Origin of the sequence: Oceanobacillus massiliensis str. N'diop (assembly GCF_000285495.1) — a bacterium.
GTDB classification, from domain to species: Bacteria; Bacillota; Bacilli; order Bacillales; family Amphibacillaceae; genus Oceanobacillus; species Oceanobacillus massiliensis.
This window is the reverse complement of record NZ_HE610976.1, coordinates 873,611-931,281: the sequence shown is the minus strand read 5'-3', so window position 1 is coordinate 931,281 and position 57,671 is coordinate 873,611. Positions and strand designations below refer to the sequence as shown.

55 protein-coding genes and 2 riboswitches are annotated in these 57,671 nt (G+C 41.9%); of the genes, 44 read left to right on the top strand and 11 right to left on the bottom strand.

From position 1 onward, the window contains the following. Window positions 1-315: 315 nt before the first annotated feature. The gene (locus OMHG_RS04375; protein ID WP_010648658.1) at window positions 316-1,590 is read left to right on the top strand and encodes an IS110 family RNA-guided transposase; all 1,275 of its coding nucleotides are present in this window, start codon (window positions 316-318) and stop codon (window positions 1,588-1,590) included. A gap of 729 nt (window positions 1,591-2,319) precedes the next feature. On the opposite strand, the gene OMHG_RS18245 is transcribed toward OMHG_RS04375, so the two are convergent. Continuing rightward, window positions 2,320-2,568 carry a hypothetical protein gene (locus OMHG_RS18245; protein WP_154648219.1) on the bottom strand — a complete coding sequence of 83 codons (249 nt, stop codon included), beginning with the start codon at window positions 2,566-2,568 and terminating at the stop codon, window positions 2,320-2,322. A 54-nt stretch (window positions 2,569-2,622) separates the two neighbouring features. Between OMHG_RS18245 and OMHG_RS04370 the strand changes: the two genes are divergently transcribed. The 8 genes from OMHG_RS04370 (at window position 2,623) to OMHG_RS04335 (ending at window position 8,560) form a co-directional block, all read left to right on the top strand. Beyond that, entirely contained in the window at window positions 2,623-2,952 is a 330-nt protein-coding gene (locus tag OMHG_RS04370; RefSeq protein WP_010648657.1) for an MGMT family protein, read from the top strand. 84 nt (window positions 2,953-3,036) lie between these two features. Next, window positions 3,037-3,429 carry an OsmC family protein gene (locus OMHG_RS04365; protein WP_044476704.1) on the top strand — a complete coding sequence of 131 codons (393 nt, stop codon included), beginning with the start codon at window positions 3,037-3,039 and terminating at the stop codon, window positions 3,427-3,429. A 175-nt stretch (window positions 3,430-3,604) separates the two neighbouring features. Further along, window positions 3,605-4,162 carry an NADPH-dependent FMN reductase gene (locus OMHG_RS04360; protein ID WP_010648653.1) on the top strand — a complete coding sequence of 186 codons (558 nt, stop codon included), beginning with the start codon at window positions 3,605-3,607 and terminating at the stop codon, window positions 4,160-4,162. A gap of 173 nt (window positions 4,163-4,335) precedes the next feature. Then, window positions 4,336-4,962 carry an NADPH-dependent FMN reductase gene (locus tag OMHG_RS04355; RefSeq protein ID WP_010648652.1) on the top strand — a complete coding sequence of 209 codons (627 nt, stop codon included), beginning with the start codon at window positions 4,336-4,338 and terminating at the stop codon, window positions 4,960-4,962. Window positions 4,963-5,126: 164 nt separating this feature from the next. Next, a complete protein-coding gene (locus OMHG_RS04350) occupies window positions 5,127-6,014 on the top strand; it encodes a LysR family transcriptional regulator (RefSeq protein ID WP_044476703.1) in 888 nt (295 codons plus the stop codon). A 206-nt stretch (window positions 6,015-6,220) separates the two neighbouring features. Further along, entirely contained in the window at window positions 6,221-6,733 is a 513-nt protein-coding gene (locus tag OMHG_RS04345; RefSeq protein WP_010648649.1) for an acyl-CoA thioesterase, read from the top strand. 24 nt (window positions 6,734-6,757) lie between these two features. Next, complete coding sequence (locus tag OMHG_RS04340; protein WP_010648647.1) at window positions 6,758-7,126, top strand: hypothetical protein; 369 nt, start codon at window positions 6,758-6,760, stop codon at window positions 7,124-7,126. Window positions 7,127-7,309: 183 nt separating this feature from the next. After that, complete coding sequence (locus OMHG_RS04335) at window positions 7,310-8,560, top strand: YeeE/YedE family protein (protein WP_010648645.1); 1,251 nt, start codon at window positions 7,310-7,312, stop codon at window positions 8,558-8,560. A gap of 360 nt (window positions 8,561-8,920) precedes the next feature. Here the strand turns inward: OMHG_RS04335 and OMHG_RS04330 are convergent, their stop codons facing one another. After that, entirely contained in the window at window positions 8,921-9,574 is a 654-nt protein-coding gene (locus OMHG_RS04330) for a lysoplasmalogenase (protein WP_010648644.1), read from the bottom strand. A gap of 561 nt (window positions 9,575-10,135) precedes the next feature. Further along, the gene (locus OMHG_RS04320; protein WP_010648642.1) at window positions 10,136-10,669 is read right to left on the bottom strand and encodes a VUT family protein; all 534 of its coding nucleotides are present in this window, start codon (window positions 10,667-10,669) and stop codon (window positions 10,136-10,138) included. 174 nt (window positions 10,670-10,843) lie between these two features. Further along, window positions 10,844-10,888, bottom strand: a riboswitch (PreQ1 riboswitch). Window positions 10,889-11,201: 313 nt separating this feature from the next. On the opposite strand from OMHG_RS04320, the gene OMHG_RS04315 reads away from it, so the two are divergent. Further along, the gene (locus tag OMHG_RS04315) at window positions 11,202-12,695 is read left to right on the top strand and encodes a peptide MFS transporter (protein WP_010648639.1); all 1,494 of its coding nucleotides are present in this window, start codon (window positions 11,202-11,204) and stop codon (window positions 12,693-12,695) included. A 792-nt stretch (window positions 12,696-13,487) separates the two neighbouring features. Here OMHG_RS04315 and OMHG_RS04310 read toward each other — a convergent pair. Continuing rightward, a complete protein-coding gene (locus tag OMHG_RS04310) occupies window positions 13,488-14,294 on the bottom strand; it encodes an N-acetylmuramoyl-L-alanine amidase (RefSeq protein WP_010648637.1) in 807 nt (268 codons plus the stop codon). 250 nt (window positions 14,295-14,544) lie between these two features. Between OMHG_RS04310 and OMHG_RS04305 the strand changes: the two genes are divergently transcribed. Genes OMHG_RS04305 through OMHG_RS18730 form a run of 4 tightly spaced genes read left to right on the top strand, consistent with a single transcriptional unit; the run spans window position 14,545 to window position 16,826 of the window. Beyond that, complete coding sequence (locus OMHG_RS04305) at window positions 14,545-14,889, top strand: ArsR/SmtB family transcription factor (protein ID WP_010648636.1); 345 nt, start codon at window positions 14,545-14,547, stop codon at window positions 14,887-14,889. Window positions 14,890-14,905: 16 nt separating this feature from the next. Beyond that, window positions 14,906-16,195 (top strand): arsenic transporter, encoded by a 1,290-nt coding sequence (locus tag OMHG_RS04300; protein WP_010648634.1) that lies wholly within the window; start codon window positions 14,906-14,908, stop codon window positions 16,193-16,195. A 12-nt stretch (window positions 16,196-16,207) separates the two neighbouring features. Further along, complete coding sequence (gene arsC, locus OMHG_RS04295) at window positions 16,208-16,627, top strand: arsenate reductase (thioredoxin) (RefSeq protein ID WP_010648632.1); 420 nt, start codon at window positions 16,208-16,210, stop codon at window positions 16,625-16,627. Between the two features lie 52 nt (window positions 16,628-16,679). Beyond that, a complete protein-coding gene (locus OMHG_RS18730; RefSeq protein ID WP_010648630.1) occupies window positions 16,680-16,826 on the top strand; it encodes a hypothetical protein in 147 nt (48 codons plus the stop codon). A gap of 56 nt (window positions 16,827-16,882) precedes the next feature. Here OMHG_RS18730 and OMHG_RS04290 read toward each other — a convergent pair whose 3' ends face one another. Together OMHG_RS04290 and OMHG_RS04285 are read right to left on the bottom strand one after the other, a co-directional pair. Further along, window positions 16,883-17,689 carry a MetQ/NlpA family ABC transporter substrate-binding protein gene (locus OMHG_RS04290; protein WP_010648628.1) on the bottom strand — a complete coding sequence of 269 codons (807 nt, stop codon included), beginning with the start codon at window positions 17,687-17,689 and terminating at the stop codon, window positions 16,883-16,885. A gap of 24 nt (window positions 17,690-17,713) precedes the next feature. After that, window positions 17,714-18,820, bottom strand: coding sequence for an iron-containing alcohol dehydrogenase family protein (locus OMHG_RS04285; RefSeq protein WP_010648626.1), 1,107 nt, complete (start codon window positions 18,818-18,820; stop codon window positions 17,714-17,716). Window positions 18,821-18,967: 147 nt separating this feature from the next. Beyond that, window positions 18,968-19,085, bottom strand: a riboswitch (SAM riboswitch). A 185-nt stretch (window positions 19,086-19,270) separates the two neighbouring features. On the opposite strand from OMHG_RS04285, the gene OMHG_RS04280 reads away from it, so the two are divergent. The 12 genes from OMHG_RS04280 to OMHG_RS04225 all read left to right on the top strand — a co-directional run bounded on the left by OMHG_RS04280 (window position 19,271) and on the right by OMHG_RS04225 (window position 31,456). Then, window positions 19,271-19,732, top strand: coding sequence for a GtrA family protein (locus OMHG_RS04280; protein WP_010648624.1), 462 nt, complete (start codon window positions 19,271-19,273; stop codon window positions 19,730-19,732). Window positions 19,733-20,634: 902 nt separating this feature from the next. Then, window positions 20,635-21,639 carry a PstS family phosphate ABC transporter substrate-binding protein gene (locus OMHG_RS04275; protein ID WP_010648622.1) on the top strand — a complete coding sequence of 335 codons (1,005 nt, stop codon included), beginning with the start codon at window positions 20,635-20,637 and terminating at the stop codon, window positions 21,637-21,639. 103 nt (window positions 21,640-21,742) lie between these two features. After that, entirely contained in the window at window positions 21,743-22,699 is a 957-nt protein-coding gene (gene pstC, locus OMHG_RS04270; RefSeq protein WP_010648620.1) for a phosphate ABC transporter permease subunit PstC, read from the top strand. Window position 22,700: 1 nt separating this feature from the next. Beyond that, the gene (gene pstA, locus OMHG_RS04265; protein ID WP_010648618.1) at window positions 22,701-23,585 is read left to right on the top strand and encodes a phosphate ABC transporter permease PstA; all 885 of its coding nucleotides are present in this window, start codon (window positions 22,701-22,703) and stop codon (window positions 23,583-23,585) included. 56 nt (window positions 23,586-23,641) lie between these two features. Next, on the top strand, window positions 23,642-24,466 hold the full coding sequence (pstB, locus tag OMHG_RS04260; protein ID WP_010648617.1) for a phosphate ABC transporter ATP-binding protein PstB: 825 nt from the start codon (window positions 23,642-23,644) through the stop codon (window positions 24,464-24,466). Window positions 24,467-24,622: 156 nt separating this feature from the next. Further along, window positions 24,623-25,033 carry a CidA/LrgA family protein gene (locus OMHG_RS04255; RefSeq protein WP_147629001.1) on the top strand — a complete coding sequence of 137 codons (411 nt, stop codon included), beginning with the start codon at window positions 24,623-24,625 and terminating at the stop codon, window positions 25,031-25,033. After that, window positions 25,026-25,715 (top strand): LrgB family protein, encoded by a 690-nt coding sequence (locus tag OMHG_RS04250; RefSeq protein ID WP_010648615.1) that lies wholly within the window; start codon window positions 25,026-25,028, stop codon window positions 25,713-25,715. Before OMHG_RS04255 ends, OMHG_RS04250 begins: the two co-directional genes overlap by 8 nt. Before the next feature lie 93 nt (window positions 25,716-25,808). Continuing rightward, on the top strand, window positions 25,809-26,459 hold the full coding sequence (locus OMHG_RS04245; RefSeq protein WP_010648613.1) for an SDR family oxidoreductase: 651 nt from the start codon (window positions 25,809-25,811) through the stop codon (window positions 26,457-26,459). Between the two features lie 267 nt (window positions 26,460-26,726). Next, entirely contained in the window at window positions 26,727-27,983 is a 1,257-nt protein-coding gene (locus tag OMHG_RS04240; RefSeq protein WP_010648611.1) for an argininosuccinate synthase, read from the top strand. Further along, window positions 27,980-29,395 (top strand): argininosuccinate lyase, encoded by a 1,416-nt coding sequence (argH, locus tag OMHG_RS04235; protein WP_010648608.1) that lies wholly within the window; start codon window positions 27,980-27,982, stop codon window positions 29,393-29,395. Before OMHG_RS04240 ends, argH begins: the two co-directional genes overlap by 4 nt. Window positions 29,396-29,580: 185 nt before the next feature. Further along, the gene (locus tag OMHG_RS04230) at window positions 29,581-31,257 is read left to right on the top strand and encodes a peptide ABC transporter substrate-binding protein (RefSeq protein WP_010648606.1); all 1,677 of its coding nucleotides are present in this window, start codon (window positions 29,581-29,583) and stop codon (window positions 31,255-31,257) included. Window positions 31,258-31,291: 34 nt separating this feature from the next. Further along, complete coding sequence (locus OMHG_RS04225) at window positions 31,292-31,456, top strand: hypothetical protein (RefSeq protein WP_161603059.1); 165 nt, start codon at window positions 31,292-31,294, stop codon at window positions 31,454-31,456. Window positions 31,457-31,791: 335 nt separating this feature from the next. Here OMHG_RS04225 and OMHG_RS04220 read toward each other — a convergent pair whose 3' ends face one another. After that, a complete protein-coding gene (locus OMHG_RS04220; protein ID WP_010648603.1) occupies window positions 31,792-32,853 on the bottom strand; it encodes an NAD(P)/FAD-dependent oxidoreductase in 1,062 nt (353 codons plus the stop codon). A gap of 426 nt (window positions 32,854-33,279) precedes the next feature. Here OMHG_RS04220 and OMHG_RS04215 point away from each other — a divergent pair, with 426 nt between their 5' ends. The 4 genes from OMHG_RS04215 (at window position 33,280) to OMHG_RS04200 (ending at window position 39,135) form a co-directional block, all read left to right on the top strand. Then, window positions 33,280-34,227 (top strand): L-lactate dehydrogenase, encoded by a 948-nt coding sequence (locus tag OMHG_RS04215; protein ID WP_010648601.1) that lies wholly within the window; start codon window positions 33,280-33,282, stop codon window positions 34,225-34,227. 25 nt (window positions 34,228-34,252) lie between these two features. Next, on the top strand, window positions 34,253-35,827 hold the full coding sequence (locus tag OMHG_RS04210) for an L-lactate permease (RefSeq protein ID WP_010648599.1): 1,575 nt from the start codon (window positions 34,253-34,255) through the stop codon (window positions 35,825-35,827). A gap of 1,019 nt (window positions 35,828-36,846) precedes the next feature. Continuing rightward, window positions 36,847-37,491 carry a LytTR family DNA-binding domain-containing protein gene (locus OMHG_RS04205; protein WP_010648598.1) on the top strand — a complete coding sequence of 215 codons (645 nt, stop codon included), beginning with the start codon at window positions 36,847-36,849 and terminating at the stop codon, window positions 37,489-37,491. Between the two features lie 168 nt (window positions 37,492-37,659). Then, window positions 37,660-39,135, top strand: coding sequence for an acetyl-CoA hydrolase/transferase family protein (locus OMHG_RS04200; RefSeq protein ID WP_044476785.1), 1,476 nt, complete (start codon window positions 37,660-37,662; stop codon window positions 39,133-39,135). A gap of 205 nt (window positions 39,136-39,340) precedes the next feature. Here the strand turns inward: OMHG_RS04200 and OMHG_RS04195 are convergent, their stop codons facing one another. Next, window positions 39,341-40,567: an MFS transporter gene (locus OMHG_RS04195; RefSeq protein ID WP_010648594.1), complete on the bottom strand. Its 1,227-nt coding sequence runs from the start codon at window positions 40,565-40,567 to the stop codon at window positions 39,341-39,343. Window positions 40,568-40,744: 177 nt separating this feature from the next. Here OMHG_RS04195 and OMHG_RS04190 point away from each other — a divergent pair, with 177 nt between their 5' ends. Further along, on the top strand, window positions 40,745-42,679 hold the full coding sequence (locus OMHG_RS04190) for an ATP-dependent DNA helicase (protein ID WP_010648592.1): 1,935 nt from the start codon (window positions 40,745-40,747) through the stop codon (window positions 42,677-42,679). Between the two features lie 317 nt (window positions 42,680-42,996). On the opposite strand, the gene OMHG_RS18970 is transcribed toward OMHG_RS04190, so the two are convergent. Beyond that, window positions 42,997-43,362 carry a hypothetical protein gene (locus OMHG_RS18970; RefSeq protein ID WP_010648590.1) on the bottom strand — a complete coding sequence of 122 codons (366 nt, stop codon included), beginning with the start codon at window positions 43,360-43,362 and terminating at the stop codon, window positions 42,997-42,999. 265 nt (window positions 43,363-43,627) lie between these two features. Next, a complete protein-coding gene (locus tag OMHG_RS04180) occupies window positions 43,628-44,260 on the bottom strand; it encodes an NUDIX hydrolase (protein ID WP_044476783.1) in 633 nt (210 codons plus the stop codon). Window positions 44,261-44,490: 230 nt separating this feature from the next. Between OMHG_RS04180 and desA the strand changes: the two genes are divergently transcribed. From desA to OMHG_RS04165, 3 genes are all read left to right on the top strand, one after another. Further along, the gene (gene desA / locus OMHG_RS04175; RefSeq protein ID WP_010648586.1) at window positions 44,491-45,528 is read left to right on the top strand and encodes a Delta(5) desaturase DesA; all 1,038 of its coding nucleotides are present in this window, start codon (window positions 44,491-44,493) and stop codon (window positions 45,526-45,528) included. A gap of 93 nt (window positions 45,529-45,621) precedes the next feature. Then, window positions 45,622-46,761 (top strand): sensor histidine kinase, encoded by a 1,140-nt coding sequence (locus tag OMHG_RS04170; RefSeq protein ID WP_010648584.1) that lies wholly within the window; start codon window positions 45,622-45,624, stop codon window positions 46,759-46,761. Beyond that, window positions 46,758-47,357, top strand: a complete 600-nt coding sequence (locus OMHG_RS04165; protein ID WP_010648582.1) for a response regulator transcription factor — start codon at window positions 46,758-46,760, stop codon at window positions 47,355-47,357. The genes OMHG_RS04170 and OMHG_RS04165 overlap by 4 nt, the downstream gene beginning before the upstream one ends. Window positions 47,358-47,454: 97 nt before the next feature. On the opposite strand, the gene OMHG_RS04160 is transcribed toward OMHG_RS04165, so the two are convergent. Beyond that, window positions 47,455-48,135 carry an adenine nucleotide alpha hydrolase family protein gene (locus tag OMHG_RS04160; protein WP_010648580.1) on the bottom strand — a complete coding sequence of 227 codons (681 nt, stop codon included), beginning with the start codon at window positions 48,133-48,135 and terminating at the stop codon, window positions 47,455-47,457. A gap of 618 nt (window positions 48,136-48,753) precedes the next feature. Between OMHG_RS04160 and OMHG_RS04155 the strand changes: the two genes are divergently transcribed. From OMHG_RS04155 to OMHG_RS04110, 10 genes are all read left to right on the top strand, one after another. Beyond that, complete coding sequence (locus OMHG_RS04155) at window positions 48,754-51,162, top strand: Na+/H+ antiporter subunit A (protein WP_010648578.1); 2,409 nt, start codon at window positions 48,754-48,756, stop codon at window positions 51,160-51,162. After that, complete coding sequence (locus OMHG_RS04150; RefSeq protein WP_010648577.1) at window positions 51,149-51,571, top strand: Na(+)/H(+) antiporter subunit B; 423 nt, start codon at window positions 51,149-51,151, stop codon at window positions 51,569-51,571. Before OMHG_RS04155 ends, OMHG_RS04150 begins: the two co-directional genes overlap by 14 nt. A gap of 3 nt (window positions 51,572-51,574) precedes the next feature. Beyond that, a complete protein-coding gene (locus OMHG_RS04145) occupies window positions 51,575-51,913 on the top strand; it encodes a Na(+)/H(+) antiporter subunit C (protein ID WP_010648576.1) in 339 nt (112 codons plus the stop codon). Next, window positions 51,906-53,384: a Na+/H+ antiporter subunit D gene (locus OMHG_RS04140; RefSeq protein WP_010648574.1), complete on the top strand. Its 1,479-nt coding sequence runs from the start codon at window positions 51,906-51,908 to the stop codon at window positions 53,382-53,384. The genes OMHG_RS04145 and OMHG_RS04140 overlap by 8 nt, the downstream gene beginning before the upstream one ends. A gap of 36 nt (window positions 53,385-53,420) precedes the next feature. Next, the gene (locus OMHG_RS04135; RefSeq protein WP_010648572.1) at window positions 53,421-53,903 is read left to right on the top strand and encodes a Na+/H+ antiporter subunit E; all 483 of its coding nucleotides are present in this window, start codon (window positions 53,421-53,423) and stop codon (window positions 53,901-53,903) included. Further along, window positions 53,903-54,187: a Na(+)/H(+) antiporter subunit F1 gene (locus OMHG_RS04130; RefSeq protein ID WP_010648570.1), complete on the top strand. Its 285-nt coding sequence runs from the start codon at window positions 53,903-53,905 to the stop codon at window positions 54,185-54,187. Before OMHG_RS04135 ends, OMHG_RS04130 begins: the two co-directional genes overlap by 1 nt. Then, the gene (locus OMHG_RS04125) at window positions 54,165-54,536 is read left to right on the top strand and encodes a Na+/H+ antiporter subunit G (protein WP_010648568.1); all 372 of its coding nucleotides are present in this window, start codon (window positions 54,165-54,167) and stop codon (window positions 54,534-54,536) included. The genes OMHG_RS04130 and OMHG_RS04125 overlap by 23 nt, the downstream gene beginning before the upstream one ends. A gap of 126 nt (window positions 54,537-54,662) precedes the next feature. Continuing rightward, window positions 54,663-55,919 carry a CYP152 family fatty-acid peroxygenase CypC gene (locus OMHG_RS04120; protein ID WP_010648566.1) on the top strand — a complete coding sequence of 419 codons (1,257 nt, stop codon included), beginning with the start codon at window positions 54,663-54,665 and terminating at the stop codon, window positions 55,917-55,919. Window positions 55,920-56,202: 283 nt separating this feature from the next. Beyond that, window positions 56,203-56,991, top strand: coding sequence for an ion transporter (locus OMHG_RS04115; RefSeq protein ID WP_010648564.1), 789 nt, complete (start codon window positions 56,203-56,205; stop codon window positions 56,989-56,991). Between the two features lie 36 nt (window positions 56,992-57,027). Continuing rightward, the gene (locus OMHG_RS04110; RefSeq protein WP_010648562.1) at window positions 57,028-57,666 is read left to right on the top strand and encodes a pentapeptide repeat-containing protein; all 639 of its coding nucleotides are present in this window, start codon (window positions 57,028-57,030) and stop codon (window positions 57,664-57,666) included. Window positions 57,667-57,671: the final 5 nt, after the last annotated feature.

Genomic DNA, 57,671 nt, shown 5'->3' with positions numbered 1-57,671 from the left:
TATTTGATAAAAACTGCGGCATAATTAGATCATTGGTGCTTTATCCGCACTCCGGAAATACACTACGCTTTCCGCGGGCTCGCGCTAAGCCAGGGTACTACTTGCGTTTACTTCTTTGTTCCCTTGCACCGAGGAAGCATACTGCGAAGCGTAACTAGAAGACGCAGGTGCATCTAGTGGGGTCTTAGCGTCTTCGCTTTCCCGCAGCATTCCTGTAGTGCGTTAATTTAGACTTTGATAAAAAAAGAGCTCCCCAGTAAGATATGAATATAGACATCACTCTAAAATTCAAAACCTTAAAGGAGGAACTCTTATATGAAGTTTAAAATGCAAGACAAACAAAATCAACTAATTGAAAGAATTTCTGATAAACATCTTGTTGTTGGTGTGGATATTGCACAACATACACATGTTGCACGAGCTGTAAATTTTCGTGGTATTGTCATCGGTGATCCGCTCACTTTTGAAAATAACGAGCAGGGTTTCGATAGATTAATGGAATGGATTAATCATTTAAAACTTTCAAAAGGTTTAAATACTGAAATAGTTGGCATGGAACCTACTGGACATTACTGGTTGAACCTATCTAAATGGCTATATGACCAACATATTGATGTAGTGACTGTGAATCCTCACCATGTTAAAAGAAATAAAGAGAATCGGGATAATACCCAATCAAAAAGCGATAAAAAGGATGCCCTTGTGATTGCAGATATGATCAAAAATGGGTATTATTCCTTTATCCAGCCAACTTCTGAAGCTTTTGAAAAGCTTAGAGTATTTATGGCAAACCGAGATGTAATCGTCAAACGTCTTACTAGCTCTATTAACCAAATAAATCGGTGGGTAGATATTGTCTTTCCTGAATTTCGAGAAGTTTTTAAAGATATAAAAGGAAAAGGGGCAATCGCAACACTTCGATTATTTCCTACACCTTCAGAACTATGTTCTATGAAAGCACATGAAATAGTGAAAGGTTGGAAAACAGTGATGAATCGTCATGCAGGACTTAAAAAAGCTCAAATGCTAATTGACTTAGCAAGAAATTCTGTTGGCAGTAAACAAGCTCAAGAAGCCTATAAGCTTCACTTGGAACATTTACTTGAAGAATTTGATTTAGCGAAGACCCAACTCGAAAGAGTAGAAAAAGAAGTGACTTCAGTACTTGATCAAATTACTTTCGCTAAAAAAATGATTGCCATTGATGGAATTAGTGAAATTTCATTAGCAGGTATCTTAGGAGAAGCTGGTGATTTAAGTGGCTTCGCCCATGGTAACTCTCTATTACGACATTCAGGTCTACATCTAGCAGAAGCAAGCTCAGGTAAATGGAAAGGACAAATTAAAGTCTCTAAACGTGGGAGATCTCGACTAAGACGCTTTTTATTTTTAACGACATTAAGCCTTGTAAGGAATAACTCTGATTTCAAGCAGATTCATAATCACAATGTCAAAGTCAAAAAGATGAAAAAAATGAAATCTATTATGAAACTTGTAGGAAAGTTAGCAAGAATATTGGTCGCAATAGCTAAAAATAATCAAACGTATTGTTCCCAGAAGGTACAACCATTAACGCCACTAGCAGCATGATTTGTCTGTAGTCCAAATCACGGTATTAAAGAAGTAAGAATCAATTATATTTATATTATATAGAAAATGAATGTTGGCTTATTCGTAGGATTACAAAGAAAGCACGGAGTACTGGATACCTTGTCCCGAAGGGCACTGACCCGTTCCCGCAGCAAAACCGGCCTCCACCCCTTGGATAGGCATGACGAAGGAATGAAAGGGCATTAGACCCGTTGAGACATGGGAGGGATAGCCTCCAGGGACGGCGTGGAGAAAGCGTGCAGTATATTTGGGAATAATTGGAATTAATTATTACTCCTCTATTCCCGCATGCCTTCATGTAGCCTTAACTATTAAAATTCATTCCATTCATCCGTCATTGTCTTACAAGTGGTTTGAAATCCTGCGAATAAGCGAGCATTTGTAAGTAAATAGAATCTAACTGAGGGAGGACAAGGAAGGCTACGGCAGCTTAACATCGCACGCAGAAATTGCGAATGCAATTTCAAGGAGTCTCCGTGTATTTCCTCAGATTTTTATACTCTGTCAATTATTTATAGAAATTATGGTGTGGTAACTGCCACTCCGGAAATACACTAGGCTTTCCGCGGGCTCGCGCTAAGCCTCCTCGCTCGCAAAGTTCGCTCTCTGCGGGGTCTTATCGTCTTCGCTTTTCCCGCAGGAGTCTCCGTGTATTTCCTCCGTTGTGTGGAGTGGTTCAACATCTTACCATATTTAACTATTAAATCTCTAAATATCATTCCTTTGAGATTGATTGGAGCGTAGGGCAGTCGACTCCAGCGGGAAAAGCAACAGCTGAAGATCCCGCAGGAAGTGGGTTTCTTCCGAGGAAGCTGAAGCGTTGCCCGCGGAAAGCGACTGCCCGGAGCGGAAATCGGCAGTTGCTGGTACGTCGCGGTTTATATATTTTAGTAAAAACAACAAATTTTGAGAAAACAGCCTTTTTTCAAAAGCGACTGGAGAAAAAACGCAGGCCATTACAGTTTCCGCACATAATTCGAAATTTCATAATGAAACGGAGAAAGATGCAAGATGAAACCATTCACTGAAACGATAATTGGAATCATAAAGCAAATTCCAGAAGGTAAGGTCATGACATATGGACAAATCGCCAAGGCGGCAGGAAGTCCGCGTGCTGCAAGGCAGGTAGTGAGGATTCTCCACTCTATGAGCGAAAAATATCATTTGCCTTGGCATCGTGTGATAAACGCCAAAGGCCAGATCTCCATAAAGGATGATGAAAGCCGGATGGAGCAGAAATGGCTTCTTGAGAATGAAGGTGTGGAGGTCAGTGATTCCGGGAATGTCGATCTGAAGCAATTCCAATGTATCAGTCCGACGCTTCGAGATGAAAAAATATAGGGAAGCAGAGGAGCGAATGTTTATTAATTGGGTTACATTTTCGCTATACTTATGGTAAGCGATCAAAAAGATGGGGTGATTTTAATGGAATTTACGATGCATGAAAATGGGTTCGAATCGGAATTTGACTTCGGTAAATTAACGATTTCGGGCAATGATGAGTTTGGCTTTAGACCGTATGCACTGTTAGTATCTTCAATAGCAGGCTGCAGCGGGGGAGTGTTGAAAAAAGTCCTCACTAAAATGCGCATTGATTATGATGATATTAAGATGAAAGCCGATGTCAAACGTAACCCGGACATTGCTAATCGTGTGGAGGAAATCAAGTTACACTTCACGATTATCGGGAATGATATTTCCGAGGCAAAAGTGGAAAAAGCACTTCAGCTATCAACAAAGAACTGCGCGATGGTTCAATCCGTCAAAGGCAGCATCCATGTCATCGAAACATTTGAAATCAAAAATTCCGCGGCTTAGGCCCGGAATTTTTTTGGTAAAGGAAACTCTGAAAAGCGACAATTCCCTTTGTTACTATTTATAACTATGTAATTAAAAAAAACTAAGTATGTTGCAATAAGTTGAGAAGAATGTTATATTATTAATTAATAAATGTTTAATTAATAATAATATAGAGATACAGGAGGAAATACAGATGTTGAAAATTGGTATTATTTTAGGAAGTGTTCGTCAAGGACGTAATGGAGAGGCTGTAGCAAACTGGACATACGATTTCGCTACTAAACGTAATGATGAAGCAGAATATGAAATCGTTGATTTGGCAGATTATAAATTGCCGTTCTTAGGTGCTGCTCTTCCAGAAGCACAACAGGCAGAAGCGGAGGCAGCAATCAAAGCATGGTCAGAAAAAATAGCATCTTTTGATGGCTATGTATTTGTAACACCAGAATATAATCATGCAGTAGGTGGAGCGCTTAAAAACGCATTGGACTTCCTGAAACCGGAAGTAGCTAATAAAGCTGCTGGTTTCGTTGGTTACGGCAGCCTTGGAGGCACACGTGCACATGAAAACCTGCGTCTTATCTTCGGTGAATTGCAGATTGCCGATGTACGTACTGCACTTACATTCTCACTTATGACTGATTTCGTAAACATGAGCGAATTCAGGCCTGCTGATTTCCACCAAGCAAATGCTAACGACATGCTTGATCAAGTTATTGCGTGGAGCACTGCTTTAAAAACAATTCGATAAGGATGTTTTAAAAACGGACCGTAATACTTGTTGAACAGGGTTACGGGAGAGTGGAACATCATAATCTTTTTCAAGGATAAAAAGGCGGTTCACCCTGTATGGCAATTCCGATAAGGCATATTGCTGACGGGGAAGCTGCCTTTTGACTATATAAGGGACAGGTGATACTTAAAATGGGTTTTTTGGATAAATTATTTGGCAAGTCAACTAAACAAGAAACAAACACAGTGATCAATAATAATAAATTGAAAATAGCTATCGTCCAGGGCAGTGTGCGTGAAGGAAGCAATGGAGAATCTGTAGCTGATTGGATGTATGATTTCGCATCACAGCGCAAGGATGTTGCCAGCTATGAAATAGTAAATCTTGCGAAGTATGACCTGCCGATGCTGGGCCAGGAATTACCGGAAACTGATCAGGCTGGTGCAGAAGCAGCAATCAAGGCATGGTCTGAGAAAATGGCATCTTTTGATGGATATATCTTTGTAACACCAGAATATAACCATGCAGTGGGTGGAGCGCTAAAAAATGCATTGGACCTTCTAAAGCCCGAAGTCGCTAACAAGGCAGCCGGTTTTGTCGGTTATGGCGGCTTAGGGGGAACCCGTGCACATGAAAATCTTCGCCTTATCTTTGGTGAACTGCAGGTTGCTGACGTACAGACAGCAGTAACCTTCTCACTGATGAGCGATTTTGAAAACATGCGTGTATTTAAGCCTGCAGATTATCATGCAGCAAACGTAAATCAAATGCTGGATCAGCTGATTGCATGGGCTGGGGCATTTAAAACATTAAGATAAGAAACGGATGGGTGCTGGGAACGGCATCCATCTTTTTAGGTGAATTTGTTTATAAGGAAATTACATAGTAGAATGTTAAAATAGCTTACTAATTTAAAGTTCCTTGTAATGACAGCCGTTTTTAGGGACAGCTTCATTCAATGTTGAAAAGTGGGTGGGAGAGCGTGGAAATAAAGCATTTAAAATATTTTATTGAAGTGACACGCATGGGAAGCTTTACCCGTGCCGCTGATCACTTATATATGACGCAGCCGGCAATCAGCAGAATCATCAAATCACTTGAAGATGAAGTGGGAACACCTCTTTTTATTCGCTCTCGAAAGAAATTGATGTTAACCGAAGCAGGAAAAGTCCTGTATGAGCATGCACAAGAGATCGAAAGACAGTTTCAATCCTTGCAGACTGCATTAGATCAGCTTTCCAATCAACATAAAGGACATTTACGGATTGGTCTGCCCTCCATCATTGATTCCATTTTTTTCTCCAGGCTATTAGCTTCTTTTCATGAAGAATATCCTGAAATTACCTTTCAGCTGATTGAGGATGGTTCAAAAGGGATTGAAGAAAAAGTGATGGAAGAACAATTGGATTTCGGGGTAGTCTTTTTGCCTGCTCCGCATCATATATTTGATTCCTATTCGCTGGGGGAAGAAGATCTTCACCTTATCGTACCATCCAAACATCGGCTCGCTAATCGGGAAGAAGTGACATTGGATGAATTAAAGGATGAAGGTTTCATTATGTTCAATAAAGACTTTTCCTTGAGAGACAGTATCTATACCGCCTGTTTAAAGTCCGGGTTTGAGCCTAGAATCATTTCGGAGACATCTCAATTGGATTTTATTGAAGAAATGGTTGCTTCCAGCCTGGGAATTACTTTATTGCCTGAGAGTGCCATTAAAGGTCTGAACAAGGATATTAAGGAAATAAAGATTGCTCATCCTACGATTAAATGGCATCTGTCCATGATTTGGAAAAAAGATCATATTTCTTCCCACGTAAAGCAGGAATTTATACGGTTTGCCGAAAAGAATCTTATACAAAATAATTGAGGATTTTTCTCCCCGATTTAGGAGAGAATCCTTTTTTTATTTGTGGTTACAATAAAAAAACGTTTACATGCGTTTTTGTAATGGAAACCATGATTTATCGGCATTTTACTTCAATCTTTTGCCTGTTATATAATGAAGAGTACAAGTTAGGCCATCTACACTGGGTGAACCATCCGGTGATACTATAAAAGTAAGGTGATTTAAGAATGAAAACAAGAAAAATGGGTGATACACGTATCATCCAAAACGACCAAGTACTAATCAATGATTTGAATAACTATCACACTTTATTCGGTGGGGTATTAATGAAAAAGCTTGATGCATGTGCAACATTGACAGCTTGCAGCCATGCAAGAGTGAAGGAATGTGTAACAGCCTCAACCGATTCCGTGAACTTCATGGAACCAATCAGACAGAGTGATAAGGTTTGTATCGAATCATTCGTTGCATATACAGGAAGAAGTTCAATGGAGATCTTCTGTAAAGTCATTGCTGAAGATATGATTACAGGAAACCGCAGAATCGCAACTACAGCCTTCTTGACTTTTGTTGCATTGGATGAAAACAAGAAACCAATCGAAGTGCCTGCAATCGTTCCAGAGACAGAAGAAGAGAAATACCTTTATGAAACAGGTCAGGAACGTGCCAAGATCAGAAAACTTAAAAGACAGCAAAACAAGGATCTTGTAGAACATTTAACATTAGAAAAACCGTATTAATAGTTGAACGGAGGAGCTGATAAAATGGTAATTACAACGAGCTTTAATGAATTAGTAGCTGCCCAAAAGGCAATCAATGAATTGAAAACAGAAAAGCCGGTGATCTACAAGCAATTAGCCAATATTATTCATCTCACTCGTCAATTGCAATTCAAGTATCAATATATGGGATGCTTAATTATGGATGAAGAGCCTGGGAAATTCTGTCCTGACATTCAAGCTGACTATGTTGTGAACGTTTATCAGCAGGAAATTGAAAAGTTGAAAGCCGATAGCAAAATCGTGGAGCTCAAGAAATTTCTTTCTGAATACAGCCAGATTGGATACAGAAATCTGTGCAGATTAGTGATTGGGGAGAATCCGAGAGTACTGGTTGGGCCACAAGTAGTTTAATGAATGAAGTGAAAAAGACCTGAAGTCTTTCATCAATGATGATGGACTTCAGGTCTTTTTGCCTGTGCACGAACATGTCAGCGCTGACATAAAATTTTATTGAATGCTATCTTTACATTTTGATCAAATTGGAGTAAACTATATTAATTCCAACTAAGTTAATAAGATAAGAGGGGTATTAAAATGGAACAACCAATAGTTACGGAAAAACGGTTTAATTTCAAACCAACAACAGTAATATCAGAACTCAGCCCAGTTCAAAAGCCGCTGATGGCATTGGGAATATTAGTAGCTTTTATATTATTCATAGCAATTACTGCCGCAGCAGGATGGGTACAGGGTGTTTTATATATCATAGGATTGGCATTAGGGGCTACATTGCTTCATGCCAGATTCGGCTTCACTTCGGCATTTCGTCGTCTCGCTTCGGTAGGGAATGTCCAGGGGCTGCAGGCTCACATGGTGATGCTTGCGTTTGCTACAACGTTATTTGCGATTATATTAAGTACAGGATTTAGTTTTACAGGAGTTACTCCCGCTGGATATGTATCGCCGGTTGGCATTAGTGTGATTTTCGGCTCCTTTATGTTTGGTATAGGGATGCAGCTTGGTAATGGCTGTGCTTCAGGTACCTTGTATAATCTTGGAGGAGGGGCTTCTTCTATGATTCTTACATTGATAGCTTTTATTATCGGTTCAACTGTTGGAGCCTATCACCTTCCGTTTTGGACGGAAACTCCTTCATTGCCACCTATATCACTGGCGGAATCCACAGGTCTCGGATTCTTTGGAGCCTGGGTGGTTCAGATGGCATTATTCGCCTTGATCTATCTGGTAACTGTCAAAATCGCCAAGCGGAAAAATCCTCCAGCAATGAAGCCACTTCCGACAACAAACGGCTGGAAGAAGATCTTCAGAGGATCATGGCCATTGTTTGCAGCTGGAATTATCTTAGCGATTCTAAATGCATTAACGCTGACAGTAAGAGGTCAACCATGGGGAATTACATCAGCCTTTGCTCTATGGGGCGGAAAGGCGTTGCAGGCAATCGGCGTGGATGTCAGCTCATGGGGGTATTTTGCAGGTGCAAATGGCGAAGCCTTAACACAAACGGTGTTAGCCGATTCAACCAGTGTGATGAATTTTGGTATTATACTGGGTGCCTTTATCGCAGCGGCTGCCCAAGGTAATTTTAGACCAAGAAGATTCAAGCCTGGTATCGCAGGTGCGGCAATCGTCGGCGGCCTTCTGATGGGATATGGCTCACGTCTGGCCTTTGGCTGCAACATTGGGGCCTACTTTGGTGGTATCGCATCATTTAGTCTTCATGGCTGGGTATGGGGAATCATGGCTCTGCTTGGAACAGGATTGGCGTTGTTTATAAGACCATTATTCGGAATGAAGAATCCAAATAAGTCAGATCAATTCTGCTAAATCTAGAAATCTAACACACTATAAAAAGTCCCTGGTCAAAGAGTGATAGAACTCCTTGCCGGGGATTATTTAATGATAGCTTTATTTTTCACCGCTTAATTCATCTAGCATCTTTGTCTGAAATTTTTCGTTTTTCAATGCTTCAACCCCCGCGCTATCCCGCCTGAAATCTGTTCTTTTAGATACAGATATATGCCTGAAACTAGTTATATCCGAAAAGGAAATATATCTTCCGGATAAAATATATCTGCCCAAAAACCATGATATCGCCCTTTGACATACGGATATCAGCGCCTATTCCAAAATATCCTAAAAAAATTGGCCGCTGCTATTATGCCGCAGTGCTCGGGACAGCGATTCTCACCAAACCAATCGATTATTCGAACCTTCGATGGTGAACAGACTATGTGCAATCAGAAATTGAGCACCGTAATAAGTAGTCATGATAAGTGAGTCAGCAAATGGTACGGGTGAAAGGAACATGTTCCAGGAGAGAATGGAATCCGAGATAAGAAATAAAATACTGCCGATTGCTGCCCATTTGTTCCCTGTCATTATAGCGGAAAATGCCATTACAGAAATAACGGAAATGTAGATGACGACTGGCATCATGAGATGTCCATTTCCATCCTGCCCGATAGCTTGGGTTAATTGCAATGCCATAATTATTCCGTATCCAGCTATTGGGAAAATCGTTAAAAATCGTGCCAGTGAAAATTGCCATTTCTTGAAAAAACCTGTCATGTAAAATAAATGTCCAACAAGGAATGCGGATAATCCGATCATAAACCAATGTATGGTCGCATCCCCAACCATACAGAAAACAATTCCGATCATCACGAGCCATTGGGTAACGGATTTTCTCCTTGGCGATTGCTGGAAGGCATATAAAAGGATAAGAACCATTGGAATAAGCTTAAAGAACAGACTGAAAATTAACGGTTCAGATGGAGCAATAAATAGATATACAAGCCCCATTGCCAGGATAAGTAAAGGTATGCGGTATAGAATCATCTTGTTCACTCCTCGGATGTATTACCTAATAGATTCTATAAAAAGGGATAAAAACCTTCTTTCAGTATAGAATTTGCTTCTTTTTTATCATACTTTTCGTAAGTGATGTTGTTTCTTAACTGTTCATTTGATAGAAACAGCGACGTAACAGCAACACCCGCTTTCCGCTCCGGGCAGTCGCTTTCCGCGGCGGGCGCTCTCAGCTTCCTCAGAAGCAAGCCCGGCTTCTTGCGGGATCTTCAGCTGTTGCTATTCCCGCTGGAGTCGACTGCCCTATGCTCCAATCCATCAGCTTCATAATTGAATATGAGTAAATCGATTCAGAAAACCAAATCATAGCGCAGTGTATTTCCGGAGTGGAGATAAGCTCATCGTCAAGTTACTTCGAAGTTTATATCTTTAATGTAAAAACAACAATCTTAGAGAAAGTGGTCTTTTATATTATGTGAAGGATTAAGAATAGTTGTGTGCCTAACAGAGCTGATTTTAAAAGTGATGAAAAATAGGGATAATAAAAAGCTCAGGCTTCTTACATATAGAAGCCCGAGCCATGCTATTTGCCTAATTGGCAAACTCTGCACGTATTGTTTTAGAAGATTGGAGTATAAGAACACCTGCGAATTGCATGGTAATCTTAATGATGATTTGGCCAAGAATCGCCATCCAGACCGCTTCCCAAGGGACAAACCCTGCACCTAGAGGAGACAGACCGACAATAACGAAGATAGTAGAATCCAGTATTCCGCCAATTATCCCGCTATATAAAACACGGAGACTCATAGACTTCTTTATTCTGGAGTAAATCTCTGTATCGGCTGTTTCGGATACGAGGAAACTAATTGTGCTGGCAAAGACAATCCATAATGTGTCACCTAACAAATAACTGGAAACAGCGGACAGCAGTAAGGCCGTACCTATAAATAAGTAGGTCTTCTTCTTGCCATATTTATTCTGCACCATATCTCTAAGGATGAATGTCAATCCAATCAGGAATGAACCCCAAGGGATAATGAACAGCCCAATTTCCAATGGGGCAAATTTTGCGGTAACAATATTAGCGATAATAATGACAATTAGGTATAAAAATATACGCATAAAAAGCGCTCCTTTTTCTTTTTTTATCAGGAACACCTACATGCTAATGAGAGGTTAATCTGCATTCTGATTCGCAATTGTCTCTATAAAACAAGCTATTCAAATCTGAAGTTTTAAATTTGCTAAAATGAAAAAAGGCAAAAATAAAAACTATATCCTAAAGAAAGATATAGTTCATCTTTAGTTTTTTATAGAGGGTTTTTCTAGAACCTCTCCCACAAGGTAGGTATTGAATTGATGTTTATCATTATACCACAATTTTGCTTGAATTCCATATTGAGTTTTTGGAAGTGGATATGATTTACATCCCTGACAGCTTTTGGGGGATTATAATTGTATTGGTATGTAGTTTCTGAAAAAAATAGCAATATCGTTAACGTTTTCAAATTCCGCCATATAAACGATTTGCTCTTTTACAAAGCCTAAAACAGCGGTGGGACTATTTACATGTTCTAAATTTTGTTTTATACTTATAAGGTTGTTTTTTGAGTTTACTATCAATTTCTACATCTTAGAGGAGGAAATAACAACAATGAACTCTAATGAGAGGGATGAAATACTTAAAACTATCCCGCAAAAAGGATTTTTCGGTCATCCGAAAGGGTTATCGACATTATTTTTCACAGAGTTTTGGGAACGTTTTTCCTATTATGGAATGCGTGCCATATTACTCTATTATATGTATTACCAGGTAACGAATGGCGGATTGGGGTTAGATCAAACTACGGCTAACTCGATTATGGCAATTTATGGTTCGCTTGTATATATGTCTGGAATCATCGGTGGCTGGATTGCTGACCGAATTCTTGGAATGAACCGTACGGTATTCTACGGTGGCGTTTTGATTATGATTGGTCATATTATACTTTCCTTCCCAGGAGGGCTGACCGCATTACTTGCTTCCATGCTGTTTATCGTAATTGGTACAGGCCTATTAAAGCCAAATGTTGGTGGAATGGTTGGAGAATTGTACAGCAAGCAGGATCCGCGTCGTGATTCAGGATTCAGTATCTATTATATGGGAATTAACATGGGTGGATTTATTGCGCCTTTAATTGTCGGAACAATTGGACAGAAATACAGTTTCCATCTTGGGTTTGCTTTTGCGGCAGCAGGTATGTTTGCAGGACTGATCGTCTATTTGCTTACTCGAAAGAAATATTTCGGCCTTGCAGGTACGATTGTGCCAAATCCGCTAACAGCAACCGATCGCAGGAAGGTAACGAAGACTATCAGCCTTTCAGTTGTGGTGCTTGCCATTATCTTTTGGTTGGGAGTTTCCGGCGGCTGGTTAACCATTGAACGGGTTATCTTCTTTATCAGTATCCTTGGTGTCATCATCCCGACGGTTTATTTCATTACAATGTACCGCAGTAAGAAAACGACTGCAGATGAACGCTCCCGCTTACTGGCTTATATTCCGCTGTTTGTGGCAGCAATGATGTTCTGGGCGATTCAGGAACAGGGATCGAATATACTCGCAACCTATGCAAACGAACGCACACAGCTGACATTTGCTGGATTTGAGCTTCAATCATCCTGGTTCCAGTCCTTAAATCCATTGTTCATTGTAATGCTTGCGCCGATCTTTGCTTGGATGTGGGTCAAGCTTGGTGATCGTCAGCCAAGTACGCCTCAGAAATTTTCATTGGGACTGATTTTTGCTGGTCTTTCATTTATTGTAATGATTTTCCCTGCATTGATTAATGGTACGGAGAGTCTGGTAAGTCCGCTTTGGCTCGTACTAAGCTTCTTCCTTGTTGTACTCGGGGAATTGCTATTATCGCCAGTTGGTCTTTCAGCATCCACAAAGCTTGCACCAGCTGCATTCGCAGCACAGATGATGAGTCTTTGGAACCTATCCAATGCTTCTGCACAAGCGATCAATGCGCAGGTTGTTCGTTTCTATTCAGTAGAAACAGAAGCAATTTATTTTGGAGTTATCGGTGGAATTGCGATTCTGCTTGGGATTATTTTATTCCTGATCTCTCCAAAGCTCCGGAGGTTTATGAGAGGTATAAACTAAATTATCACAATCTTACCAACAAAGGGTGGCTCATTATATATGGGCCACCTTTATTTTTGTCTAAAGGATCCTTTTCTTAAGGCTGTTCTGTGAATGGATGGTTGTTACTTAAAAACTATAAACTGCGATGTAACAGTAACGGTCGATTTCCGCTCCGTGCATTCGCTTTCCGCGGGCACCGCTTCAGCTTCCTCAGAAGCAAGCCCGGCTTCTTGCGGGATCTTCAGCTGTTGCTTTTCCCGCTGGAGTCGACTGCCCTGCGCTACAATCAATCAGTTTAAAAATTGAATATCAATTATTTAATTCAGAGAATACAATCACAACGAAGGAAATACACGTAGACTCCTGCGGGAAAGCGAAGACGCTAAGACCCCACAGAGAGCGAACTTTGCGAGCGAGGAGGCTTAGCGCGAGCCCGCGGAAAGCGCAGTGTATTTCCGGAGTGGCAATTAACACACTATAATTTCTATAAATAGTGACAGAGCAGCATAGAAATGAGGAAATTCTCTTTGGCATTTTTGTATTCAATAAAACCGAAGACGCTTCGCAGTATGCTTCCTCGGTGCAGATACCTAAAATAGGACCCTTTTCTTAAACAGGAGCATATAGTGAACTCTAAACGGCCTTTAGCTGTGCGCTTTAAACCTGCGGGTAACTAAATGTGACAGGCATGATGTATGACTAAACCTGGAAAATATGAAGGTTCGTCCAGGATACAACTGTCTCTTTCCTGAGCAGCCGAAGCCTAGCTTTAAGAAAACATAGGTTTAGATACTACATTACTCAATACATTCATGAACGGACCTGTTCCTCCAGAATAAATGCATCAACGCCAGTATTTTGTACTTTCCGTAAATGATTTTCAGCAGCGCCTTTGCTGGAAAAGGCACCTGCCTGAACCCGGTACCAGGTAACACCTGAAATGACAATCCTGTCTGCAAAAGCATCTATTCCCTTGGATTTTAGAAAAGCGACACGTTCATCTGCGTTTGCTTTTACTTGGAAGGAACCTGCAATAATTTTGAAGATCGTTTCAGTATTGTCATCGCTTCTTTGTTTTAGGTTGAATGCCTTGGCCAATCCGTTCACATGTCCTTGTGCAACGCTTTGTCTCCACGTATCCTGTTCCATGAGCTCTGCATCCTCCTGATGATCGATGAATCCATTTTCTGATAGGAAGGCGGGCATAGCCGATTCACGAAGGACATGGAAGTTCGCTTTCTTTTGACCGCGATTCCGCAGCTGATTGAACTTTATGATTTCCTGATGCATGATATCCTGATATATGGCAGTCTGGGACTGGTCAGAAAGCGAATTATGAATGAAATCTTCATATCCGTCGGCAGCACCATTAAAGGCGTTGCAATGAATGGATAGAAAGTAATCTGCTCCCCAGCTATTTGCTTCATCTGTTCTTTGGCTGAGGCTTTTGCTGCTGTCATTTGTCCGGCTCATTCTTATTTGGATGTCTTCATAGTTTGCGGTTAATTGTTCACGTATACGCAAAGCAATGTCCAGTACGACATCCTTTTCCCTTAAACCATTGCCGGTAGCTCCAGGATCCGTACCACCATGCCCCGGGTCTAAATAAAGTTTCATATTAAATCTCCTCCTGTATTGTAGTGTATGATTCGCCAAAGTAACCGATTTGGACAAACATCATCGTTTCATGCAATTTCCACTGTTGTCACTTCTGCGATCCGTTTTGCTGATAATTAGCTCAGCCTTCACAACTACAATCGAGTGAACTTTATCTTTAGGGGTGAATATAGACGTATAAATCCTTCATTGCACATATAAGCAAATCATTATATACTAATGAAAGATTTGCAGGAAGGTGGTGAGAGGTTTGCTGCAAACAGCTATAGAAATGGAAAAAGCGGCACTGATATTAAAATTATTGGGTGATAAAACAAGGCTTACCATGATGAAACTTTTGGATCATCATGCATGCTGTGTTTGTGAATTCGTTGAAATCTTTAAAACGAGCCAGCCTTCCATCAGTCAGCATCTTCGTAAGCTGAGGGATATTGGTCTTGTCAAGGAAGAGCGAAAAGGACAATGGATATTTTATTCTGTTAATAAACATCATGAATACTATCCTTTTATTGAGCGGATTTTAAACCAGCTTCCAGATCAAGATGAGAAGTTAAAAGAATTGGAAATCAAGGGAACAAGAATCACCTGTTGTTAGTTTGGAGGAAAAAACGTTGACAATTTTGGCAGTATGTATATTTTTAGCAACACTTTTTTTGGTAATATGGCAGCCAAAGGGATTATCGATTGGCTGGTCAGCAGTTGGCGGAGCAGCACTTGCGCTGATTGCTGGTGTCGTAGACTTTGGTGATGTTGCCGAAGTGACAGGCATTGTTTGGAACGCCACTTTGGCGTTTGTAGCAATTATACTTATATCTTTAATTCTTGATGAAATTGGATTTTTTGAATGGGCATCCTTGCATATGGCAAGAGTTGCAAAGGGGAATGGGATACGGATGTTTGTTTATATCAGTCTCCTTGGCGCCGTTGTAGCAGCCTTTTTTGCAAACGATGGAGCAGCATTGATCCTGACTCCGATTGTACTTGCAATGGTCCGTAACTTGAATTTCACGGAAAAGATGGTCTTTCCTTTCATTATGGCAAGTGGGTTCATTGCGGATACCACTTCGCTTCCATTCGTAGTAAGTAATCTTGTAAATATTGTATCAGCCGATTTCTTCAGTATTGGATTTGTCGAGTACGCCTCACGTATGTTTATCCCGAATTTATTTTCATTGGCGGCGACGATTCTGGTATTGTGGCTCTACTTTAGAAAAAGCATTCCTAAAAACTATGATGTTTCGAAATTAAAGGATCCGAGAGATGCAATAAAAGATCCAAAAATGTTCAAACTATCCTGGTATGTGCTTGGAGTACTGGTAATTGGCTATTTTTCCAGTGAATTCATCCAGGTTCCAGTATCGATCATTGCTGGAATCATAGCGATATTTTTCATTCTTATGGCAAGAAAAAGCAGGGCTGTCCATACAAAAGCAGTTATCAAGGATGCACCGTGGAATATCGTCTTCTTCTCCATTGGAATGTATGTTGTTGTATTTGGACTGCGTAATGCCGGCTTGACCGATTGGCTTGCAGGTCTAATCCAGACTGCTGCTGAACATGGTCTGTTTACTGCAACTGTTTCCATGGGATTCATTGCAGCAATTCTTTCGTCCATTATGAATAATATGCCGACCGTGATGATCGACGCGATTGCAATTGCTGAGACAGATACGACTGGTGTGATACGCGAAGCATTGGTTTATGCCAATGTCATTGGGTCAGATCTCGGGCCAAAAATTACGCCGATAGGTTCTTTGGCAACCTTATTGTGGCTCCATGTTTTATCCAAGAAAGGCGTCAAGATTTCTTGGGGTACCTATTTTAAAACAGGGATTATCCTAACGATACCTATCCTGTTTATAACCTTGATTGGTCTATACCTGACACTGCAAATTTTCTAAGGAGGCAATAACATGAGTAAAAAAACAATCTATTTTCTATGTACTGGTAATTCCTGCAGAAGCCAGATGGCGGAAGGATGGGCCAAAAAATATCTTGGTGATGAGTGGGAAGTAAGAAGTGCCGGAATTGAAGCCCATGGTTTGAATCCAATGGCTGTGAAGGCAATGAATGAAATTGGAATAGATATTTCGGATCATAAATCTGAAATGATCGATCCGGAATTCCTCCATCATGCTACGATGGCAGTTACGCTATGCGGGGATGCAGCTGACCGCTGCCCAATGACACCCCCACATGTGAAAAGGGAGCACTGGGGCTTTGATGACCCAGCAAAGGCCCAAGGGACGGAAGAAGAAGTCTGGGAGGTATTTCAGAGAGTGCGTGACGAAATCGGGGATCGCATAAAGCTCTTTGCAGAAACAGGTGAATAGAATTTCAACTTGTGCCAAAACTATAAGCAGTCATGCATGAGGAGGCACAAGGATGAGCAATAGGGAAAAGAAGCATAACAATCAATTCAAAGAGAATGAAAATGCTGGAGAACAACGGAATGGGCGGAAAAGTCCGTATAAGAATTTTAATCCAGACGCTGGTGACTCACCGAATCAATATCTTGATAATAAAAAATAGAAAAAGTGCGGATTTGCTGTGAATCCGCACTTTTTTCTATGTTCTTTTCGTAAGTATTACCAGCCAGGTATAACGGAACCATTGAAGTTTTCTTCAATAAATTGTTTGACCTCATCGCTTTGGTAAAGATCGATAAATTGCTGAACGACTTCATCTTCTTTATTTTCTTCCCGTACTGCAATTAAGTTTACGAATTCCGAATTTTGCTCGATGAAAATGGAATCTTCACCAGGAACGAGTCCAGCTTCAAGAGCGAAGTTTGAATTAATTGCTGCTGCATCGACTTCCCCTAACTGTCTCGGAATTTGGGCAGGATCAAGTTCAATAAACTCAAAATCATGAGGATTGTCGGCAATGTCATTGATTGTAGCATTTACACCAAGGCCTTCTTCAAGCGTAATCAGACCGGCCTCTTCAAAAAGCAGGAGTGCACGTCCCCCATTGGTAGGATCGTTTGGCAGTCCAACACTTGAACCATCCTCCAAATCTTGTAAATCGGTTACTTTCTCTGAATACATACCCATTGGGAATGTGACCGTGTCCGCCACCTTCACAAGGCCTAGATCACGCTCTTCATTCATCACATCAAAGAAGGGCTCGGTCTGGAAGCTATTGATGTCAATCTCTCCCTCTGATAAAGTGACATTTGGCATTACATAGTCATTGAATACGACGAGTTCAATTTCCAGTCCTTCCGCCTCTCCAAGCTCTGCTACCTTCTCAACAATTTCTTCATGCGGGCCAGCCGTGACCCCGACTTTTAGGACATCATCTTCCAAAAGGCCTTCCGCCTCATCAGATCCGCATGCCGCCAATAGACCAATTAATAAAACAATAAGTGCCAAAAATAATCTCTTCTTCATTGTAATCCCTCTCTCTTCTAGTAGTTATGCTTCTTGATAGGTTAAATCTTCTACCGTTTTAAATGCTGATAAAACACGATCAGCTGTTATCTCAAGGTCCATATAATGAATGGATTCCTGTGGTAGTATCGTTTTGTTGATAATCCTTGATAAAAGCTCCTGATCTGCAGGGTCGATTGAGAAGCTCTTCAGATTGACTGGGAACCCCCATTCTTCATAGTACAAAAGCAGTCTTTCCAATTCGTCTGTTTTTCCTTCTAATGCAAGCTGAACTAATATTCCATAGGAAACAATCTCCCCGTGAAGGAAACGCCGAACTTGGTCTGCAGCTGTCAGCCCGTTGTGGATGGAATGGGCACCAGCGATTCTGCCTGCCTTACTCCCAAACCCGCCAACCATGCCACCGGTAAGAATGATGGTTTCAATAACTCGAACCAGTGCATCTGTAACCGTGTTGTTTTCGACGGCCTCAATGGCAGATTTTCCGTCTTTTAATAGGATATCCCGGCATACCTTCGCGGAAAATTGTGAAACCTGCAGCCAGACAGGGAGTTCCTGATCCTTATAAAATGCTTTGACCAATGCATCAGCTTCATAATATTTTGCTAATGTATCGCCAATGCCTGCCTTTAAATAGGTAAGCGGTGCTTTTGCAATGATTTCCGGTTCAATGAGTACAAGTGTGTTGGCAACTGGAAATTCGGTATAGTGCGAATGCCTTCCGTCCTCATGATAGAAAACACTTAATGGTGTCCATGCGGCACAAGTTGCCGCGATAGTCGGAATCAATATGGATTTGACACCTGCTTCTGCTGCAGATGCTTTTGCAATATCAAGGGCAGTACCGCCCCCTATTCCAATGACCGCATCCACCTGGTCAGCTAGATAGGCTGCAGCCAGATCGTTGGCTTTTTGCAAGGTACAATGTCCTTCAATCAATGTGTGCTGACTCACAATCAAATCTGTGAATTCAGCTGGGAGGAACGGCTGTACGGCTTTCCATGAGGTGTTTCCGGAAACAATATGTACCTTATGGACTTTAAGATCTGCCAACAGTGTATGTAGTTCCTTTAGAACACCTTCACCGATACGATAATGACCTGGAGCACCCTGAACGGTTGCAATTGACATATGTGACACTCCTTTGAGGTTGAATTCAGACCCAAATAGCTTCCATGAATGGATCTTAGCTATAATTCCGCTTCCGCTTTATGACCTTATAAAACAAAAAATGCCTCTCAGTAATGAGAGGCATTTGCGATTTATGTATGCAGTCCCCTCTTATTTTTCAAAATACAGATGTATTTTGCAGGATTTAGCACCTTTTCGGGAAAGATATTCCCTGAAAGGTTGCCGGGTTTCATCGGGCCAGTCCCTCCACCACTCTCAATAAGAGATAAGTTTTATAAAGTTGTTTCTATATCTTAATATTATTCTTTTTAAAAGTCAATCACTATTGTAAAAAATCAGTCATTTGCCATTGGAACTTCATAGTGGAATTGGTTCCCTTATGGTAAAATAGGCAGGATAAATCACATCAGATATAACATAAAATCTTTAGAATCAAGGTGTAAAATAGATATGCCACATAAAACGAAACGAAAAGATACAACATTTCAGGTAATACAGTTCAGCGCCATTGGAGGTGTAAATGCCCTCATAGACATTGGGACATTAAACCTCCTTCTGCTTATGTGGCCAACAACCGATAATCAGCTGCTTACCTTGTATAATACAATCGCATATACGTTGGCGGTAACCAACAGCTATTTGTTCAATTCCAATCTGACATTCCGAAAAAGAGCCAGCAAAAACAAAAAGGAAATGGTATTTTTCTGTCTGCAGGCAATAGCAAGTCTTGTAATTAGCAATGTGGTCTTGCTTGGAGGAATTGCTTTGCTTGATCTAATCTCTATTCCAATGTTCATCCAGCAGAATATTGCTAAAGGAGCCGCAATGTTCCTCTCCTCTACCGCGAGCTATTTCTTTATGCGCTATTTCGTTTTCCGGAAAAAGGAAGGCCGAAAGGAAATAAGCAATTAATCTAATGGTTGATTACAATTGTCGGTGAACCGGGAATTGCATGATGCCGCAATCTGCACATGATGATTGCGTAAGTCATTAATCAGCTTCCTCAGAAGCAAGCCCGGCTTCTTGCGGGTTGCTATTCCCGCTGGACCTCCTTGACTTCTAACAACCATCTCAAATTATTTATGACTTTATTCTATAAAGAAAGCACTCAGTAAACCCGATAACTGCTCCGGCCGATTTCCGCTCCGGGCAGTCGCTTTCCGCGGGCACCGCTTCAGCTTCCTCGGAAGAAACCCACTTCCTGCGGGATCTTCAGCCGTTGCTATTCCCGCTGGAGTCGACTGCCCTGCGCTCCAATCCATCAGCTTAATAATTGAATATCAGTAATTTGATTCAGAAAGCTAAATCTTTCCGGAGTGGAGATAAGCTCATCATCAGTTACGTTGCATTTTATATATCTGATATAAAAACAACAAACTTTGAGAAAACAGCCTAATGAAAAGAAAAAGCACTTGTATGTACACATCCTATAATTACTTGTCCGGAGGCGAGCTAAAGTCCGGATCTTTCCAATATTACTTTCTATATTTTTTACTATATTGGATATGCATCTGACCTGTTTGGGCTTTAATATGTATCAACATAATTCTCCAAATTCCTCCTTATATGGATAAAAACCGATAGAATAACAGGTTTTGCTTAGGAAGAAAACCCTGTAACCGAACTGTTTTCCTGGGTTATTTGCCTATATCAAGAAATGCTATCCTCTGGATTCCCCGCCGAAATAACTACTAACTTTACAAAACCTTTACATACGACTCATACTTCCTTAATATTTCCCTACTATACTATCAATTGAGGGGCATAATAGCCCACAAAAAAATAGTTCATAAATCAGGGGAGGACAATTACAAATGAATTTCAAAAAGTACTTAATGTTCCTTTTAATTGCAGCATTGGCAGCAGTGCTTGCAGCATGCGGAGGATCAGAAGAAGAGAATACTGGTACAGAAGAAGAATCTGCAGCAGGCGAGACGGCTTCTGGAGACAGTGATAGTGAAAGTGAATCAGCTGAACTGGAAGGAAGCGTAGTGATTGATGGATCCGGTACCGTTTTTCCATTGATGTCCCGACTGGCTGAAGAATATATGATCAATGAACAGCAAGGCGTTTCTGTAGAAGTAAGCCGCGCAGGAACAAGTGCTGGTTTTGAAAAATTCCTCATGGAAGATGGAACAGATTTTAATGATGCATCCCGCCTTATTAAAGAAGAAGAACAAGCAAAAGCAGAAGAGCTTGGAATAGAAGTGAAAGAGCTGAAAGTAGCACTTGATGGTTTAACGATTGTAACAAATCCTGAGAATGATTGGGCTACAGAATTGACTGAACAGCAAGTCAAAGATATTTTCCTGGGAAATGTTACGACTTGGTCTGAAATCAATCCTGAATGGCCGGAAGAAGAGATTCAAACCTATGGGCCGAATGAAAATCATGGAACATATGAGTTTTTCTATGAAAATATTTTGGAAGAACAGGATTTAGTAGAATCTATTGATTTGCAGCAAGAATACTCAACTCTAGTAACACTTGTTTCTGAAGATACAAATGCAATTGGATTCTTCGGATTTGGTTACTATGACAGCAACAAGGATAAAGTCCAGGCAACAAGCATTGACTTTGGAGATGGACCTGTTGCGCCGTCCCTTGACACTATTGCTGAAGATGGCGACTATGCCGGATTCACGCGTCCTGTGTTTACGTACTTGAATGTAAACCAGGCTAAAGAGAAGCCACAAGTACTCGATTATGCATTATATGTAATGAACAATACGAATGCATTTGCCGGTGAAACAGGCTTTGCGCCAATTCCGGAAGAAGAAGCGCAAGCACTTGTTGAAGAGCTGGAAGCATTGAAATAATCCAATCCTAAAAAGAGAAAATGAATTCTGATAAGATGAGAGCCCTTTGTGACGCTCTCATCTTATTGTGACTTTTTAAGATGCTTGAAGGGGGGCACCTAAGATGGCAGCAAGCAGCGAATTGCACAAAAAAAACGCTGTAAATGTAAGAGAAATGATAGCTGAAAAGAAAAAGAAGAAAAATTATTCCAATCTGATGGAAAAAATGGTTCCCGCTATTCTAATCATGATTGCTTCAGTCTCTATCCTGACAACAATAGGAATCATTTATACGTTACTGGCTGAGTCCGTTGAATTTTTCAAAATGGTTCCGATTTGGGAATTCTTTACGGGTACGGTATTAAGGCCTTTGAGCCAAAATCCCGAATTTGGTGTGTTGCCTTTGATTACGGGTACGGTTATTTCATCTGTCATAGCAATGTTTGTGGCGGGTCCGATTGGCTTGATGTCCGCCATTTATTTGAGTGAATATGCATCAGAAAAAGTAAGAAGAACGATTAAACCTCTTCTAGAGATCCTTGCTGGAATACCAACGATTGTGTATGGGTTTTTCGCATTTACTTTTGTGACACCGATAATCAGAACGATATTTCCCGCTGTGGAAGCGACAAATATATTAAGCCCGGGTCTTGTGATGGGGGTCATGATTATTCCAATGATTGCATCATTATCAGAGGATGCCATGACTGCTGTACCGAACTCAATGCGTGAAGGTGCACTGGCACTCGGAGCAACGAAGCTGGAAACGACTTTAAGGGTTGTCATTCCCGCTGCACTGTCTGGAATTATTTCTTCATTTGTGCTTGGGATTTCCCGTGCAATTGGTGAGACGATGATTGTTACCATTGCAAGTGGAAGCTCCAAAAACTTTACCTTCGACATTACTCAATCTATGCAGACAATGACTGCATATATTGTTGAAGTCTCTGGTGGGGATGCCCCTGCCGGATCGACGATATATTACAGCTTATATGCTGTTGCATTAACGCTATTTGTATTCACTTTATTGATGAATCTGCTTGCTAGATACATCTCTCGTAAATTTAGGGAGGAATATTAAAATGAAGTATGTAGATAATGCCCAAGTAAAGAAGCGTATGTCTTCCCGTGTATTGAAAAATAACATATGGAAACAATTATTTTTGGCCGCGACGTTATTTGGGCTGGCTGTACTGGCTATCCTGCTTATCCGGGTTTTTTCTCAAGGTGCTGCATGGATTGATTGGAACTTCTTAACCGGAAGATTATCAACGGATGCAGAACGTGCCGGTATCATGGGTGCGATTCTAGGAACATCCTGGCTCATGCTCATTGTCATTCCTGTCACTATTTTCATTGGTGTCGGCACGGCCATCTACTTGGAGCTATATGCAAAGGAAGGGAAGTTCCAGTCCCTTATCGCTACTAATATTTCCAATCTTGCTGGGGTACCTTCGATTGTATATGGCCTCTTAGGTTTGACCATTTTTGTCAGGGCAATGGACTTTGGAAATGCCGTCCTGGCTGGTGGATTAACCCTCTCTTTGCTTGTATTGCCGATTGTGATTGTGGCTGCCCAGGAAGCAATCCGGGCTGTTCCGCAGTACCTGAGTGAGGCGTCTTATGGTATGGGTGCGACTAAATGGCAGACTGTGAAGAATATTATTCTCCCTGCCGCATTACCAGGTATTTTGACTGGGTCAATCTTGGCTCTCTCCCGTGCCATCGGGGAAACGGCACCACTGACAGTCCTGGGAATCCCAGCGCTGCTGATACCTTTCCCTGAAGGAATATTTGATACATTTACAGCAATGCCGATGCAGATTTACTACTGGACCCTTGACTCCTCCCTTGTTCAAGAATATGCATATTTAGCAGCGGCAACAATTATTGCTCTATTGGTACTGTTATTCCTTTTAAATTCGGTTGCCATCTTTATACGGAATAAATTTCAACACAGATATTAATTTTAAAAGTATCGCCCTGCAACGGACGTATAATTAACATGAAGGAGAGGAAATGGATGAGCCCCTTAGTAGATACGAAGAAGGTGCAAGTTAATCGCCGTAAAGATGAAAAGATAATAAGACAGAATGAAGTTGTCTATGATACGCAGGACCTTAATTTGTGGTATGGAGAAACACATGCACTAAAAGACATTAACCTGTCCATTAGCGAAAAGGAAGTAACCGCGATAATTGGGCCTTCAGGTTGCGGAAAATCAACTTATATCAAGACACTGAACCGAATGGTGGAGCTAGTTCCTACAGTTCGTACAACAGGGACGATTACCTACAAAGGCAAGAACATACTGGACAGGTCGTTTAAAGTGGAGGATTTAAGAACACATGTAGGAATGGTTTTCCAAAAACCGAATCCATTCCCGAAATCCATTTATGAAAACATTGCATATGGGCCCAAAATTCATGGAATCCGCAATAAAAAGGTACTCGATGAAATTGTGGAGAAAAGCCTTCGTGGTGCATCGATCTGGGATGAAGTGAAGGATCGTTTGAATGAAAATGCCTATGGCCTATCCGGGGGACAGCAGCAGCGTCTTTGCATAGCCAGGTGTTTGGCAATCGAACCGGATGTTATTCTGATGGATGAGCCGACTTCTGCGCTGGATCCAAAATCAACCTTAAGGATTGAAGAACTGATTCAGGAACTGGAAAAAGAATATTCCATTATAATTGTGACACACAATATGCAGCAGGCTGCACGTATTTCCAATAAAACAGCCTTCTTCCTGAACGGTGAAGTAGTGGAGTTTGATGATACGAATACCATCTTTACCAAGCCCGCAGATCGGAGAACGGAGGATTATATTTCCGGGAGGTTTGGATAAATGTAAAATTGGCTTCCAGTCTTAAAAGGCGGGAGCTTTTTTTATGGGTAAAAAAGGAAAAGCCTATGAAGCTCGTCAGCTTATTATTCTCGTTTTCTATGAATATATATAAATATGAAGCATGGAATGGAAGGAATTCATCCTGTTTTTGTTATAATGAATAAATCAATAAAAAAATTGGAGTGTTTCCCATTGCTTATACGAGCAGCTAAGACAACTATACAGATTTTGGCCCTATACGGTATTTTTCTGGCTGGAAACTGGATCCAGCAAACATTCAATCTGATTGTTCCCGGAAGTGTTATTGGTATGATTATTTTCTTTATTCTTTTACTGACAAAGGGAATCAAAGTGACTTGGATGGAGGAAGGCACCAAATTGATTGTTAATCATTTAACATTGTTTTTTATCCCGGCAACGGTTGGGGTCATCAACTATTTTGATCTATTCTACGGGAAAGGGCTTCTGGTCATTTTGATAGTTCTTATCAGCACTATCCTCGTAATGGGGATTTCAGCCAGGGTCAGTCAGCGATTAATGAGAAAGAAGGAATTACAGCATGACTAGCTTCATGATTGGTTTTCTATCGGTAGTGGGGACATTGGTGGTTTATATGCTAACATGGCAATTACATAAAAAAATTGTCTTGCCTATTACGCTGCCGATATTTCTTGGTTCTATTTTGATTATTGCAGTATTGCTCATCTTTAACGTATCATACGATTCCTACATGGTTGGCGGAGAATGGATTAATCAATTGCTTGGGCCTGCCGTTGTAGCACTTGCCTATCCGCTTTATCAGCAGCGGCATATCCTTAAGGAACTGATGATACCGGTTCTGTTTGGTACATTGGCTGGTGCGGTAGTAGGGGTGGTAACAGGGATAGTGCTTGCGATGTGGAGCCATGTCGATGACTACATTGTTTATTCCCTGATTCCGAAATCCGTGACAACTCCTGTATCGATGGCGATAGCAGATTCTATGGGCGGTGTCACATCCCTGGCGGCAGTCTTTGTCATCGTTGCAGGAATAGGTGGTACTATTATGAGTCCATTTGTGTTTAAGCTCTTTAGAATTAACCATGCGATTGGGCGTGGTGTTGGTCTGGGTAGTGCATCCCATGCGGTCGGTACTGCCAACGCGATGGAGCGCAGTCAGTTGGAGGGTTCTGTAAGTACAGTGGCAATGGTATTAAGTGCAGTTGTTGTCTCCTTCATTTCCCCGGCAATGGTGTTCATGATTATGTAAGGAACTGTGATAAAGCACAACCTTTGAAAATCCTGCCAGCATTTGAAATAATGACACTAAGTCAAAATGGATAGCAGAAGAGGAGATGTGTGTATGAAAGTTCTAGTAATCGGGGCCAATGGGCAGATCGGCAAGCGTATTGTACACTTACTTCAAGATAGTGATCAGCATACGGTCCGGGCAATGGTCAGGAAAGAAGAGCAACAGCAAGCATTCTCCGCTTCCGGAGTTGAGGCCGTACTTGCCAATCTGGAAGGCAGTGTGGAGGGGATAAAAGAGGCGGTAAAAGGAATGGATGCCGTCATCTTCACGGCAGGTTCAGGCGGGAGTACTGGATCTGATAAGACATTACTGATTGATCTGGATGGTGCTGTAAAGGCAATGGAAGCTGCTGAAGAGGCAGGTGCCAATCGATTTGTCATTGTCAGTGCATTTCAGGCCCATCATCGGGAAAGCTGGGATGACAGCCCCATTAAACCATATATGGTTGCCAAGCATTATGCAGACAGAATGCTGGAATCAAGCAATCTGAACTATACGATTGTAAGACCAGGCGGATTGCTCAATGAACCGGCAACAGGAAAAGTGAAAGCGGCAGAAAATCTGGAGCGGGGTTCTATTCCGCGTGAAGATGTGGCACAAGTCGTCGTTGACTCATTAACGGCAGAAAGCACCTACCGAAAAGGATTTGACTTAATAACAGGAGATGTCTCCATTTCTGAGGCAATTAAAGCTTTAAAATAAATATCAGCGCCAAGTGTTCGGTTAACCAACCACACTTGGCGTTTTATTATTTCGCATGAAAACTAGAGTGCGCAGAGAACATTGCCCAGAGAGAGAAGAAAACGCTAAAGGGCGAAGGTTCTGATACCAAATAAACGAACCTAACATCATTCGACAAAAACCGGGAAGTGACAGGCACCTCAAAAAAATGAAAATAACTATTGAATTATTATACATAATGATGCATAATAATTCATTAATAGCACAATTAGAGAGGGGAAATATATCATGACGAAGGAAAAAATCGTGTTGGCATATTCCGGAGGGCTCGATACTTCCGTTGCGGTGAAATGGTTACAGGATAAATATCATTATGATGTCATTGCAGTGGCACTGGATGTCGGAGAAGGAAAAGACTTGGACTTTGTTAAAAAGAAGGCATTGGATGTCGGGGCAATAAAATCCTATGTTATTGATGCAAAGGAGCTTTACGCAGAGGAATATGTACTTCCTGCGCTCCAGGCAAACCTTTTATATGAAGGGAAATACCCGTTGATTTCAGCACTTTCCCGCCCATTGATCGCAAAGATTCTTGTAGATATCGCAGAAGAGGAAGGAGCGATTGCTGTTGCGCACGGCTGTACTGGCAAAGGGAATGACCAGGTACGTTTTGATGTTGCGTTTACAGCTTTAAATCCAGAACTTAAGATTGTTGCTCCTGTACGTGAGTGGGCAATGTCAAGAGAAGAAGAGATTGCGTATGCCAAGGATAACCATATACCAATTCCAATCGACTTGGATAGTCCATACAGCATCGATCAGAATTTATGGGGCAGAAGCAATGAATGCGGTATTTTGGAAGACCCCTGGGCGGAGGCGCCAAAAGATGCCTTTGATCTGACAGCAGATCCGGTTGATGCACCGGATGTTCCTGAAGTTATTCAGATTACTTTCGACCAGGGAAAACCGGTTTCCCTGGATGGTAAAGAGATGAAGCTGGATGATTTGATTTTGAAATTGAATGAAATTGCAGGTAAGCATGGCGTCGGCAGAATCGATCATGTGGAAAACCGTCTTGTCGGGATAAAATCAAGAGAAATCTATGAAGCTCCTGCCGCCATGACGTTAATTGCAGCACATGAGGAACTGGAAGCATTGACACTGCCTAGAGAAGTTGCTGAATTCAAGCCGATTATAGAACAAAAACTGGCGCAGACCGTATACTACGGTTTATGGTACTCTCCACTGACGGAGGCTCTTCAGACCTTTATCAGCAAAACGCAGGAGCATGTTTCCGGAACCGTAAAGGTGCAATTGTATAAAGGCCATGCACAGGTAATCGGTCGTGAATCGGCACAGTCCCTTTATGACTTTGATCTGGCAACCTACAATAAAGCAGACGCCTTTGATCACGAAGCAGCGCTTGGCTTCATCAAGCTATGGGGATTGCCGACGAAGGTTCATGCCTCTGTCAATCACACATATGCAAAAAATAAATCTATTGAAAAAGTGAAACTGGAAGTAAAGGAAGCTGTTCAAAAGTGAAATTATGGGGAGGGCGTTTTACAAAACCAACCAATCAGTTAGTCGATGAATATACGGCATCAATCAATTTTGATAAGAAACTGGCAAAATATGATATTCAAGGAAGTATCGCCCACGTGAAAATGCTTCATGCCTGTGGAATTATTCCAGAAACAGACGCAGAGCTTATTGCCAAGGGACTAAAGGAAGTCTTAAGAAAAATCCAGTCAGGGGAAGCGGAACTAACTGAAGAGCATGAAGATATCCATATGAATGTGGAGAAGCTTCTGATTGAAGAAGCTGGTCCTGTCGGAGGGAAGCTCCATACCGGGAGAAGCAGAAATGATCAGGTTGCTCTTGATATGCGTCTTTATTTGAGAGAAGAACTGGTAAGGATTGTTCAGCTCCTTGAAACTGTTCAGCAATCGCTGCTCCAGCAGGCCCAGGCAAATCTTGATACCGTGATGCCTGGCTACACACATCTTCAGCGAGCGCAGCCTGTACTATTCGGTCATCATATGATGGCATATGTATTCATGTTCCAGCGTGATGCAGAAAGGCTTATGGACAGCTTTAAACGTGTAAACAAATCGCCGCTGGGTGCTGGTGCACTGGCCGGGACTACTTTTCCAATTGATCGTCAGTTTGTGGCAGATCAGTTAAATATGGAAGGCTTCTGTGAAAATAGTCTTGACGCAGTCAGTGATCGTGATTTTGTTGTAGAGTTTCTATCCAGCGCCTCCCTGATTTCTGTACATCTATCGCGTTTGTGTGAGGAGCTTGTACAATGGTCTAGTGCAGAGTTCAGTTTCATTGAACTGGATGATGCCTTCTCAACAGGAAGCAGTATGATGCCGCAGAAGAAAAATCCGGATGTAGCAGAGCTTGTGCGAGGTAAAACCGGCAGAGTGGTTGGTCATTTAATTGGAATGCTTACTACACTGAAGGGATTGCCGTTAGCCTACAATAAAGACATGCAGGAAGACAAGGAAGGCATGTTTGATACGGTGGATACACTAAAGGGTGCACTGGCGCTGTTTGCTCCGATGATTGAATCGATGCAGGTGAAAAAAGAAAATATGTATGAGGCAGTGCGGAAGGATTTTTCCAACGCAACAGACCTTGCAGATTACCTGGTTGAAAAGGGAATGCCATTCCGGGATTCACATGCAGTTGTGGGGCAGGTTGTGCTGTACTGCATTCATAACGACAAATATTTGCTTGATTTGAGTTTAGAAGAATTCAAGACATTCTCTGAATCGATAGGGGCAGATATCTTTGATGCATTAACACCTGAAAATGTAGTCAATGCTCGGAACGTACCCGGCGGTACAGCCAAAAACCGTGTGGAGGAGCAGATTCAAACTGCTCTAGACGTTATCGGGCGAACCAATCAATGGATTGAACAACAAGAGGGGATAGTCCAATCTTAGGCTTAAAATTTATAGACTAAATGTAGTTCCCGCTAACTTCATTTAGTCTATTTTTTGTTTATTAGCACCTATTAAAATATTAAAAGTTCTTTACAATTTTCTCACAAATGAGTATAATTCGATTTATAGTTTCGCTCTAATAAATTGATAGAAAAATCGAAAAAGATTAACCGGGGGGATAAAGAATGAAGTTAAAAAATTGGACACTAATGCTATTATTTGGACTATTGATTGGTCTTTTAGCAGCCTGCTCTGGCGGCAGTAATGAGGAATCTGATGCTGAAGGGGAAGGAACAGGTGAAGAAGCAACCGAAGAAGGGGAAAAGGTTCTTAACTTTACAAACCTGGAAGCTATCCCGACAATGGATCCTTCACTAGCTACAGATGAATCATCATTTATTTATTTAGCAGCTACGATGGAAGGATTATATCGTCTCGATGAAGATACACAGCCTTCTGAAGGAATGGCGATTGATCATGAAGTAAGTGAGGATGGTTTAACATGGACATTCAACTTACGGGAAGATGCATTATGGGCAAATGGGGATCCAGTGACTGCCCATGATTTCGTTTATTCATGGCAGCGTGCAGTAAATCCTGATACAGGGTCGGAATATGGCCCATACATGATGAATGGTGTTATTAAAAATGCTACGGCAGTAAGTACTGGAGAACTTCCGGTTGAAGATTTAGGAGTTAAGGCTGATGGAGACTTCACGCTTGTCGTTGAACTGGAAAACCCAACACCGTACTTTGAAACCTTAACAACGTTCGGTACATTCTTCCCGCTGAATCAGAAGTTTGTGGAAGAGCAGGGCGATAATTTTGCAACAAGTGCTGATACCTTGTTGGCAAATGGTCCATATACAATGAGCGACTGGGAAAGCACCAGTAACTCATGGGAACTGGCAAAGAATGAAGATTATTGGGATGCAGAAGCGGTAAATATGGATTCGTTAACCTTCGAGGTCGTTAAAGATCCTCAAACAGCAGTAGATTTGTATGAGTCCGGTGAAGTCGATCGTGTCGATTTGTCTTCAGACCTTGTCGATCAGTATGCGACAGCCGATGACTATGTCGTTTCAGCTGATACATTCGTTTACTTCTTGAAGTTCAATCAAACAACCAGCGATGCTTTAGCGAATGAAAATATCCGCGCTGCAATCAGCCGGGCGTTCGATAAGCAGGCATTAGTTGATGAAATTCTTAATAACGGTTCACTAGTAGCAAACGGTCTTGTTCCAGCAGACTTTACGCCAATGCCAGAATCTGGTGAGGATTTCCGTGAAGTAAGTGGTGACCTGGTAACATATGATGTGGAAGCAGCACAGGAATTCTGGGAAAAAGGTTTAGAAGAACTTGGAACAGATGCAGTGGAGCTGGAAATGCTCGTCGATGATGACCAGACAACTAAATTGATGGTCGAATATTTATCAAACCAGTTATCAACGAACCTGCCAGGTCTTTCCATTAACTTAAAACAAGTACCTAAAGAGCAGCGTCTTGATTTAGATTCCAATATGGATTATGAGCTTCAGGTTTCCAGATGGGGTCCGGATTTCCTAGATCCATTCACATTTATGAATCTATGGACCACAGACGGTGGAAATAACAAGATGGGCTATTCTAGTGAAACATACGATACATTAGTTCAGGATACGGCAACAACGCTTGCTACAGATAATGTTGCACGCTATGAAAACTTCCTGGAAGCAGAAAAGGTATTATTTGAAGATGCTGCCATTGCACCAATCTATCAGGCATCCAGAGCACAGCTTGTTTCAACAAGGGTACAAAATGTGTTCGTTAACCCATTTGGTGCTACCTATGAATATAAATGGGCTGATGTAGGTCAGGAATAGAATGATAGTCAGATTTCTCTGGCTGAGGAATCAGTTGAATAAAGAACGGAAACCTGCCAAGGTGTTTAGCACTTTGGCAGGTTTTTTCAATTGGATCAATAATACAGAGGAATCGGGCATGGCCGGAAATCAGTCCAAAGAAAGAAAAGCACCCATAGGAAACGGGCAGAATGTGAAGGATTGGCGAGAGCGGAATTAAAAAATGCAGTCTATGGATTACTTGGAAAGGGAAGAGGGTTAGAACATGTAAAACATTACCGCGGCAAGACTGATACTGACCTTTGCAAGAAAGCGCATTGGACACACCTCCGATAAGGAATGAGTTCTTATCTTCAGCATAGCTCAAAAGCTTTAAGGGAGTATAAATTCCAGATTAATTGTATGTAAAGAAATAGGAACCGGCTATGTGCCGATTCCTATTTCTTTATCATGACCATATAAAGTGGAGGAGTGGAGCCGATATCCATCGCTGCAGTCAAACGGCCGCTCCGTTTCTGCTTTGTTGATGGTCAGAATCCAGTCCGTTCCTTTCGATTAATGACGTTTGCTGAGCCATAGCACTCCTGATTTTGCCAGTCTTGGCAGCAGTCCGGTCATTGGTGTTTTGACCATATTGCCGAAACCGTCCGATTTTCCAAGTGAACCAAGAGTACCCTTCAGTTTCAAGGCTTTTGGTTTCTTTGGCTCTTTGTCCTTCAGAACAGCCAGTAAAACCTCTGCCACCTGTTCTCCCTGCAGTCCTGCCAGCTGTGCACTGGGGGAATATTCGCTTGACGCACAATCTCCGACCACGTAAATATTTTGACTTTCCGGGACTTGATAAAACTCATTTACGACAATCTTATCCTGAATATCTTTCGTGAAAGGCAGCTCTCTTACAAGGCGGTTTGGCTGGACGCCCGCGGTCCAGATAGTCACATCATTAATAAAACAAACACCATTATTGCAGACACCATCTTTTTCCACATATTCAATATTTGAATGATGGAGAACGTCTACATCGTTTTTGACAAACCATTCTTCTACATAGTTTTGAATTTTAGAGTCAAATGCTTTTAGAACCGTACTGCCGCGATCAAGCAGACGAATATTAAGATCGGGGCGGCTTTCTCTTATTTCTGATGCAACTTCAATTCCGCTGAGGCCAGCACCAACAATGGAAACCTTTCCATATGCTTTCAAGTTTCCTATCGCAACCCCTGTATGCCTGGCTTTAGCAAATGTTTGTACACTTTCTGTAAATTCTTCGGCGCCTGGAACACCATGATAATTATCTTCGCATCCAACCGCTATAGCTAGATAATCATATGGAATGGATCTTTCTGAATCCTTGAATAATAGTTGATTTTTGCTTGTATCGATCATGCTAATTTCATCAAAAACATAATTTACACGTGGATCTTTTGGGAAATCGACCCTTACATCCTGATCTGCAGCCGTGCCCGCTGCAATGGTATAAAATTCTGTTTTTAATGAACGAAATGGATTTCGGTCAACTACGGTGATTTGTATATCTTCGGGTAATGGCTGGTCAAGCAATCCTGCCAGAATTTTAATTCCGCCATATCCTCCCCCAATAATAACGATTCTTTTCATGCATTTACCCCCTATGATTTAAAACGGCTTCACAGTTACTCTGCTATTAGATTATCAAATAATGTCGAAACTGTCATTAGTAGAATGAACGAATCGATTGTTCGCATATGCAAATCCAAGAAATCGGTGTCGTTGAATCTTCATTCATGCGATAAATTACCCGTTCTCTTGAATCAGCCTTCCTGTAATACACTTACAGTCCTGCCTACAGGAAGCTAGAAGCTGAAAGGATTAATGTAGAGAATGTGAATGGTAAATAAATTTTCCATAAATGCTTGATTATTTGTTTGAAGCGTTGTACAATAAGTTTGTGAAATAAACCACAATTATAAAAAGTAAACTTGAAATCAAAATTTTAAACACCAGTTATTTTTTTGCGTGCATATGTGAATTATTTCACAATAAAAAGAAATGGGGACATGCGCTATGAATTATACAGAAGGAAACAAAGTGGTATTAGTTGGGACGGGTGCTGTTGGATCAAGCTACGCATACGCCTTGATGAACCAGGGGATTTGTAATGAATTGGTTCTCGTTGATTTAAATGCCGAAAAAGCTAACGGAGATGTAATGGACTTAAATCATGGGATTGCCTATGCACCCAGTATGATGAAAATAAAGTTTGGAACTTATGAAGATTGTAAGGACGCTGCAATCGTGGTGATTTGTGCCGGTGTGGCCCAGAAACCTGGAGAGACGAGATTACAGCTGGTCGATAAAAACATGAAAATATTCAAATCCGTTGTTGAAAATGTGATGGCATCCGGCTTTAATGGTATCTTCCTTGTTGCAACAAACCCAGTAGATATTCTGACATATGCCACTTGGAAGTTCTCTGGACTGCCGAAAGAGCGAGTCATTGGTTCAGGTACAATCCTTGATTCAGCTAGATTCCGTTATCTGCTAGCGAATGAGTTTGGCGTATCACCATCAAGCATCAATGCATATATCATCGGAGAACATGGTGATTCAGAGGTGGCAGCATGGAGTTCAGCAAGTATATCAGGGATTCCAATTGCGGCTGAATTGACCGATGCCAGAAAAGAAGAACTGTCTGTGCAGGTTCGTGATGCAGCCTATAAGATAATTGAAGCCAAAGGGGCAACCTATTACGGAATTGCTACCGGACTTTCCAGAATCACAAGGGCAATTTTACAAAATGAAGATGCTGTCTTGCCGGTTGGTGCTTTACTAGAGGGCGAATACGGCCATGATGGGGTATATGCCGGTGTTCCAACACTGATTAACAGGCAAGGGGCCAGCAGAATTATTGAGATCCCATTAAACGATGCGGAGAAAGAAAAGCTTACCCATTCTATAGAAACGCTTAAAGAAATTCAAAGTCCATTCTGGGAAAGCACCGCCGATCGCTAACAGCACCATTGGAGGGTGAATTAATATGCTTGCAGAACAAATGAATCCATTTAATAATCTGGCAGTCTCGGCAATCGTTGCCGCCATTCCCATTCTGTTGTTCCTATTGTGTCTAACGGTATTTAAAATGAAAGGAATACATGCTGCGCTCCTAAACCTGCTGGTAACATTCCTAATCGTCCTGATAGTGTTCAAACTGCCGGTTGGGGAGTCGATAGGAAGCGTTGCGGAAGGTGCCATACAAGGGGTCTTCCCAATCGGTTACATTATTGTCATGGCGGTCTGGTTATATAAAATAGCGGTCGAATCCGGGAAATTCGATATTATACGTGGTAGTATTGTCGGCATTTCTCAAGATCAGCGGCTGCAATTGCTGCTGATCGGATTCTGCTTCAATGCGTTCCTCGAGGGTGCTGCAGGTTTCGGTGTCCCAATTGCCATCTGTGCTGTCCTGTTAATATCACTGGGATTCCGGCCATTGCAGGCAGCGATGCTTTGTCTCATTGCAAATGGTGCCTCCGGGGCATTCGGGGCAATTGGGATTCCCGTTGCCATTACAGGTACATTGGGACTTGACGGGGTAACTTCCATGCAGGTTTCCATCATGTCTGCATGGACACTGCCAATCATTAATTTTACGATTCCATTTCTATTAATATGGCTGATAGATGGGTTCAAAGGTATAAAAGAAGTGCTGCCGGCAATCCTGGTAACTTCAACAGCCTATACCGTTACACAAGGACTCATTACCATATTTATCGGTCCGGAATTAGCTGATATCATTCCTTCGTTATTCGCAATGGGGATACTTGCCCTGTTTCTGAAAAAATGGCAGCCAAAGCATATATTTGTAATGGGTGAAGCTGCCGCACTAAAGGCAGAAACCTATTCTGTAGGAGATATGCTGAAGGCATGGTCACCATTTTATACACTTACGATCTTTGTGCTAATCTGGAGCATACCAGCTTTTAAAGGATTATTTACTGCAGGTGGTGCATTGGAATCTACCAAACTGGCATTTACGATTCCGGGGTCATCGATTGGAGTGACTCTCGATCTGATTGGAGCTACAGGTACAGCCATTCTGCTTGCTGCACTCGTTACAATAGCGACAACCAAGTCACTAAGTTTTAGGCGGGGATTTGAAATTTGGCAAACAGCCATTAAAGAATTCGCGATTCCAATCCTGATGATCTGTGCGATTCTGGGCATTGCAAAATTGATGACACATGGTGGATTGACCGTTACATTGGGTGAAGCCGTCGCTACCACAGGCAAGGTCTTCCCATTGTTGTCTCCGATTCTTGGTTGGATAGGAGTGTTTATGACCGGTTCTGTTGTAAACAATAACACTTTGTTTGCGCCCATTCAGGCTACTGCAGGACATATCATCGGCACAAACCCTTCCTTATTGGTTGCAGCCAATACTGCAGGAGGTGTCATGGCGAAGCTGGTATCGCCCCAATCGATTGCCATCGCGACCGCAGCTGTCGGGGCAACGGGCCAGGAAGCTGCTTTGACCAGAATGACATTGAAATACAGCTTTGGTCTATTGGTATTTGTTTGCATATGGACCTTCGTACTATCGTTCTTCTTTTAACCGAAGGCCCTTTTCGTAGGTATTGTTGTTATTTCTAACACTGTATTTGATAAAAACTGCGACATAACTAGAAATCATTGGTGCTTTATCCGCACTCCGGAAATACACTACGCTTTCAGTGGGCTCGCACTAAGCCAGGGTACTACTTGCGTTTACTTCCTTGTTCCCTTGCACCGAGGAAGCCAGCTTCGAAGCGTTACTGGCAGACGTAGGTGCATCTAGTGGGGTCTTAGCGTCTTCGCTTTTTCTGAAGATAAAAAAGCCAAAGTGAATTTCCCCATTTCTATGTTGCCCTGTCAATTATTTATAGAAATTATAGTGTGGTAATCGCCACTCCGGAAATACACTGCGCTTTCCGCGGGCTCGCGCTGAGCCTCCTCGCTCGCAAAGTTCGCTCCCTGTGGGGTCTCATCGTCTTCGCTTTCCCGCAGGAGTCTCCGTGTATTTCCTGCGTTGTGATTTGGCTTTCTGAATCAAATTACTGATGTTCGATTATTAGGCTAATTGATTGGAGTGCAGGGCAGTCGACTCCAGCGGGAAAAGCAACAGCTGAAGATCCCGCAGGAAGTGGGTTTCTTCCGAGGAAGCTGAGAGCGCCCGCCGCGGAAAGCGACTGCCCGGAGCGGAAATCGGCCGAAGCAGTTATCGTATTTATTGAGTTTTTTTCATATTCGATTGTATTTTAATAAATCCTTAAATAATTTAAGAGGGTTGGTAGAAGCCAAGAAGGTACAGCGGGAAAAGCAACAGTTGAAAATCCCGACGAGGAAGCTGAGAGAGCCCGCCGCAGAAAGCGACTGCTCGTAGTGGAAATCGGCTGTTGCTGGTACGTCGCATTTTATATATTTTATGTAAAAACATCAAACTTTGAGACAACAGCCTAACTGAAAATGAGACAAGAACCAGACTGGGTGCTGCACTGGTTCTTTTTAATTTTCCCCCACTGGGAGAGGGGTTCATCTTTTTTGAAGAGGGAGATTCATGCTATAATGACAGATATCGACAAAAGGAGTTAAACGATGCAAAAATTAAGTCTGAGCTCTCTCTTAAATGTAATTGGTGAATTATTTTCAGATGAAATTTCCATTGCTGTAGCGACTGCCGAAGAATACATATATTATCGTCCAAGTAAGCGGATTGACTTGAAGATCGAACCGGGAGACCCGATAAAAACAGGAACGCTTGCCTATAAAGCCATTGAATCGGAGCAGAAGGTTTCTGAATTCATCACTCGAAATGTATTTGGTGTCCCGTATCACGGAATGGCAGTTCCATTTCATTATGAGGATCAGCTCGAAGGATGTGTCCTGGCCATCTATCCTGCTTTCACGGAAGGAAAATCTGTTATCACGGTTAAAACAGATGATGGATGGAAGCCGATTCCTTTTGAAAAAGTAAAATATCTAGAAGCAAAGGATCGCAAAACGCATGTTATATCGGAAGGATTTTCCGGCTTGCATACAAATTCATTACAGGAGTTTGAGTATATATTGCCTCGGGATCATTTTATCAGATGCCACCGATCTTTTATCGTAAATGTGAATCATATTCAGGAAATCTATCCTGATACACATTCAACTTTTTTGTTGGACCTTGATAACAACATTCGCATACCTGTCAGCCAATCCTATTCCAGCTATTTCCGAAAACTCCTTGGATTTTAAAAATATATGCTGCTTTATCGGATATTTTCATGCCTTCGTACCGTTTTTTTATCTTTCCTTCCATATCTCCCCATTAATTTGAAAAGTCAGTTAAAATGGATGATAGCTGTTAATTTAGAGGGGTGATCCTTGTTGGGAGAAAAATTAAAGCGCATACATGATGTAAGGATGCAAAATCTTGTGGTTTCTGCAGAAGAAGCAGCATCATGGATCAAGGATGGGATGACATTGGGGCTGAGCGGCTTTACCCGGGCAGGGGATGCAAAAGCTGTGCCGACAGCTCTCGTCGAACGGGCGGAGCAGGGAGAGCGGTTTAAGGTGAATGTTTATACAGGTGCCTCACTTGGTTCAAATATTGATAAGATGTTTGCTGAAGCAGGTATTGTTAATAAGCGCCTTCCTTTTCAGGCGGAACCTTCTATGAGAAAAGCGATTAATACTGGAGAGCACCTATTTGTGGACCAGCATTTATCGCATACTTCTGAGTTATTGCGGGCCGATATAATAGATCGTGTGGATTACGCTATTTTGGAAGCGATTTCTATTACGGAAGATGGCATGCTGATTCCAAGCACATCTGTTGGAAACTCTGCCTCTTTTGCCGAGACAGCCGAAAATATCATTATTGAGCTGAATACGGCACAGCCGGAAGAGCTGGAGGGACTGCATGATATTTACAATCCGGAAAAGCAGGGGAAACGAAAACCGATTCCATTGACTAAAGCCGATCAGCGAATTGGTACAATTGGAATCCCGCTGGACCTGGAGAAAGTGAGAGGGATTGTTTTCACACATCAAATGGACTCCCCATCGACAATTGTTCAGCCTGATGAAGAAACAGAAATGATGGCCAATCACCTATTGGAATTTTTAAGATCGGAAGTCAGTGCCGGCAGACTGAACGAAGCATTGATGCCACTTCAGTCGGGAATCGGATCTGTTGCCAATGCTGTGCTCCATGGCATGGTAGATTCAGAGTTTAAAGATTTGGTAGTCTATTCAGAGGTGCTGCAGGATGCAGTCTTCGATTTAATCGATGCGGGCAAAGTAAAATTCGCATCGGCATGTTCACTGACACTCTCCGACGAGAAAATGGAAGAGGTTTTCCGTAACTTTGGTAAATACCGCGATAAGCTTATCTTACGGCCGCAGGAAATCTCCAACCAGCCGGAAATCATCCGTAGGCTTGGGCTTATTTCCATCAATACGGCATTGGAGTTTGATATTTATGGAAATATAAATTCCACACATGTCTGCGGGACGAACATGATGAACGGTATTGGTGGTTCTGGCGACTTTGCTCGTAATGCCCGTCTGGGGATTTTTGTAACGAAATCAATCGCTAAGGACGGGGACATCTCCAGCATTGTTCCATTTGTTTCCCATGTGGACCATACAGAACATGATGTCGATGTCATTGTCACCGAACAAGGCTATGCCGATCTGCGCGGATTGGCTCCAAGAGAGCGTGTGCCATTGCTTATTGAAAACTGCGCACATCCGATATACCGGGAGCAGCTATGGGAATACTATAACGAAGCACTTGAGCGGGGCGGGCAGACCCCTCATGTACTCGAGAAGGCATTCTCATGGCATACTAATTTCAAAGAAACAGGCACCATGCGCCAAACCGTAACATGGTAGGTGCCTGTCACTTCCCGAATTTTGTCGAAATTTATTTAGAGTGAATGGTTATAGGGGCAGAGGAAAGTTCCAGCTTTAATGAGGTTGCTTTTCGACTTTACTAGGCAACAAAAGGGGTTACAAATATTAAGAAACAAAAAACATGGGAAGTGGGCAGACTTCTCATGTTTTTTTGTACTTTTATAAAGCGGACAATTTGATAAAACTATGCATACCACTGTCTAACTTTTTCATCGGATGGCAATAAATATGTTAAAAATCCTAATAATGGTAACAATGAGATACTAATCATCGTTGGCGTCAAGCCGAACAGATCGATTAAAGAACCGAGCGCCACAGAGCCAATTGCGCCCATCCCGAATGCCAATCCTACAATAAGTCCGGACATTGTTCCAATCTTGCCGGGAACCAGTTCCTGTGCGTAGACGACTGTAACGGAAAAGCTGGTCATCAATATCAGTCCGATGACGGCAAGCAGAATAATCGCACTGATGGGACCGGCATATGGCAACAGCAATGTCAACGGGGCAGCAGCGATAAGCGAGAATAGAATGATATTTCTTTTTCCGAACCGATCTGCTAAAGGACCGCCTAATAGTGTGCCGACTGCGCCCATTGCTAAAAAGGTAAAGATATATACTTGCGATTTCCCAATGGTCAGTCCATAGCTCTCAATGGCGTAAAAGGCATAGAAATTGGAAATTGCCGCCGCATACCAAGAACGGGCAAACACAATAAAGACAAGTACTGTCAGTGCCGCCTTAATCGAGCTGGAAATGTTTATATTGGTCTTAACTGCTTTGCTGCCGTCCTTTTGGCTGGCGAATTCTCTGATTTTCCCAGCATACCATCTAGCGATATAAGAAAGGAAGAGAACGGCAAGAAAAGCGATGAAAGTGAACCAGATTGCACCAAATTGTCCTAATGGAACGAGAATCAGAGCCGTGATGACAGGTGCCAGCGCTTGACCGGAATTCCCGCCAACCTGGTAGATGGACTGGGCAAGTCCTCTTCTGTTTCCCGCAGCTAGGTATGCAACACGGGAGCCTTCTGGATGAAAAATGGCGGAACCCATCCCAATGAAGAAGACACTTGCGATAATCGTCCAGAAATTAGGTGCCAATGCCAGACCAAGCATGCCGAACATGCTGCTTGTCAGACCAATCGGCAAGGCATATGGAATGGGATGCTTGTCCGTATACAGTCCGACAAATGGCTGCATGACAGAAGAGACCATATTAAGTGTAAAAGCAATGAAACCCAGTTGTGTGAATGTAAGTCCCAGTGAATTTTCCAATATGGGAAACATTGCTGGAATTACAGCTTGCAGCGAGTCATTTAAAAGATGACATGTTCCGATAATAAATAAAATAGAATATATTGTTTGATTGTCAGATTGCGCTTTTGGTTTTTTTGTGAGCGCCTTTTCCATCAGGTTCCCTTCTTTCGGTACAATTCGATATGTAATTCAATGTTTTGCGCTATAATGTTATTGTACAATTGAAAAAATAAATAGCAATCATTTTTCATAGTTTCAATGCCAATGTTTGCAGTAGAATTGTATATTATGCTAGTATGAAAGCTTATTCAAGTTAAAGAGGAGTTTACTATGACAAGAGATGCTTCATTGCCATTTACCGTTTCCAAAACTGAAAATTTCTTTGACCGATTAGGGGATTATATCGGGGATGTCTTCTATGATATATTGCCTGAACAGGGTTATGAACTACGTGATGAACAAATATATATGGCCTTTCAGCTCGAACAGGCCTTTAAAAATAAAAGCACGATATTTGCCGAAGCGGGTGTGGGTACTGGGAAGACGCTTGTATATCTGCTGTACGCAATCTGTTATGCCCGCTATAAAGGGAAGCCTGCCATTATTTCCTGTGCGGATGAGACGCTGATTGAACAGCTGGTGAAAAAGGGCGGAGATATTGAGAAGCTTGAACAAGCACTTGGTCTCGAAATCGATGTCCGTTTAGCGAAGGCAAGAGAGAATTATGTCTGCATTAAAAAACTCGACCCCCTTGCGGATAAGACAGATGATGAGGATATTCTTAGAGTCCACGACGAGATACCGGAATTTGTTTTCGATACGAGTGCAACAATGAAGTCGTTTGAACGTTACGGGGATCGGAAGGAATATCCTTGGGTACCTGATGGGAAATGGGGGGAAATTGCCTGGGACCCATTGCAGCAATGCTCCACCTGTGATTGGAGGCATCGCAGTGGTCAAACATTGAACAGAGAATATTATCGCCATGCAAAGGACATCATTATCTGTTCCCATGACTTTTATATGGAACATGTCTGGACGAAGGAGTCCCGCAAACGTGAAGGACAAATGCCATTGCTTCCTGAAGCGAGTTCTGTTGTCTTCGATGAAGGCCATTTACTGGAATTTTCCGCCCAAAAGGGATTGACCTACCGCTTTAATTTTGAAAACCTAACCAATGTTCTTACAGGATATATGGGGCAGGATGTGCGGGAGGAGTCGCTGCTGCTTGTCGAGGACATCCTGGCATTGAACGATGAATGGTTCGAACTGCTTGGGGATACAGCAAAAGAGGTAGAGGGATCCAATCGACAGGAGCTGCCGAGATCAGAAGCTATGCTGCAAATGGCTAAACGCTTAAATGAGATGGTCCAGCAGCTGCTGGAACAGCTGGTGTTTGATGCGGAGCTATTTACAATGGATGAATACCATACGAAGATCATTGAGGAGTATCTGGAATTTTTCTCTTATGGACTTACGATTTTACTGAAAGATGATGAGGGGATCTATTGGCTAGAAGAAAATGAAACAACAACAAGCCTGGTAATTATGCCCCGCCTAGTGGAAGAAGTCTTGAAAAAAGAAGTGTTCTCGCAGAAGATTCCATTTATCTTCTCTTCTGCAACTTTATCGCAGAGCGGCGATTTCTCTTATCTGGCTGGGAGTCTGGGGATTGATAAATATGACTCGATGTCGGTTGAGTCCCCGTTCGATTACGAAAGTGAAATGCAGATTAATGGGCATATAGAGGAGACGCCGACGTCCAAATGGGAAAAGATCGGCAGTCAGTTATTGGATAACCAAGGACGTTCACTAATTCTGTTCTCGACAGCGGAAGAGATGAATCAATTCCGGGACTGGAGTCTCCAGCAGGAATGGCCATTCGAACTGCTTTACGAAGGGGATCTGGAGATCAGTGAAACGGTAAAGAAATTCCAGAATGTGGAGTCTTCTGTATTATGTGCACATCATTTATGGGAAGGACTTGACGTACCTGGAGAGGCGTTAACACAAGTGATTATTTCCTCCCTGCCATTCCCGCCAAAGGATCCGGTGTTTCAGGCAAAACGGAATCATGCGGCAGATCCAGCCGGGGAGGTAGACGCACCCTATATGCTGCTTCGCCTTCGACAGGGAATCGGCCGTCTGATCCGGACCAATCAGGATCATGGCACCATCCAAATCTGGATGACAGCGGTTGAGCATGAGGTGTATCAGGAAAAGATTACAAGTGTGCTTCCCGTTCAGATGAAGTGGAACCAATAAACAGATAGAGCGAGCACATGGGAGGTCAGCTTCCCATGTGCTTTTAGTATGCTTGTCGATGGAACGGTGAGGTTAATGTCAAGTATGGCTCCGATTATTGCAGATGCTGGCATTAAATCTATTGGTGTTCATCTGACCCTTACTCAACTGTAAAGAAAATCCCAACCATACAGATTAAAAAAGCAACCTGGCCGAAGCTAACGCGGTCTGTTTAGGGAGAGAAAAATGCAATTAGAAGGTTAGATAGTATCCCTATTCGGAACTAAAATATCACAGTAAAATTAGCATAAATAGCATTGAATATTCAATGTCATTTTTTATTTCCTTTCACCGTATTTACCTTGGTTTATTGCCTTTCTATATGTACCATCTTGTTCTTTAACGGCAATGGCTTCATCGGTACCAATATCTTTAATGGAAAAGTATTTAGTTCCTTTTGCATACTTGTTGGAGAAGTTTCCAGAGTATGTTCCCTCCATATCTAAATACTTTGTTACTTCACCGATTTCCTTATCTACTGCTTCAGCATATTCATCGCCTACCTTGTATATATTGCCGTTCCATACGACAAAACTATAAGCCCAGTCTGCTGACGAGTTTTGATTGCTGGCACTTGAACAGCCAGTGATTATTGAAAATAATGCGATGAGGATTGTTAAGGCTACTAAATTTTTTATTTTCAAAATAGCCCCTCCTTTATGCATTTAGTCGCTTATTCGAGCAATTTGGTTACAATCAGTACATCCAGAATTCGATACTTCATCTCAAGTATAAAATATCCTTTTTTTCACCTCCAACTCTTCTAATCCAAGTTGTTTGAGCAATCGCTTATTATTTCTCTTTTTCATCACCCAAATAAAAGCAGACCAAATCGTTATGCGGATTAGTCTGCCAAATTATATTCTAATTCTGTTGTTTCTCTCCCTTATCGGATCCCGTTATGCCGAATCAGGATGTTTTTTCATCATTTTTTATTAAACTGATAAAGTGTGTCAGGATCTTGGCGGTTAATCCCCATATGACTTTCCCGTCATATTGATAAAACAGCTCATTAATATGGCGTACCTGCCAGTTATAGTCTTCACCGCCGACAATTAAGTGATAGGGGAAATCATCTTCTGGCGAAACCTGGAAGTTAACTTTGTATGTCTCTGGATTTGTGTCTAAAAAATAGGAGAGCGGCACAGTAAACACCTCTTCAACTTCGGCTTCACTTGGGATAATCCTTTCTGGCCTGGTAATCTTCCCGACAAATGGGTAAATGATTCTGCCTAGGTCATTTACAACATAGTCAAGCGGGATCACATCACGAATGTCATCACCGCTGATTCCCAGCTCCTCTGTCGTTTCCCGGATCGAGCACTGTCTCGGATCCTTATCTTCCTGATCGATCCTCCCGCCAGGAAAGCAGATATCACCAGGCTGGCTGCGCATGTTCAAGGAACGAACTTCAAATAGTATATGGGTTTCGCTTCCTACCTCAATAAGTGGAACCAAAACAGCGGATTTTCTGAAATTTTCATGCCCCATAATAGATGGTACTCGCCCTTTTAATTGAGCAATGATTTTAGCTGGATCCATTTCCATTCTAAACCTGCCTCCATTCCATAAAAACTCCCTACCCCCATTCTATTATTCTTTGAGGTGCCTGTCACTTCCCGGTTTTTGTCGAATGGGTAGGTTGTTGCTTTTTTGCCTTACATGGAGAAGATGACATTTGTCATATATATTCATGACGTTTATGACTTATAATAATCAACGATCTTTCTTAAAATAGAGTAAAGTAAACATCTATATTAGGAGGATAAGATATGAGTAAAAAGAAACAAGCTGAACTAAGAAAAAGCGTTGCGCCTTATGCAAGCTCAAATACAAGAGCAAGTATCATTCAACTGATTAATTCCATCGTACCGTTTATCCTGCTTTGGTTCCTATCCTATCAGAGTCTATCCATTTCCATATGGTTGTCATTAGCTTTATCTGTGGTGGCAGCAGGATTTGTGGTAAGGATTTTTATTATATTCCATGATTGTACACATATGTCATTTTTCAAGAATGCAAAAGCGAACCGGATTGTGGGCACCATTACTGGAGTCATCACCCATTTTGCCTTTGAAAAGTGGAAGAGGGATCATTCCATCCACCATGCAACAAGCAGTAATCTCGACAAACGGGGAACCGGTGATGTTTGGGTTATGACGGTGGAAGAGTATAAGGAAGCTTCCTTATGGGGCAAATTAAGCTATCGGCTTTACCGAAACCCAATTGTAATGTTTGGTCTGGGACCGGTGTATCTATTCTTGGTTTCCAATCGATTCAACCGGAAAGGTGCCAAGCCTAAAGAACGCAACAATACTTATATTATCAATGGATCCATCGCAATCATCTACGCATTGCTGATATGGGCGATTGGCTGGCAGGCATTTCTGACTATACAGCTCCCGATTCTCTTTATTGCCGGAGCCGCAGGAATTTGGTTATTCTATGTGCAGCACCAATTTGAGGATTCCTATTTCGAAAACGAAGACGAATGGGATTATGTAAAGGCCGCTGTTGATGGAAGTTCTTATTACAAGCTTCCCAAAGCTATCGAATGGCTCACAGGCAGCATTGGATATCATCATGTCCACCATTTAAGTCCGAGGGTCCCGAACTATAATTTGGAAAAGGCGCATGAATCGACACCGCCACTGCACCAGGCAACAACGATTACTTTAAAAACAAGTCTGCAATCGATTCGATTCAGATTGTATGATCAGGCTACGAGAACGTTTATAAGTTTTAAGGAATTTAAAGCACTTCAGCGCAAGGGAAAAGTTAGCTTGAAAGGTTCAAGGGCATCAACCTAACAAAATTAAACGGCTTTCCGTCCTCCATATCTCATATGGAGGGTTTTTGTTATACTATAAAAAGAAATGACGCATGGGGAGAGGGAGATTCTGTTGCAGCATTGGTATCATATTTTTCCGAAGAATACAGGGTTGAGCCTGTTCGCATGGATAGCTTTTTGTCTGTTGCCGTTTTACTTTATATTTCGTTCCACAGCACCGGCTGAATTTATTGCTGGGATTTTCATGATTTTTTTGTTTTTCGTCGCCTATCGATTGGCTTTTATAAAAAAAGGCTGGACAGTTTATGTCTCGGTAGGAATCGAAATAGCCATAAATATAGGGATGACCTTATATATTGGCTACGTTTATTTTTCACTATTTCTGGCTTTTTTTATTGGCAGCATCCAGAATAAAGCTGGATTTATTACATTATATATTGTTCATCTTGTTACAACAATAGCAGCAATTATGGTCGGCTTTTATACACAGAGCCAAGTCTTGATGCCTCAGCTTCCCTTCGTAATCATTTGTGTAATTGGTGTGATACTGCTCCCAATTAACATGTTTAACAGAAACAAACGGGAAAAGCTGGAAGACCAGCTGGAAGATGCGAATGAGAAGATTGCACAGTTGCTTATACTGGAAGAGCGGGAGCGAATTGCGCGTGATTTACATGATACATTAGGTCAAAAGCTCTCATTGATTGGATTGAAGAGCGATCTGGCAGGTAAATTAGTGGAAGCCAAACCAGAAGCGGCCAAATCAGAGATAAAAGATATCAACCATACAGCGAGGATGGCATTGAAAGAGGTTCGTGAACTGGTTGCCGATATGAAAGGGACAAAATTAAAAGATGAAATGATTCGTGTTCGGCAGCTTTTGTCTGCTGCGCAAATAGAGTTCCGGCTTGAAGGCAAGCCAGAGCTGGAAGATACACCATTGCTGGTGGAAAATGTACTAAGCATGTGCATGAAAGAAGCCGTTACGAATATTGTAAAACATAGCGGGGCTACTGTTTGCTGGATATCCATCGATCAATCATCCGATAAATGGTTAATGAAAATAAAAGATAACGGGACGGGCTTGAAGGATAAGGCTAAGTACAAAGAAGGAAATGGCATTTTAGGTATGAAGGAGAGACTGGAGTTCGTGAACGGAAACTTGAAAATGAGTACATTAAACGGCACAATTCTTATCCTGCAGATCCCGCGTGTCATTCAACAAAAGGAACAGGAGGAATCCACAAAATGATACGGATTGTAATAGCTGAAGATCAGCGTCTGCTGCTCGGGGCCTTAGGTGCACTGCTTGATATGGAAGAAGATATGGAAGTTGTCGGCCAAGCAAGGAATGGCCAGGAAGCGTTGGATCTGGTAAAGCAGCATGAGCCTGATATTTGCATAATGGATATTGAAATGCCTGTTAAAACAGGGCTTGATGCAGCTGAACAGTTAAAGGAATCGGCCTGTAAGGTTATCGTGTTAACGACATTTGCCCGGTCCGGTTACTTTGAACGGGCCCGCCTGGCCAATGTAAGCGGGTATTTGCTTAAAGACAGCCCGAGCGAAGAGTTGGCAGACTCCATTCGCAGAATAATCGATGGACGGAAAATATATGCACCTGAATTAATGGATATGGTTTATGGAGAAAAAAATCCATTGACAGAACGTGAGGAGCAAGTCATGAAGTTGATTGCCGACGGAAAAAATACAAAAGAAATTTCCAAGCAGCTCTATTTGAGCAATGGAACGGTACGGAATTATGTATCAGCAATTATGGATAAATTGCATGTCAGCAACCGAATTGAAGCGATTTCCAAACTAAAAGATAAAGGATGGTTCAAATAGCCGGATGGCATCATGCTGGCAGCTCCACGCCATAATCGACAAAATATGACAAAATTCGGGAAGTGACAGGCACCATCTTGTGATGGTGCCTGTGTTTTTATTTTACGTTTGGTGGTTCTTTCAGTTCGTCTGCGATTACGTCCTTTGTGACGTGGACTTGGCAGGTTTTCCCTTTATGATTAACAAATTTAAAGACGCCATTATTAAAGTCGGTACCAATTTCTTTATAGAAAATGCCCTCATACAGATTATCTTTTGATCTGGCAAAGCTTAACCGATACGTATTGTCTTCATCTTTCTGCAGGAATCCGCGTACCCCTTTTTCAAAGGCTGCACCTTCATCCGCGCTTTTAAGTGTCCGATCGATCGATACAATATGGATATCGATGAAGGACATTTCACGTAACAATACATTGACAAAAGATCCTTTTGTAATCTCTTCCCATCTGTTTTGCGGGCTTTGGCCGACTATGATTTGTGTGATGTTATGGTTATGGGCCACTTCAGCGATTGCTTTTACGGACGTGCGCTTTTCGTTATCCCGAATAATGAAATCCTCTACATCCAATTCCTCGCATAATTCCTTCCAGCGTTCGACATAGCCTGATTTTTCTGCATCAAACTCGTCGTATGGCAATGCATCAACCGTGAGAACATATAGCGGGCAATCCATGATTTGAGCCAGTTTATGGCCACGTTTAATTAATCGCTCTCCGTTTGGGCCATAGTAGACACAAACGAGAATACTTTCGTCCATCCGTCCTCTGATTTTCTTCATAACGGTTTTTCACCTCTTAAAATATTCATTAACGTTTTATCCGGTCCCAACAGATCATTATCCTGGCAGGGCCTGGATCATGGAAGATGTATACCGGTTTGTACCGCTGAAACAATATAAAGTGGAAATCCACTGTATCTGCTTTTGAAACTGTATCATTCTAACACGTTATGCCCCATTCGTGAACCCTATATGAAAAAATCCACTAACATATCTATTAATTCCTTATAGCATACGTGATTTAAATTATTTATTCCAGTTAAGTAGACATTTTAATCCGCTTTAACCGTAATTTGTGCGTTAAGCCTCATTATCCTGTATAATTTAATTGAGGAAAGCAAACCAACTTTCCATCTGAAATTCCGTAAATGTTTTCTCCTTTTAATGGATGGCATCAGCTGCGAGCATAATCTCGCACACCTTTTCATTCCACTAATCGTAAATTCATTTTTCACTAAACCGTATTATAGTGGTCCAGGCCAGGGGTTAGGACCTTTATTTTCATATTATTATCCTTGGTGTATCCAACCCCTGCTTGTTATAAATTGGGATCCGTTGCATGGAATGGCGTGCAGATGACTAAGCTGGAACGGTGTAATCTTGATTGGAGGTTAGAACTTGCCGATGTTGAATATCGCAATAATGATTCCATTTATTGCAGCTGCAATTATTCCTTTCTTATATAAAAAATTATCGATACATATTGGCTGGATTGCCTTTTCGGTTTCAATGGCATTATTTGCCTATCTTTTGAGTTTCATCCCTGCAGTATCGTATGGAGAAACCTTTCTCCATACGATTAGCTGGATTCCCTCTTATGGGATTCATTTTACTGCCTATCTGGATGGTCTCAGTCTGATTCTTGGACTCTTGATTACAGGTGTTGGTTCACTTGTGATATTCTATTCGGTTTTCTATCTGTCGTCCAAAGAGTCCTTAGGCCGTTTTTATACGTATTTGATGCTGTTTATGGGTGCCATGCTCGGTGTCGTAATGTCGGATAATATGATGGTGCTTTATGTATTCTGGGAATTGACGAGTATCTCCTCATTCCTGCTGATTGCCTTTTGGTACCAGCGTAAAGGTTCGAGGGATGGTGCCAAAAAGTCAATGCTGATTACCGTAACAGGCGGTATTGCAATGCTCATTGGATTTATCATGATCTATGTCATGGCAGGCACATGGAGTATCAGAGAGGTTATATCCATTGCTGGAAGCTTCACTGAGCATAATCTCTTCATTCCCGCGATGCTGTTGCTGCTGCTCGGTGCATTTACAAAATCCGCTCAATTTCCATTTCACATTTGGCTTCCGGACGCAATGGAAGCTCCGACGCCTGTCAGTGCCTACTTGCATTCTGCAACAATGGTAAAAGCAGGTATCTATCTTGTTGCCCGATTTACTCCTGTATATGGTGGCGAAGGAATATGGTTCTGGGCAGTAACAGGAGTGGGACTGTTCACGCTCTTCTGGGGTGCCTTTCATGCCGTCCGCCAAATCGATCTGAAGGCATTGCTGGCGTACTCCACTGTCAGTCAGCTTGGCATGATTATGAGCATGTTCGGCATCGGCTCTGCTGCACTTTATTTTGATTACTCGAAGGAATCGGTCATCTACACACAGGCTACATTTGCCGCACTATTCCATCTGATAAACCATTCCACATTTAAAGGCTTGCTGTTTATGGTGGTTGGGATTGTCGATCATGAGGTGGGCACACGTGACATACGAAGGCTTGGCGGTCTGATTACCTTAATGCCGGTTACATTTTCGATTGCGATGATCGGAAGCTTCTCTATGGCGGGGATACCGCCATTTAATGGGTTCTTAAGCAAAGAGATGTTCTTTACTGCCGCCCTGACGATTGGTGACGCCGGCTTTTTCTCTTTGGATGCGTGGGGTGCCTTGATTCCAATATTGGCATGGGTAGCGAGCATATTTACTTTTGTCTATTCAGCAATCATTGTTTTCAAAACCTTTCTTGGTCCCTATCAGGAAGAAAAGCTGGAGCGTCCGGCAAAAGAACCTCCAGCCGGTATGCTGATTGCACCGGGGATATTGGCGGTCCTGGTAGTGGGCATCTTCTTTTTCCCTAATGTGCTGGGAGAGTATCTTATTAATCCGGCCATGTCCGGTGTATACCCAACTCTTGCAACAACGGCGGATATCGGTGTTCATGTCTCGAGGTGGCATGGCTTCAATATGGAATTATGGATGACGGTAGGTATTATCGTGTTAGGGACTGTTTTGTATCTAACGAAAAAATACTGGTCGATTGTCTATACACTTTTCCCCGCGAAATGGTCATTTAATACCCTTTACAGGTTCATGCTTGATCAGATGGAAGGGCGATCGACCATTGTGACAAATTTCTACATGAATGGATATTTAAGGAATTATCTTGTATATATCTACTCATTCTTTATTCTTGCTATTGGCGGCACACTTATCTATACAGGGGCATATAAATTTGAGATTTCCGGCAATGCACCTATCACAAGCTTTGAGTGGATTCTTGTATTTGTCATGATTTGTGCCGTTGTTTCGATTCTTTTTGCAAAATCCAGGCTGACCGCAATTGTATTAAACAGTATCCTAGGCTATGGGGTGGCGGCGTTTTTTGTGCTTTTCCGCGCCCCGGACCTTGCCTTGACACAAACGGTAGTTGAGACGGTTACCACTGTACTGTTCCTTGTTGCCTATTATTTTCTGCCTGAATGGAGAAAAGAAGATGCTCCCCGAAAGTCGAGAAATATTAATTTCATCATTTCCATTCTGGTGGGGGTTGTATTTACTGTTGTTGCACTTGCGGTTCAAAATGGTAATTTATTTGATTCAATCTCCAGCTATTTCGAGAATTCCTATGAACTTGCAGGAGGAAAGAATATCGTAAACTCCATTCTGGGAGACTTTCGGGCATTCGATACCATGCTCGAAGTAATCGTACTTCTTATCGCTGGAATTGGTGTGTTTACCTTCATCAAACTAAAGGCTAAGAAGGAGGATGAAAGTATTGAAGATCAATAATGTTATCTTGAAAACCGTATCTAAGATTGTTGTCTTCATCATCCTTACCTTAGCTATTTATTTGTTTCTGTCTGGACATCACAGGCCAGGAGGGGGCTTTATAGGAGGACTTGTCCTTGCCTCTGCACTCGTATTGCTTTTTATTGTCTATGATATCGAGACCGTACAGGATGCCATCCCGGTCGACTTCAAAAAAGTAGCAGCATTCGGTGCATTGCTTTCTGTGGGAACTGGTATGGGATCATTGGTATTCGGTGTGTCTTTTTTAAGTCAATCTTTCGCCTATTTTGACCTTCCTTTTTTCAGAAAAACAGAACTGACTACGGTAACCATATTCGAAGCGGGGGTAGCGCTCGTTGTGGTGGGAGTTGTTGTGACGATAATTCAAAGTATTAGTGAGGATGTGTAAGCCATGGAAACGTTAATCACCATCCTGACAGGTGTATTAGTAACGGTCGCTACCTACTTGATTCTCTCGAGGAGTCTGATCAGGGTTATCCTTGGAACAGCAGTGCTTTCACATGCAGCCCATTTATTGATTATGACGATGGGAAAGCTTAAAAATGGCAGTGTGCCTGTCTTGGAGGAAGGCGTCGGCGGTCCTGTTGATGCTCTCCCGCAAGCGCTGATATTAACATCCATTGTTATCAGCTTTGCGGTTACTGCGATGCTGCTTGTTTTAGCATATCGTACATATCAGGAAACGGAAACAGGCAGACTGGATGAATTGCGAGGTCCGAAACATGAATAATATTATCGTACTGCCCATGGTCCTTCCGATTCTTACTGGTATCATTTTGATTTTCCTGCGTCCTTATGTAAAGGCGCAAAGATGGATCAGTCTAATTGTGATGGCAGCCAATGGTGGTATTGCAGTATATATATTAAACCTTATTCAAACAGATGGAATTATCAGACTTGATTTTGGAGGGTGGGAACCGCCGTTTGGAATATTATTCGTGGCAGATTCATTCTCCATGCTGCTTGTTCTAACAACGAGTGTCGTTACTGCCATCTGTCTGATTTATGCCTTTTCCTCGATTGGAAAAAGTTATGAAAATATGTTCTTCTATTCTTTTGTTAACTTTTTAGTTGCAGGTGTTAACGGATCATTTTTGACAGGGGATCTGTTCAATCTCTATGTCTGTTTTGAAGTGATGTTATTAGCTTCCTATGTGCTTTTGGCAATGGGAGGGAAAAAGTCGCAGCTGAAAGAGTCCATAAAATACGTGGTAATCAACGTACTGTCATCTTGGATATTTTTAATCGCTATCGCTTATCTATATGGGACGATGGGAACCCTGAATATGGCCCATTTATCGCAGCGAATAGCCGAATCCGGTCAGACTCCGCTATTGACCGTCATCAGTATTGTCTTCTTGACGGTATTTGCATTGAAGTCCGGATTACTGCTCTATTTCTGGCTTCCAGGATCCTATAGCGTGCCGCCAACTGCTGTAGCTGCATTGTTCGGGGCACTGCTCACAAAGGTTGGAATATATGCGATGATACGTATGTTCACATTGCTCTTTTATCATGAACCATCCATAACACATGGTTTCATCGGAGTATTGGCCGGTTTGACGCTGATAGGAGGGAGCATTGGTGCGATTGCCTATAAAGATATTCGGCAGATCGTCGGCTATAATGTTGTAATTGCTGTCGGCTTTCTGTTAGTGGGGCTGGCTGTATCAACTCAAGCGGCGATGGAGGGAACAATCTATTATTTGATGCATGACATGATAGTCAAAGCGCTTCTGTTCCTGCTTGCCGGTACGATGATTAAAGTGACTGGTGAAACAAGAATTGATTACATGAGTGGATTGATTCGAAACTATCCATTATTTGGCTGGATTTTCTTTATTGTCATGCTATCGCTTGCAGGGATTCCTCCTTTAAGCGGGTTCATTGGAAAAGTATTGATTGGCCAAGGGGCAATTGAGGCAGATTCCTATATATTGACAGCATTGGCATTCATCTCCAGTATCTTTGTACTGTATTCGCTGCTGCGTGTATTCCTGAACAGCTTTTGGGGTGAAACAATCATCAGTAAAGAGGATGAAGTCCCAATGAAAAGAGGCTGGCTTATTCCGTGTGTCCTGCTTGCCATTGGAACGATTGGATTGGGAATGGGTGCCGAGGCATTGGCAGACTATGTAGGGGATGCGGCAAGCACTTTAATGAATCCGCAGATTTATATCGATGCGATTTTGGATGATTGACACAACCGCTATAAATAAAATGGAGGTGCATCCGGTATGCCGGCCCAATTTTTATTGAACGTATTTATCGCCGTACTCTGGACATTGATCAGTGATGAAGATGAATTGAAATTCACTACATTGGTAATGGGTTATCTGGTCGGAGTTGTCATCGTATTTCTAATGCATCGCTTCTTCGGTGAACGATTCTACCTAAGCCGTTTCTTCGCGCTAATAAAGATGCTGTTCATTTTTCATGTAGAATTATTTCATTCCAGTGTATTTGTTATCAAGCACATTCTTCGTCCCAAAATTCAAATCAAGCCAGGTATTTTTAAATATGAAACAGATCTGCGGGGCGATTGGGAAATCACAGCTCTCGCCCTGCTTTTAACATTGACTCCGGGATCTGTTGTGATGGAAGTGACACCTGAAGGAGATGCATTTTATATACATGCAATGGATGTGGAAGAGTCAAAGGTTATGCTGCTTCGATCATTGGATAAATTCGAAAAGGCGATCATGGGGGTGACAAGATAATGATAGAAGTGATGTTGCTTACTGCCCTTGCCCTATATGGAGTCGCAATTGCTATTAGCGCTTACCGAATCATGATAGGGCCCAGTTTGCCTGATCGGGTTGTTGCCATTGATATGATTGGGGTTATGCTTGTATCATCTATAGCCATTATTTCTGTACTGCAAGGCACAAAAGCATACTTGGAGGTTATCCTGATTTTGGCGATACTTGCCTTTATTAGTACGGTTGCCTTCTCCAAATACATTGAGAGGGGTGTCATCATTGACCATAAGCGGGACGATTGAATTTATCGCAGCATTACTGATGCTCATAGGCTCCATAATGGCAGTTATCAGTGCCATTGGAATCATTCGATTTCCGGATGTGTATACACGATCACATGCCGGAACGAAAAGCTCCACCTTGGCGGTAATGCTCACCCTTCTCGGAGCATTTCTCCACTTTGCCGTGGAACAGGGCTTTTATAGTGTACGACTCCTTTTAGGCATTGTATTTGTATTTTTAACTGCCCCACTGGCAGGCCATTTAATTATAAGGGCGGCGTATCGGGCAGATGTGGAGATGGCTGAAGCGACGGTAGAAGATGAACTGGAAGAAGTTCTAAGAAATAAGCAGAATGAAAAAGGGAAGTAATCTACTTTAATAAGGTTGCTTGCCTTTTTACATTTAGGAATGAAAATCTTTTGCTCATACATTTCTGTTTCATCTGTGGATAAGTTGGGAAAACTATTCAAAAAGGTTTAGAAGGAGTTTGTGTATATGGGTTCTACAACTGCTATCCCTAAAGAAGAAGGTCTGGACCATACGATTGAATTGCTGAAGGAAGGGTATGAATACATTCCAAATCGAATGCGTCAGTATGACACGGAAATATTCGAAACACGGTTACTTGGTAAAAAGGCAATCTGCATCAGTGGTGAAGAAGCGGCGGAACTTTTCTATGATACAGAACTTTTTAAGCGTAAAGGTGTTGTGCCGGGCCGAATCGAGAAAAGTCTCTTTGGCGAAGGAGGCGTTCAAGGGCTGGATGATGCAGCACACCGTCATCGCAAGGCTATGTTTATGTCTCTTATGGAACCGCAGCGATTGCATGTACTGGACGAGATAACGAAAGAGCAATGGGAAATTGCCATTGATAAGTGGAAGGCCATGGATACAGTTGCTCTCTTCCATGAAGCAGAAGAAATCATGTGCCGTGTTGCCTGCAGGTGGGCAGGTGTCCCTTTATGGGCCAAAGATCTGGAGCTAAGAACAAAAGACCTTGGTGCCATGATTGATGCATTTGGAGCAATTGGCCCAAGGCATTGGCAGGGACGAAGAGCGAGGACGAGGTCGGAAAAGTGGATAGCATATATCGTCAGGCAGGTTCGAACTGGGAATCTTACTGCAGATGAAGATACCGCGCTCTATCAGATAGCATGGCATGAAGACCTGAATGGGAATCTGCTTGATATTAAAACGGCAGCGGTTGAAATTCTCAATATATTGCGCCCGATTGTAGCTATCGGCAGATTTGTAACGTTTGGGGCAGTAGCCTTATATGAGAATCCGGAAAAGCAGGACAAGCTGATTGCCGATAAGGAAGATTACAGCCAAAAGTTCGTTCAGGAGGTACGGCGCTATTATCCTTTTGGGCCATTCCTTGGTGCCCTTGCACGAAAAGATTTTAACTGGAGCGGCTATCATTTCAAAAAAGGAGATATGGTATTGCTTGATCTCTATGGGACGAACCATAGTCCGAAAATATGGGAATATCCGGATGTTTTCTGGCCGGACCGATTTTCCGAATGGGATGGAAGTCCATTTAATTTTATCCCACAGGGCGGGGGCGACTTTGAAATGGGGCATCGCTGTGCAGGAGAATGGATAACAGTACAGGTGATGAGAACAAGCCTTAAGTATCTGACCGGTAAAATTGATTATGATGTACCGGCACAGGATTTGAGTTATAGCATGCTCAGAATGCCGACGATTCCTAAGAGCAGGTTTTTGATCGAAAATGTAAGACGTGCCTGATTGGGCAATGTATGAATATAAAGCAAAGGGATCAAGTTCATCCAGATCCCTTTGCTTTTTTTTTGATAATGGAATGCAGTGATACTTGAAATAGAGATATCAGCCTAAAAACACGTTATATCTTCCGTCTAGTAACTATATCTTCTGGATAAAAATTTTATCTTCCATAGAAAAAATATATCTTCCTAACTAGATTGACAGACCTGAATGCCAAATAATAACTGCTAAAGATGACAGACTCTCTGCAAGTAAGTAAAATATGGTTGGAAGGAGTGTGTTTACGATGAACCATTTTAGGAAAAAAAGTGCGGAGATTGCTGCACATCCTATCTTTATCAATGCAATTCTTGTTTTAATTGTAATCAATGCCATCTTAGTAGGCTTAGAGACATACCCATATTTTGCAGGAACATACTTCAAGTGGATAAACATTGCCGATCAGATCATACTGTGGATCTTTACAGTAGAAATCATAATTCGATTGATTGGAAGCAAGTCCATTTCCTCCTTTTTCCGTAATCCATGGAATGTGTTCGATTTTGTGATAGTGGCAAGTGGGTATCTCTTCATTGGAGCTCATTATGTGACTGTTATAAGGATTCTAAGAGTGCTTCGGGTATTGAGAGTCGTTTCTGTTATACCTTCACTCCGGCGAATGGTCCGGGCACTCTTGCTTACAATACCATCGATGGGAACCATCCTATTGCTGATGGGTATATTCTTTTACATATTTGCTGTTATTGGAACGATGATGTTTCAATCGATTGCACCTGAATATTTTGGGACCCTGCATGATTCTCTTTTATCTCTTTTCCAGGTTATTACGCTTGAATCCTGGGCCAGCGGCGTGATGAGACCAATTCTAGCTGACGATCCTGCATCTTGGTGGTTTTTCGTAACATTTATTATCATCGGGTCATTTGTAATCATTAACCTATTCGTTGGAGTTGTGGTAAACAACGTGGAAGAAGCGAGCAGGGAAGAAAAGCCTACCCCGACAGATATAAAGCTTGAGGAAGTGCAGAATGAGCTGAAGGATATTAAGAGATTATTGGAAAAGAAAACAGAATAGATAAATCTACCAAAAACATATAAAGGAAGTGAGCTTATGGCAGAGAAGTTTAAAATCGAGCGCCCCAAAATCCCTGCTGAATTGTCGGCTGAATCCTTTCATTATAGAGAAGATGCCTACTATAGCCGGATCATAATCGAGGGGGAAACCATACGTGCTGAGGAAGTTCACCGGATAAAATTTGATGAAGTCATTTTTAAAAATGTGGTATTTGAGCAGGTTTCATTTCAAAATATTGAATTGACGGATTGTGTTTTTGATCATTGTGATTTATCCAATTCAGATTTTAGTGAGGGGAGCATTCATCGGGTAGAGTTCAGGGAATCTAAAATGCTTGGTATTAACTTTTCAGACGCAACCATCGCAAATGTGTTATTTACTGGCTGCCAAGGAAATTTGAGTTCTTTTGGATTTGCAAAACTGAAGCATGTCATGTTTGAAGCATGTTTACTGAATAACGGAGATTTCTTTGAATGCAAGTTTCAAAAGGTCGGTTTTCGTGACTGTGAATTGGATGAAGTCAATTTTTCCAATACATCATTAAATGGAGTAGACTTGAGCAGCTGCACATTCCATAATCTGCAGGCATCACTGGAAAGTCTGCGGGGGTGTATCGTTAATACAGAGCAGGCAATAGGTTTTGCCCAATTTCTGGGACTTAGGATAAAAGAATAAAAGTT

Excerpts from the sequence above, each read along its gene's own strand:
- OMHG_RS04375 (WP_010648658.1), top strand. The coding sequence starts at position 316 with ATGAAGTTTAAAATGCAAGACAAACAAAATCAACTAATTGAAAGAATT.
- OMHG_RS18245 (WP_154648219.1), bottom strand. The coding sequence starts at position 2,568 with ATGGCCTGCGTTTTTTCTCCAGTCGCTTTTGAAAAAAGGCTGTTTTCT.
- OMHG_RS04370 (WP_010648657.1), top strand. The coding sequence starts at position 2,623 with ATGAAACCATTCACTGAAACGATAATTGGAATCATAAAGCAAATTCCA.
- OMHG_RS04365 (WP_044476704.1), top strand. The coding sequence starts at position 3,037 with ATGGAATTTACGATGCATGAAAATGGGTTCGAATCGGAATTTGACTTC.
- OMHG_RS04360 (WP_010648653.1), top strand. The coding sequence starts at position 3,605 with ATGTTGAAAATTGGTATTATTTTAGGAAGTGTTCGTCAAGGACGTAAT.
- OMHG_RS04355 (WP_010648652.1), top strand. The coding sequence starts at position 4,336 with ATGGGTTTTTTGGATAAATTATTTGGCAAGTCAACTAAACAAGAAACA.
- OMHG_RS04345 (WP_010648649.1), top strand. The coding sequence starts at position 6,221 with ATGAAAACAAGAAAAATGGGTGATACACGTATCATCCAAAACGACCAA.
- OMHG_RS04340 (WP_010648647.1), top strand. The coding sequence starts at position 6,758 with ATGGTAATTACAACGAGCTTTAATGAATTAGTAGCTGCCCAAAAGGCA.
- OMHG_RS04335 (WP_010648645.1), top strand. The coding sequence starts at position 7,310 with ATGGAACAACCAATAGTTACGGAAAAACGGTTTAATTTCAAACCAACA.
- OMHG_RS04330 (WP_010648644.1), bottom strand. The coding sequence starts at position 9,574 with ATGATTCTATACCGCATACCTTTACTTATCCTGGCAATGGGGCTTGTA.
- OMHG_RS04320 (WP_010648642.1), bottom strand. The coding sequence starts at position 10,669 with ATGCGTATATTTTTATACCTAATTGTCATTATTATCGCTAATATTGTT.
- OMHG_RS04315 (WP_010648639.1), top strand. The coding sequence starts at position 11,202 with ATGAACTCTAATGAGAGGGATGAAATACTTAAAACTATCCCGCAAAAA.
- OMHG_RS04310 (WP_010648637.1), bottom strand. The coding sequence starts at position 14,294 with ATGAAACTTTATTTAGACCCGGGGCATGGTGGTACGGATCCTGGAGCT.
- arsC (WP_010648632.1), top strand. The coding sequence starts at position 16,208 with ATGAGTAAAAAAACAATCTATTTTCTATGTACTGGTAATTCCTGCAGA.
- OMHG_RS18730 (WP_010648630.1), top strand. The coding sequence starts at position 16,680 with ATGAGCAATAGGGAAAAGAAGCATAACAATCAATTCAAAGAGAATGAA.
- OMHG_RS04290 (WP_010648628.1), bottom strand. The coding sequence starts at position 17,689 with ATGAAGAAGAGATTATTTTTGGCACTTATTGTTTTATTAATTGGTCTA.
- OMHG_RS04285 (WP_010648626.1), bottom strand. The coding sequence starts at position 18,820 with ATGTCAATTGCAACCGTTCAGGGTGCTCCAGGTCATTATCGTATCGGT.
- OMHG_RS04280 (WP_010648624.1), top strand. The coding sequence starts at position 19,271 with ATGCCACATAAAACGAAACGAAAAGATACAACATTTCAGGTAATACAG.
- OMHG_RS04275 (WP_010648622.1), top strand. The coding sequence starts at position 20,635 with ATGAATTTCAAAAAGTACTTAATGTTCCTTTTAATTGCAGCATTGGCA.
- pstC (WP_010648620.1), top strand. The coding sequence starts at position 21,743 with ATGGCAGCAAGCAGCGAATTGCACAAAAAAAACGCTGTAAATGTAAGA.
- pstA (WP_010648618.1), top strand. The coding sequence starts at position 22,701 with ATGAAGTATGTAGATAATGCCCAAGTAAAGAAGCGTATGTCTTCCCGT.
- pstB (WP_010648617.1), top strand. The coding sequence starts at position 23,642 with ATGAGCCCCTTAGTAGATACGAAGAAGGTGCAAGTTAATCGCCGTAAA.
- OMHG_RS04255 (WP_147629001.1), top strand. The coding sequence starts at position 24,623 with ATGAATAAATCAATAAAAAAATTGGAGTGTTTCCCATTGCTTATACGA.
- OMHG_RS04250 (WP_010648615.1), top strand. The coding sequence starts at position 25,026 with ATGACTAGCTTCATGATTGGTTTTCTATCGGTAGTGGGGACATTGGTG.
- OMHG_RS04245 (WP_010648613.1), top strand. The coding sequence starts at position 25,809 with ATGAAAGTTCTAGTAATCGGGGCCAATGGGCAGATCGGCAAGCGTATT.
- OMHG_RS04240 (WP_010648611.1), top strand. The coding sequence starts at position 26,727 with ATGACGAAGGAAAAAATCGTGTTGGCATATTCCGGAGGGCTCGATACT.
- OMHG_RS04230 (WP_010648606.1), top strand. The coding sequence starts at position 29,581 with ATGAAGTTAAAAAATTGGACACTAATGCTATTATTTGGACTATTGATT.
- OMHG_RS04220 (WP_010648603.1), bottom strand. The coding sequence starts at position 32,853 with ATGAAAAGAATCGTTATTATTGGGGGAGGATATGGCGGAATTAAAATT.
- OMHG_RS04215 (WP_010648601.1), top strand. The coding sequence starts at position 33,280 with ATGAATTATACAGAAGGAAACAAAGTGGTATTAGTTGGGACGGGTGCT.
- OMHG_RS04210 (WP_010648599.1), top strand. The coding sequence starts at position 34,253 with ATGCTTGCAGAACAAATGAATCCATTTAATAATCTGGCAGTCTCGGCA.
- OMHG_RS04205 (WP_010648598.1), top strand. The coding sequence starts at position 36,847 with ATGCAAAAATTAAGTCTGAGCTCTCTCTTAAATGTAATTGGTGAATTA.
- OMHG_RS04200 (WP_044476785.1), top strand. The coding sequence starts at position 37,660 with ATGCAAAATCTTGTGGTTTCTGCAGAAGAAGCAGCATCATGGATCAAG.
- OMHG_RS04195 (WP_010648594.1), bottom strand. The coding sequence starts at position 40,567 with ATGGAAAAGGCGCTCACAAAAAAACCAAAAGCGCAATCTGACAATCAA.
- OMHG_RS04190 (WP_010648592.1), top strand. The coding sequence starts at position 40,745 with ATGACAAGAGATGCTTCATTGCCATTTACCGTTTCCAAAACTGAAAAT.
- OMHG_RS04180 (WP_044476783.1), bottom strand. The coding sequence starts at position 44,260 with ATGGATCCAGCTAAAATCATTGCTCAATTAAAAGGGCGAGTACCATCT.
- desA (WP_010648586.1), top strand. The coding sequence starts at position 44,491 with ATGAGTAAAAAGAAACAAGCTGAACTAAGAAAAAGCGTTGCGCCTTAT.
- OMHG_RS04165 (WP_010648582.1), top strand. The coding sequence starts at position 46,758 with ATGATACGGATTGTAATAGCTGAAGATCAGCGTCTGCTGCTCGGGGCC.
- OMHG_RS04160 (WP_010648580.1), bottom strand. The coding sequence starts at position 48,135 with ATGAAGAAAATCAGAGGACGGATGGACGAAAGTATTCTCGTTTGTGTC.
- OMHG_RS04145 (WP_010648576.1), top strand. The coding sequence starts at position 51,575 with ATGGAAACGTTAATCACCATCCTGACAGGTGTATTAGTAACGGTCGCT.
- OMHG_RS04140 (WP_010648574.1), top strand. The coding sequence starts at position 51,906 with ATGAATAATATTATCGTACTGCCCATGGTCCTTCCGATTCTTACTGGT.
- OMHG_RS04135 (WP_010648572.1), top strand. The coding sequence starts at position 53,421 with ATGCCGGCCCAATTTTTATTGAACGTATTTATCGCCGTACTCTGGACA.
- OMHG_RS04130 (WP_010648570.1), top strand. The coding sequence starts at position 53,903 with ATGATAGAAGTGATGTTGCTTACTGCCCTTGCCCTATATGGAGTCGCA.
- OMHG_RS04120 (WP_010648566.1), top strand. The coding sequence starts at position 54,663 with ATGGGTTCTACAACTGCTATCCCTAAAGAAGAAGGTCTGGACCATACG.
- OMHG_RS04115 (WP_010648564.1), top strand. The coding sequence starts at position 56,203 with ATGAACCATTTTAGGAAAAAAAGTGCGGAGATTGCTGCACATCCTATC.
- OMHG_RS04110 (WP_010648562.1), top strand. The coding sequence starts at position 57,028 with ATGGCAGAGAAGTTTAAAATCGAGCGCCCCAAAATCCCTGCTGAATTG.